This is a genomic window from Chryseobacterium sp. R2ACT005, from assembly GCF_049949215.1.
Lineage (GTDB): Bacteria > Bacteroidota > Bacteroidia > Flavobacteriales > Weeksellaceae > Chryseobacterium.
In genome coordinates, this window is sequence record NZ_CP188192.1 from 4439069 (window position 1) to 4496739 (window position 57671).

50 protein-coding genes (1 of these 50 cut by a window edge) are annotated in these 57671 nt (G+C 36.4%); 27 read left to right on the forward strand and 23 right to left on the reverse strand.

The features are described 5' to 3' along the window. From ACPF63_RS20355 to ACPF63_RS20365, 3 genes are all read right to left on the reverse strand, one after another. Window positions 1-527: the beginning of a SusD/RagB family nutrient-binding outer membrane lipoprotein gene (locus ACPF63_RS20355; RefSeq protein WP_426481096.1), read on the reverse strand. Its footprint begins 1099 nt before the window's first position; 527 of the gene's 1626 nt are visible here — the first part of the coding sequence; the start codon lies at window positions 525-527; the stop codon falls past the left edge of the window. A 17-nt stretch (window positions 528-544) separates the two neighbouring features. After that, window positions 545-3505 carry a SusC/RagA family TonB-linked outer membrane protein gene (locus tag ACPF63_RS20360; RefSeq protein WP_426481097.1) on the reverse strand — a complete coding sequence of 987 codons (2961 nt, stop codon included), beginning with the start codon at window positions 3503-3505 and terminating at the stop codon, window positions 545-547. A 388-nt stretch (window positions 3506-3893) separates the two neighbouring features. Continuing rightward, entirely contained in the window at window positions 3894-4772 is an 879-nt protein-coding gene (locus tag ACPF63_RS20365) for an AraC family transcriptional regulator (RefSeq protein WP_426481098.1), read from the reverse strand. 202 nt (window positions 4773-4974) lie between these two features. Between ACPF63_RS20365 and ACPF63_RS20370 the strand changes: the two genes are divergently transcribed. The 6 genes from ACPF63_RS20370 (at window position 4975) to fabF (ending at window position 10090) form a co-directional block, all read left to right on the forward strand. Continuing rightward, on the forward strand, window positions 4975-5841 hold the full coding sequence (locus ACPF63_RS20370; protein WP_426481099.1) for a helix-turn-helix domain-containing protein: 867 nt from the start codon (window positions 4975-4977) through the stop codon (window positions 5839-5841). Between the two features lie 87 nt (window positions 5842-5928). Next, a complete protein-coding gene (locus ACPF63_RS20375) occupies window positions 5929-6348 on the forward strand; it encodes an OsmC family protein (protein ID WP_002982623.1) in 420 nt (139 codons plus the stop codon). 175 nt (window positions 6349-6523) lie between these two features. Further along, entirely contained in the window at window positions 6524-7129 is a 606-nt protein-coding gene (locus ACPF63_RS20380) for a TetR/AcrR family transcriptional regulator (protein ID WP_426481100.1), read from the forward strand. A gap of 11 nt (window positions 7130-7140) precedes the next feature. Next, window positions 7141-8409: an acetyl-CoA C-acetyltransferase gene (locus tag ACPF63_RS20385; RefSeq protein ID WP_426481101.1), complete on the forward strand. Its 1269-nt coding sequence runs from the start codon at window positions 7141-7143 to the stop codon at window positions 8407-8409. An 11-nt stretch (window positions 8410-8420) separates the two neighbouring features. After that, on the forward strand, window positions 8421-8846 hold the full coding sequence (locus tag ACPF63_RS20390) for a PaaI family thioesterase (RefSeq protein ID WP_047380254.1): 426 nt from the start codon (window positions 8421-8423) through the stop codon (window positions 8844-8846). 2 nt (window positions 8847-8848) lie between these two features. Further along, window positions 8849-10090, forward strand: a complete 1242-nt coding sequence (fabF, locus tag ACPF63_RS20395) for a beta-ketoacyl-ACP synthase II (protein ID WP_426481102.1) — start codon at window positions 8849-8851, stop codon at window positions 10088-10090. 150 nt (window positions 10091-10240) lie between these two features. On the opposite strand, the gene ACPF63_RS20400 is transcribed toward fabF, so the two are convergent. Genes ACPF63_RS20400 through ACPF63_RS20410 form a run of 3 tightly spaced genes read right to left on the reverse strand, consistent with a single transcriptional unit; the run spans window position 10241 to window position 12501 of the window. Continuing rightward, window positions 10241-10720 carry a hypothetical protein gene (locus ACPF63_RS20400; RefSeq protein ID WP_426481103.1) on the reverse strand — a complete coding sequence of 160 codons (480 nt, stop codon included), beginning with the start codon at window positions 10718-10720 and terminating at the stop codon, window positions 10241-10243. A gap of 21 nt (window positions 10721-10741) precedes the next feature. After that, entirely contained in the window at window positions 10742-11161 is a 420-nt protein-coding gene (locus tag ACPF63_RS20405; protein WP_426481104.1) for a Dabb family protein, read from the reverse strand. A gap of 11 nt (window positions 11162-11172) precedes the next feature. Next, entirely contained in the window at window positions 11173-12501 is a 1329-nt protein-coding gene (locus ACPF63_RS20410) for a hypothetical protein (protein ID WP_426481105.1), read from the reverse strand. 238 nt (window positions 12502-12739) lie between these two features. On the opposite strand from ACPF63_RS20410, the gene ACPF63_RS20415 reads away from it, so the two are divergent. Together ACPF63_RS20415 and ACPF63_RS20420 are read left to right on the forward strand one after the other, a co-directional pair. Next, complete coding sequence (locus ACPF63_RS20415; protein ID WP_213277721.1) at window positions 12740-13426, forward strand: response regulator transcription factor; 687 nt, start codon at window positions 12740-12742, stop codon at window positions 13424-13426. Then, the gene (locus tag ACPF63_RS20420; RefSeq protein ID WP_426481106.1) at window positions 13423-14796 is read left to right on the forward strand and encodes a HAMP domain-containing sensor histidine kinase; all 1374 of its coding nucleotides are present in this window, start codon (window positions 13423-13425) and stop codon (window positions 14794-14796) included. Before ACPF63_RS20415 ends, ACPF63_RS20420 begins: the two co-directional genes overlap by 4 nt. Window positions 14797-14828: 32 nt before the next feature. On the opposite strand, the gene ACPF63_RS20425 is transcribed toward ACPF63_RS20420, so the two are convergent. The 3 genes from ACPF63_RS20425 to msrB all read right to left on the reverse strand — a co-directional run bounded on the left by ACPF63_RS20425 (window position 14829) and on the right by msrB (window position 16689). Then, window positions 14829-15584: a murein L,D-transpeptidase catalytic domain family protein gene (locus tag ACPF63_RS20425; protein WP_077413424.1), complete on the reverse strand. Its 756-nt coding sequence runs from the start codon at window positions 15582-15584 to the stop codon at window positions 14829-14831. A 192-nt stretch (window positions 15585-15776) separates the two neighbouring features. Then, window positions 15777-16154, reverse strand: coding sequence for a DUF7079 family protein (locus ACPF63_RS20430; RefSeq protein ID WP_426481107.1), 378 nt, complete (start codon window positions 16152-16154; stop codon window positions 15777-15779). 7 nt (window positions 16155-16161) lie between these two features. Then, complete coding sequence (msrB, locus tag ACPF63_RS20435; protein ID WP_077413676.1) at window positions 16162-16689, reverse strand: peptide-methionine (R)-S-oxide reductase MsrB; 528 nt, start codon at window positions 16687-16689, stop codon at window positions 16162-16164. Window positions 16690-16784: 95 nt separating this feature from the next. On the opposite strand from msrB, the gene ACPF63_RS20440 reads away from it, so the two are divergent. Both ACPF63_RS20440 and ACPF63_RS20445 read left to right on the forward strand, forming a co-directional pair. Beyond that, window positions 16785-18029, forward strand: coding sequence for a DUF445 domain-containing protein (locus tag ACPF63_RS20440; protein WP_426481108.1), 1245 nt, complete (start codon window positions 16785-16787; stop codon window positions 18027-18029). A gap of 20 nt (window positions 18030-18049) precedes the next feature. Then, window positions 18050-18937, forward strand: a complete 888-nt coding sequence (locus ACPF63_RS20445; protein ID WP_426481109.1) for a hypothetical protein — start codon at window positions 18050-18052, stop codon at window positions 18935-18937. Window positions 18938-18969: 32 nt separating this feature from the next. On the opposite strand, the gene ACPF63_RS20450 is transcribed toward ACPF63_RS20445, so the two are convergent. Together ACPF63_RS20450 and ACPF63_RS20455 are read right to left on the reverse strand one after the other, a co-directional pair. Continuing rightward, window positions 18970-20007, reverse strand: a complete 1038-nt coding sequence (locus ACPF63_RS20450) for a quinone-dependent dihydroorotate dehydrogenase (protein ID WP_426481110.1) — start codon at window positions 20005-20007, stop codon at window positions 18970-18972. Window positions 20008-20320: 313 nt separating this feature from the next. Next, entirely contained in the window at window positions 20321-21016 is a 696-nt protein-coding gene (locus ACPF63_RS20455; RefSeq protein ID WP_426481111.1) for a pseudouridine synthase, read from the reverse strand. A 445-nt stretch (window positions 21017-21461) separates the two neighbouring features. Between ACPF63_RS20455 and ACPF63_RS20460 the strand changes: the two genes are divergently transcribed. Both ACPF63_RS20460 and ACPF63_RS20465 read left to right on the forward strand, forming a co-directional pair. Next, window positions 21462-23003 (forward strand): glycine--tRNA ligase, encoded by a 1542-nt coding sequence (locus ACPF63_RS20460; RefSeq protein ID WP_077413418.1) that lies wholly within the window; start codon window positions 21462-21464, stop codon window positions 23001-23003. Window positions 23004-23086: 83 nt separating this feature from the next. Further along, window positions 23087-24616 carry a hypothetical protein gene (locus tag ACPF63_RS20465; protein ID WP_077413417.1) on the forward strand — a complete coding sequence of 510 codons (1530 nt, stop codon included), beginning with the start codon at window positions 23087-23089 and terminating at the stop codon, window positions 24614-24616. Between the two features lie 133 nt (window positions 24617-24749). On the opposite strand, the gene ACPF63_RS20470 is transcribed toward ACPF63_RS20465, so the two are convergent. Further along, window positions 24750-26078 (reverse strand): M48 family metalloprotease, encoded by a 1329-nt coding sequence (locus ACPF63_RS20470; RefSeq protein WP_426481112.1) that lies wholly within the window; start codon window positions 26076-26078, stop codon window positions 24750-24752. Between the two features lie 99 nt (window positions 26079-26177). On the opposite strand from ACPF63_RS20470, the gene ACPF63_RS20475 reads away from it, so the two are divergent. From ACPF63_RS20475 to ACPF63_RS20485, 3 genes are read left to right on the forward strand one after another with little or no spacing between them, the layout of a single operon-like run. Further along, on the forward strand, window positions 26178-27311 hold the full coding sequence (locus tag ACPF63_RS20475) for a serine hydrolase domain-containing protein (protein WP_426481113.1): 1134 nt from the start codon (window positions 26178-26180) through the stop codon (window positions 27309-27311). A 5-nt stretch (window positions 27312-27316) separates the two neighbouring features. Then, entirely contained in the window at window positions 27317-27928 is a 612-nt protein-coding gene (locus tag ACPF63_RS20480; RefSeq protein WP_426481114.1) for a YdeI/OmpD-associated family protein, read from the forward strand. 6 nt (window positions 27929-27934) lie between these two features. Continuing rightward, a complete protein-coding gene (locus ACPF63_RS20485; RefSeq protein WP_426481115.1) occupies window positions 27935-29494 on the forward strand; it encodes a tetratricopeptide repeat protein in 1560 nt (519 codons plus the stop codon). On the opposite strand, the gene ACPF63_RS20490 is transcribed toward ACPF63_RS20485, so the two are convergent. The 6 genes from ACPF63_RS20490 to ACPF63_RS20515 form a co-directional block, all read right to left on the reverse strand. Then, window positions 29495-30406: a hypothetical protein gene (locus ACPF63_RS20490; RefSeq protein WP_426481116.1), complete on the reverse strand. Its 912-nt coding sequence runs from the start codon at window positions 30404-30406 to the stop codon at window positions 29495-29497. A gap of 11 nt (window positions 30407-30417) precedes the next feature. After that, window positions 30418-31230 (reverse strand): hypothetical protein, encoded by an 813-nt coding sequence (locus tag ACPF63_RS20495; protein WP_426481117.1) that lies wholly within the window; start codon window positions 31228-31230, stop codon window positions 30418-30420. A gap of 10 nt (window positions 31231-31240) precedes the next feature. Further along, the gene (locus tag ACPF63_RS20500) at window positions 31241-32101 is read right to left on the reverse strand and encodes a hypothetical protein (protein ID WP_426481118.1); all 861 of its coding nucleotides are present in this window, start codon (window positions 32099-32101) and stop codon (window positions 31241-31243) included. Window positions 32102-32343: 242 nt separating this feature from the next. Further along, window positions 32344-32505 carry a hypothetical protein gene (locus ACPF63_RS20505; protein ID WP_426481119.1) on the reverse strand — a complete coding sequence of 54 codons (162 nt, stop codon included), beginning with the start codon at window positions 32503-32505 and terminating at the stop codon, window positions 32344-32346. Window positions 32506-32557: 52 nt separating this feature from the next. Beyond that, entirely contained in the window at window positions 32558-33829 is a 1272-nt protein-coding gene (locus ACPF63_RS20510; protein WP_426481120.1) for a DUF4113 domain-containing protein, read from the reverse strand. A gap of 193 nt (window positions 33830-34022) precedes the next feature. Continuing rightward, complete coding sequence (locus ACPF63_RS20515) at window positions 34023-35606, reverse strand: Na+/H+ antiporter (RefSeq protein WP_426481121.1); 1584 nt, start codon at window positions 35604-35606, stop codon at window positions 34023-34025. Between the two features lie 204 nt (window positions 35607-35810). On the opposite strand from ACPF63_RS20515, the gene ACPF63_RS20520 reads away from it, so the two are divergent. The 12 genes from ACPF63_RS20520 to ACPF63_RS20575 all read left to right on the forward strand — a co-directional run bounded on the left by ACPF63_RS20520 (window position 35811) and on the right by ACPF63_RS20575 (window position 51168). Further along, window positions 35811-36311 carry a M15 family metallopeptidase gene (locus tag ACPF63_RS20520; protein WP_180564948.1) on the forward strand — a complete coding sequence of 167 codons (501 nt, stop codon included), beginning with the start codon at window positions 35811-35813 and terminating at the stop codon, window positions 36309-36311. 256 nt (window positions 36312-36567) lie between these two features. Continuing rightward, entirely contained in the window at window positions 36568-37605 is a 1038-nt protein-coding gene (locus ACPF63_RS20525; RefSeq protein WP_047380237.1) for a patatin-like phospholipase family protein, read from the forward strand. 233 nt (window positions 37606-37838) lie between these two features. Continuing rightward, entirely contained in the window at window positions 37839-38009 is a 171-nt protein-coding gene (locus tag ACPF63_RS20530) for a hypothetical protein (protein ID WP_175627173.1), read from the forward strand. A 227-nt stretch (window positions 38010-38236) separates the two neighbouring features. Beyond that, a complete protein-coding gene (locus ACPF63_RS20535) occupies window positions 38237-38995 on the forward strand; it encodes a leucine-rich repeat domain-containing protein (protein ID WP_077413403.1) in 759 nt (252 codons plus the stop codon). Between the two features lie 11 nt (window positions 38996-39006). Continuing rightward, window positions 39007-39633, forward strand: a complete 627-nt coding sequence (locus tag ACPF63_RS20540) for a leucine-rich repeat domain-containing protein (RefSeq protein WP_180564946.1) — start codon at window positions 39007-39009, stop codon at window positions 39631-39633. Window positions 39634-39698: 65 nt separating this feature from the next. Continuing rightward, window positions 39699-41873, forward strand: coding sequence for a hypothetical protein (locus ACPF63_RS20545; protein ID WP_426481122.1), 2175 nt, complete (start codon window positions 39699-39701; stop codon window positions 41871-41873). A 5-nt stretch (window positions 41874-41878) separates the two neighbouring features. Then, entirely contained in the window at window positions 41879-45676 is a 3798-nt protein-coding gene (locus ACPF63_RS20550; RefSeq protein ID WP_426481123.1) for a hypothetical protein, read from the forward strand. A 61-nt stretch (window positions 45677-45737) separates the two neighbouring features. Next, window positions 45738-48470 (forward strand): hypothetical protein, encoded by a 2733-nt coding sequence (locus ACPF63_RS20555; protein WP_426481124.1) that lies wholly within the window; start codon window positions 45738-45740, stop codon window positions 48468-48470. Window positions 48471-48479: 9 nt separating this feature from the next. Further along, window positions 48480-49031, forward strand: coding sequence for a hypothetical protein (locus ACPF63_RS20560; RefSeq protein ID WP_426481125.1), 552 nt, complete (start codon window positions 48480-48482; stop codon window positions 49029-49031). 116 nt (window positions 49032-49147) lie between these two features. Then, window positions 49148-50068 (forward strand): helix-turn-helix transcriptional regulator, encoded by a 921-nt coding sequence (locus ACPF63_RS20565; RefSeq protein ID WP_426481126.1) that lies wholly within the window; start codon window positions 49148-49150, stop codon window positions 50066-50068. Window positions 50069-50121: 53 nt separating this feature from the next. Continuing rightward, window positions 50122-50736, forward strand: coding sequence for a hypothetical protein (locus ACPF63_RS20570; RefSeq protein WP_426481127.1), 615 nt, complete (start codon window positions 50122-50124; stop codon window positions 50734-50736). Continuing rightward, window positions 50737-51168, forward strand: coding sequence for a nucleoside deaminase (locus ACPF63_RS20575; RefSeq protein ID WP_426481128.1), 432 nt, complete (start codon window positions 50737-50739; stop codon window positions 51166-51168). It abuts the gene before it with no gap. Window positions 51169-51325: 157 nt separating this feature from the next. Here ACPF63_RS20575 and ACPF63_RS20580 read toward each other — a convergent pair whose 3' ends face one another. From ACPF63_RS20580 to ACPF63_RS20600, 5 genes are all read right to left on the reverse strand, one after another. Next, window positions 51326-51853 (reverse strand): GNAT family N-acetyltransferase, encoded by a 528-nt coding sequence (locus tag ACPF63_RS20580; protein ID WP_426481129.1) that lies wholly within the window; start codon window positions 51851-51853, stop codon window positions 51326-51328. A 64-nt stretch (window positions 51854-51917) separates the two neighbouring features. Further along, window positions 51918-52676 carry a type III pantothenate kinase gene (locus ACPF63_RS20585; protein ID WP_426481130.1) on the reverse strand — a complete coding sequence of 253 codons (759 nt, stop codon included), beginning with the start codon at window positions 52674-52676 and terminating at the stop codon, window positions 51918-51920. A 220-nt stretch (window positions 52677-52896) separates the two neighbouring features. Next, window positions 52897-54735, reverse strand: a complete 1839-nt coding sequence (locus ACPF63_RS20590) for a M1 family metallopeptidase (RefSeq protein ID WP_077413396.1) — start codon at window positions 54733-54735, stop codon at window positions 52897-52899. A 208-nt stretch (window positions 54736-54943) separates the two neighbouring features. Beyond that, entirely contained in the window at window positions 54944-55411 is a 468-nt protein-coding gene (locus ACPF63_RS20595) for a DUF1572 domain-containing protein (RefSeq protein WP_426481131.1), read from the reverse strand. A gap of 130 nt (window positions 55412-55541) precedes the next feature. Next, window positions 55542-57233, reverse strand: a complete 1692-nt coding sequence (locus ACPF63_RS20600; protein ID WP_426481132.1) for a DUF6909 family protein — start codon at window positions 57231-57233, stop codon at window positions 55542-55544. Window positions 57234-57671: the final 438 nt, after the last annotated feature.

A 57671-nucleotide genomic window follows, 5' to 3' on the forward strand; every position in this document is an offset into this window, starting at 1 on the left:
GCATCCTGTTGGGAATCAAAATCAGTAACTCCGTTAGGATTCGGTTTTTCATATTTACTGTAAACTACCGGACCGTGATTATCTGATACTCTAGCTGCTGTAATCACTTTAAGAATTTTCTTAACAGCAAATGTTCCTGTAAAATCAACTCCTTGATAATTGTTTTTGGCGGCATTATCAATAATGATAGAATAGTTAAAGATATCCTGTTGTCTGGCAATAATCCTGTTGTTCCACCCGTCCATCATAGAATAAGTAAGGTTATTTACCCCTCCGTTGAATGGTGTTGCTGTACTGAACATTCCGCTGTACATATCTGCACTTAAGTTAGGATACAGCTGATAATCTGCCTGAAGCCCTCTCTGGATAGATTTCATAGGATTAACAACGGCGATAAAATCTGCGTAAAAATTTTCAGGGCCTCCCAGCTTTTCCTGGTTATATTGATCAAAGTCATTGGTACATCCTGATGCGGAAAACAGCACTGCTGCTCCAAATACCAATGTTTTAATAGTATTAATTTTCATTTTCGTAATTGTAAAAGTTAGAAGTTAGCTTTTAATGATAATCCGATAGATCTGGTAACCGGCAGACCGAATGAGTCTACTCCCACTCCACCAGGCGTATTTCCTGATACCTGTTCCGGATCAAATGGTGCTTTTTTATAGAAGAAAAATAAATTGGTTCCTACTAAGCTTACCGTTGCATTTTTCAAATATTTTGAGTTGACATCAAACATATATGAAACAGATGCCTGACGTAGACGTATTGTTGTAGCACTATACAGATAAGCTTCATCAACTCCTTTTCCAAATCCTTCGGTTGTTCCTACTGCTTTATAATAATCTTTTGCATTCGTCAATCCAGTATAAGCTTGTCCTGCATTAGGTGTCCCAGGTGCATAGACTGCATTTGGAATAGATACACCTCCTGCGTCTCTTGCGTCAGCAGTCGACTGGCTTACCCCATATATATCATTCGCTTTTTCTGTAAGAGAAAGAACTTTACCTCCAAATTTACCATCAATAAGGAATGATATTCCCAATTTACCAATATTAAATGAGTTATTGAATCCCATAATAAATTTAGGGTTAGGATTTCCTAGATAAGAAGGAATACCCTCTGCTAAAGGAACGCCTTTTTCATTCACAAGAATACGTCCCTGATCATCTCTTTTAAACTTGATTCCATAAAGATCTCCAAAAGATCCTCCCAGTTTAAGTTTTGTATAATCACCTCCACCAGTCAATGGGAAAGTAAGCTCCTGAGAAACACTTATACTTGTAGGAAATAATTCAACAATCTTATTCTTATTAGCTGATGCATTCAATGTAGTTGTCCATCCAAATTTCTCTGAACCAAATATTTTATACGATAATGAAGATTCAAAACCTGTATTTCGGATTTTCCCTGCATTGATATAATATGATCCAGGTGCCAGTCCTCCTAAATAGGACGGAATTGTAGTTTCCAACAACTGGTTACTGGTATTGGAGTTATAATAAGTAATATCAAAATTTAATTTGTTATTCAACAATCTTAACTCTGTCCCAGCTTCAAAAGTTTTGTTAAGTTCTGGCTTTGGAAGCAATGCTTCAAAACCAGAACCTGTAGCAAAAGAACTTTTAGGATACACAATTGTTCCTGCGTCTACTCCATATACATACCCTTTGCTATATTCAACCATTGCATTAGTAATATTGGTAGGTAATCCCAAACCAACAGTTGCATAAGACCCTCTTACCTTCCAGAAATTAATCACTTCCGGAAGTTTAAAGATAGAAGATAGGATAGCGTTAGCACCTACAGATTCGTAGTCAAAGCCTGTTCTTCCTGTTAATGCCAAAGTAGAATCCCAGTCGTTTCTGAAGGTCATATCTACATAGAACATATTTTTATACCCAACGGAAGCACTCGCAAAAACGGACTGTACCTGTTTTTTCATGTTCGTATAGATATTATGATACCCATCTCCTGGCGATCTGTTTACATTCCACTGAAGGTTATTCAAAGTGAAAAGGTTAGGATTTGCCAGATAAGCATTATCAATTTGTCCTATTTTATTTCTTGTTGTATTGATACTTCCTCCTACTGTAAAATCTAAAGAGATTGACTCACTTATTTTAGGACTACCTATTAACAAAACATCGCCGTAAGTAGAAGAATTTTCATACGTATTTTTAAGCATTCTACCATTAGTACCATTAGCCAGTAAACTTGGTGCTGAAAAGGCTGCAATATCACGCTGGCTATCTGAAATATTCCAGCTATAGTTTCCTCTTACTCTCGCTGTTAACCAAGGATTGATCTGGTAAGACAATGATAGAGCTCCGTATGTATTTTTATTGCTAACTGTAACAGGGTTTCTGTTTAAGATCCAGTAAGGATTCTGCGTTACCGGATTTCCTTTGAAACTTCCGTCTGGATTTACTTCCCACCAGTTCTGAGCCGGCAAAAATCTTGTTTTATCTAAATAAGAATAATTATCAGCTCCATATTGATCAAAATCTACTCCTCTCGGTAACCAGTACAAACTCGTCAAAGGAGAAAAAGAAGCTCCGGGAGTCTGTCTGTTCTTACTTTCCTGTAATGAACCAATAAAGTTAGCGTCTAATGTCAGTTTATCATCCAAAAACTTACTTGAATTCCTGAAAGAAACATTGTACTGATCAAAATAAGACATCGGAACCACTCCTTTATTCGTTGTATTACCAATGGAGAAATAGCTTGTTGATCTCTCATTTCCTGACTGAAAAGAAAGGCTGTTTACCCATGTCGTTCCTGTCTGCAGAAAATCTTTAAGATAGTCCTTTGAGGATCCCTTTGCTCCCCAGCTGTCTACAGCCTGTCCTGGTTGTGATCCAGATACAGATGGATCATAAGATAAATAACTATGTTGCAGCTTTGGAAGGCTGTAAGCTCTGTCAACTGTAAGGCTGGAGCTGTAAGTAATTGAACTTTTCCCTGCACGTCCTTTTTTAGTCGTAATCAAAATAGCACCATTCCCTCCAGCTGAACCGTATAATGCAGAAGCCGAAGCTCCTTTCAGGAAGTTGATGCTTTCAATATCATCAGGGTTGATAGAACTCAGTACATCTCCCGGATCCGGCATATTGGAATACTGACCGATATCCGCTGATTTTCCTGTTCCATTGATAATAGGAATACCATCAATTACATATAATGGCTGTGCATTGTTGACAGACTTATTTCCTCTCATAATCACCCTTACCGAGCTTCCTACACCATTAGTTCTGTTGATCTGTACGTTGGATACTTTTCCATTGATTGAATTTAATAGATTGGGAGTTTTCACTTCTGTAAGCTCATCTCCACCAATCTGCTGACTGGAATACGTCAAAGAGCGGGCCTGCCTTTTTATCCCCAAAGAGGTGACTACGACCTCCTCAATACTGTTTGTCTTCGTAGTGTCGGCCGATTTTTTCTCCTGTGCATTCGCAGAAAGTGAAAAAACGAACAGAACAGGTATAACTGCTTTTCTCATAAGGTATAGATTCGTTAGATTTAATTGAGAATCAATTACATTGCTTTATTTTTCAATACAAAAAAAATTATTGTTTTCTTAGCAAAAAATTGCCGTTTATGTATTAAATTATTTAAAGTTTTGTTAAGATTTAATTCACATTCACAAATCTAAATTTTGTAACCAGTCTGATATAATACTATTTTATCATAAAACGATATTATTTTTTCAGCAATTTTATTTAAAAGCCATTAAACCTTTATATATCAACAAAATACACCTTATTAATTTCTATCAAAAAAAAGAGGATTTATCTTAGTTTTTTATCAAAATAAAACCGGATATAACTACCCGGTTTTGTGTTTTATTTTGAACTGATGATACAGAAAAAATGAATTTTAAATGAGTATTATTCGATTTTTTTCACCCCTTTGAATTGTTCTTTAAATTCAGTAGGAGTTGTCTTTTTTATGGACTTAAATACCTTATTGAAGTTGGCAATATTATTAAACCCTGCTTCAAAAGCGATTTCAAAAACAGTAAGATTCTTTTCCATCAGCCACCGTGCGGCATAGCTGATTCTTATTTCATTCAGATAATTAATGAAAGTCTTTCCGGTTCTTTTTTTAATAAACCTGTTGAACGTTACATTGCTCATATTCACCAATGAGGCTGCATTGTCCAGAGTTATTTTATTTTCAAAATTCTTATGTACAAAATCATGAACGACCTTCATTTTATCATTATCTGCAAAAGTTTCAAGCTCAATACTATATGATGACAAGAGCGTTTTGTTTTCTGCAACTGCCAGTTCATTCAGAATTTTCATAATTTCTATGAATGATTCAAAGCTGTTCATCTTTGACAGATTGAGAAACGAATCTTTTAGTTTCTCAGCCGTTTCCGTGGAAAAAAGAATTCCTTTGATGGAATCTTTCATCAGATTGTTGATGGGTTTCAGAATATTTTTCTCCATCAGTGACTGTTGAAAGAAATCCTGATTAAATTGTATTGTGATTTCGTGGGTTTTCCTGTTTTTGCATCTGTAATTGGCCCAGCAATGTGGTAAATTGGGTCCTACTAAAACCAGCTCAATGTTTCCTATTTCTCCGGTGTGATCTCCAATCATTCTCCGGTATCCTTTTCCTTTGTAGATAAAGTTGATTTCAATTTCCGGATGATAATGGTATGGAAAATCAAATGATGCTTTAATCCTGTCAAACACAAGAAAACTGTCCTCAGGAGATAGTGGAGTTATTTCTCTCAGAATATTTTCTAATTCGCTCATACAGGCAGTTGTGAAAAAAAGGGTTAATAATAAAGGTCGGGATACAAATCTTTGTAAAAATGATAAAATAATATCTAATGTAAAAACATATTTCCCATTTATTTTATTCCAATTCCATATGGCTTACATCAGAAATTTGGGTATCATTAATTTAATACAGCTCAAATCATGCTTTTTTGTATCTTTAAACTAAAGTTAAAGTATGCCGCAACAGCTTATTTTTGAAGATCACTATAAAAGACTCGGACTGGAAATATTTTCAGAAGAAAATCTGGAAAATTTTAACGGAAACCATTTCAGAACCGATATCAAAGTATTTTTTATTCCCTCAGGATACGAACTTACGGTAGATTTTAATCATTACAAAACAAAGAAACCTTCACTGTTTTTTTTGACGAACCAACATCTAAGCATACAAAAAGGAAAAGATGAATCTATTCTGCTTTTCTACAACCGTGATTTTTATTGCATTCAGATCCATGATAAGGAAGTAGCATGCGATGGACTTCTCTTTCATAATGTATTTGAGATTCCTTTCGTAGAGCTTGATCCTTCCGAAGCGACTCTTATAAAAGATCTGTTTCAGAATATTCAGGATGAACTTGAATGGAAAGATTCGTCTGCTGAGGAAATGATCAGAACCTATGTAAAACAGATTATCATCCGGGCTACCCGAAAATGGGAAAAACAGAATTTAGATAATGAAACACTCAGAATACCAGGCAGTGAACTTGGTATTTTCAGAGACTTCAGCAGACATCTGGAAATACATTTCAGAGAAAAACATAATGTAGCAGATTATGCAGACCTGCTTCACATTGCCCCAAAGACCTTAACCCATAAATTTAAAAATTTAAATCTGGATTCTCCCAATCAGTTCATCATCAACAGAATTTTATTAGAAGCAAAAAGGTTACTATTCTACACCGATAAACCTGTTAAAGAAATCGCCTACGATCTTGGATATGAAGATCCGGCCTATTTCAACCGCCTTTTTACCAATAAAACAGGCAATACTCCTTCCAATTTTAAAAAAAATTACTCGTCGGGAAAAAAGTACAATATTTAAGTCTTTTTATCTATTGAATACTCCCTATCACCGACATACCTTTGTAATATCAAAATCAAACAACATTAAATACAAAAACAAAACATTATGAGACGTAACGCAACAGCCGTTTGGAACGGTACCATCAAAGAAGGAAAAGGACACTTAACTACTCAAAGTACGACTTTAAACCAGACTCAATATTCTTTCAACAGCCGTTTTGCGGATGGTGTAGGAACGAACCCTGAAGAATTGCTGGCAGCAGCTCATGCTGGATGTTTCACCATGAAATTAGATGCAGAGCTTTCACAGGCAGGGTACAATCCTGAAGAGCTAAAAACAACTTCTGTAATTACTCTTGATCCAAATATTGGAAAGATTACAAAATCTGAACTGACTTTAACTGCTAAAGTTCCGGGAATCTCAGAAGAAGAATTCCAGAAATTTGCTAAGATTGCTGAAGAAGGTTGCCCTGTAAGTGCAGCATTCAACTTTGAAATTACATTGAATGCTACTTTGGAAAATTAAGAATCTTAATTTCAACATCAATAGGAACGGGCTTTAGCCCGTTTTTTATTTTAAAACAATTCTATTGGCTTTAGCCAAAACTTAAAGACACACAAGATCTGTATCCGTAAATTTTAAAATAAAATATACCGAGTGGTATATTTTTGTATATTTGTATAGTATTTAACCATTTATAATGTCGAAGGCCGAAAAAACAAAACAGCATATCATCGAGAAAACAGCAACTCTTTTTAATACAAAGGGTTACATTTCCACATCGCTGTCCGACATTACTCAGGCAACCGGATTAACGAAAGGAAGTATTTACGGAAATTTTGAAAATAAAGATGAAGTAGCCATTGAAGTCTATAAATACAATGCCGGATTGCTGGGCAAAACCCTCAGCCGCTCTTTTAGTGATGAATATCCTAAATCCCTGGATAAGCTTCATGCTTTTGTAGATTTTTACCGGAAAAACTGGAAGTTTGTTTTCTCAAACGGAGGCTGTCCCATCATGAATGCGGCAACAGAAGCTGATGACTCTTTCCCTGCTTTAAAAAACCAGGTTAAAAAATCTTTTGAACAGTGGATGGCCAAAATATCAGCCGCTATTCTGGAGGGACAGCAGAAGGGTGAAATTGATAAAAAAGTAAATGCTGAGCAATATGCGTCCTTATTTATCATGCTTATTGAAGGTGGGATTCTGCTCTCAAAAACAATGGGTGATCAAAGTTTTCTAAATCATGCTTTGGATAAAATCACCTACATGATTGATCATGAACTCAATATTCTTCCATCATAAATTATACAAATATGGAAACAAAAAAAGTGGCAATTGTAGGATACAACAGAATTCCTTTCGCCAGAATGAATACAGCTTATTCGGAACAGGGAAACCAGGATCTGCTGCTCGCTTCTCTGAACGGATTGATAGATCGTTATCACCTTAAAGGAAAAAGACTTGGAGAAGTTGCCGGCGGTGCAGTGATTAAGCATATTTCCGAAAGCAACCTCATCAGAGAAACCGTGATGAATACTACTCTTGATCCGGCAACTCCTGCATGTGATCTTCAACAGGCATGTGACACGGGCATTGAAGCAGCTATATATATAGGAAATAAAATTGCGCTAGGCCAGATAGAATGTGGTATTGCATGCGGAGTGGAAGCTATGAGCAACATCCCGTTTGAATCTTCTCCCAGATTAAGAAAAGCACTCTTAAAAGCCAATAAAGAAAAATCAGCATTTGGAAAAATAAAGCAGCTTTTAAGCCCGAAACTGAAAGACTGGATGCCTATTCCTTACAAAGGACAGGAGCCCAAAACAGGTCTGGTAATGGGAGAACATACAGAAATCACTGCTAAATACTACAAAATATCGAGAGAAGAACAGGACGAACTGGCTTTAAAAAGTCATCAGAATATGGCAAAAGCCTATGACGAAGGATTCTTTGATGATATGATTACGCCTGCCTTCGGATTAGATAAAGATAATAATATGCGCCGTGACAGCAGTATTGAAAAATTATCACAGCTAAAACCTGCTTTTGATAAGCAAAACGGAACTTTAACAGCGGGAAATTCAACGCCATTTACCGATGGTGCTTCGGCAGTTTTACTGGCCAGTGAAGAATGGGCAAAAGCCAACAACCTTCCTGTTTTAGCATATATTACTTTTTCAGAACTGGCAGGAATAGAATATGTTGAAAATAAACAGGATTTACTTCTGGCACCCGTTTTTGCTGCAGAAAGAATGCTGAAAAAAGCAGGTATGAACCTCTCAGATTTCGATTACTATGAAATCCATGAAGCATTTGCCGCACAGGTTTTAGCTACCATAAAAATCTGGGAAAATGAAGAGCTTGCCAAAAAATTCGGATTGGAAAAGGCACTTGGTAAGATTGACAGAAGTAAGCTGAATGTAAAGGGAGGAAGCCTTGCTGCAGCCCATCCTTTTGCAGCAACAGGCGGAAGAATTATTGCAACCCTGGCAAAATTACTTGATGAAAAAGGCAGTGGAAAAGGTTTTATATCCATTTGTGCCGCACGTGGACAGGGAGTAACCATGATTTTAGAGAAATAAAAGTTGAAAGTATGGATAGATTAGCACAATTACAGCAATTCATCGGAAAAGAATTTGATCAGTCACCATCTCCTTTTATGAAATGGCTCAACCCTATTGTTCTTTCTGTTGAAGAAGGCCAACTGGAATTTCAATATACAGTAAGACCGGAGTGGCTGAACCCTATAGGAAATCTTCACGGTGGAGTTACCGCAGCAATTGTAGATGATATCATTGGTGCCACCATGTTTTCTTTAAATGAAAATTCTTTCATTACCACTATAAATAATGTCATAGATTATTTTTCAACTGCAAAAGAAAATGATAATATTGTAGCTGAAACTAAAATCATTAAAAGAGGTAAGCAATTCGTAAACGCTCAATGCGAAATATGGAATGCAGACAAAACACGATTAATCGCAAGAGGAACCTCGAATTTATTCAAAATCAATAACTAAGTATGAAAAGAGTTGTCATTACAGGTCTTGGCGCGGTGACGCCTTTGGGAAATAATGTCGAAGAATTTTGGCAAAACAGTATCAACGGAGTGAGTGGAGCAAATACAATCACCCATTTTGACACAGAAAAATTTAAAGTACATTTCGCATGTGAGGTTAAAAATTTTGATCCAAAACTCCATTTAACACACAACGAAATCAAAAGAAGTGATTTATTTTCACAATATGCTATGTACTCCACAGCGGAGGCACTGAAAGATTCCGGACTTGAACTGGAAAACATGGATCCATTTGATGTAGGCGTTATCTGGGGAACCGGACAAGGCGGAATGTGGACTTTCGAAAGCGAGGTCATGAATTTTGCAGCCGGTGACGGAACACCAAGATTCAACCCTTTCTTTGTTCCGAAATTCATCGCCAATATGGCATCAGGAATGATTTCTATGAAATATGGCTTGCAGGGAATTAATTACACAACAGTTTCAGCATGTGCAACAGGAAATACGGCGTTGATGGATGCTTTCAACTATATCCGTCTTGGAAAAGCTAAGGTGATCGTTAGCGGTGGTTCTGAGGCTGCCATTTCTCCGGCGTCTATCGGTGGATTTTCCATTATGAAAGCCATGTCTACAAGAAATGATGATTTTGCGACAGCCAGTCGTCCTTACGATGCAGAGAGAGACGGTTTCGTAATGGGTGAAGGTTCGGGAACATTGATTCTTGAAGAGTATGAACACGCTAAAGCAAGGGGAGCAAAAATATATGCAGAACTGGTAGGTGCAGCCATGACAGCGGATGCTTATCATATGACAGCACCTCATCCGGATGGAGTGGGCGCAATTAAAGCTATGCAACTGGCACTTCATGAAGCTGGAATCAACACAGATGATATTGATTATATTAATCCTCATGCTACATCTACTCCACTTGGGGATCTTGTTGAGCTCAATGGAATTAATAAATTATTTAAAGGAAGTAAAAACCTGGATATCAGTGCCACAAAATCCATGACAGGCCACCTGTTGGGAGCTGCGGGAGCTGTAGAGGCCATTCTTTCCATTAAAGCTATTCAAAACGGAATTATTCCGCCAACGATCAATCTTCACAGCATTGATGAGAATATTCCGCAGGATATCAATATTGTCTTTGGAGAAGCAAAAGAAAAAGATATTACCTATGCTTTAAGTAATGCCTTTGGGTTTGGAGGTCATAATGCCACCGTAGTATTTAAGAAATTCAGTTAATTTGATTAAATAATAATAAAAATCCCTGTGTGAAAATCATGCAGGGATTTTTTTATTTTATAGCTAATTTTAATCTTAAAAAGCAGCCAAAACTGACTGCTTCAAAACATAACGAATTATATATTTTCCCAAAAAGAAAATGACTTGTAATTATTGGGCATCCGGGATAAAAAAATCATCGGCATTTTCAGCAATCGGAATATAAAGTCTTTCCCACTCCTTGCTTTTCACCATATCCCAGCTGTGACCGGTTCCTTTAAGGTCTTCAGCCAGAAGAACCACGCCAGGTTTAATTATAAAAGTGGAACCATCTGTTACTTTAAATCTTATATTTCCTTTGATGGTAATCACGTATTGTCTTCTGGGTGCCGGATGTGCATTTTTTTCCCACTCCTCCGTTTTATTACTCATCCAGAATGTAGTGGTATTCATGTGTTTCAGAGTAGGTATTTTTCCTTTCTCAAAAGCACATGATCCGTCAGGATGGTTGATTAGTCTTATGGCAGGAATAAACTCAGTGGAGGTTTCCGCAGTGACACTTACATTTTTATGGTTTTTGTGTTGTGCATTCATAAATCCTACAGTACTTACTACTAAAATAAGGCTTAAGCCTTTCATGATATTTTTCATTATAAATTTAATTTTTTATTTTTAATTATAAACAGTATCGTAAACCAGCATTCTTTCAAAAAAGGGTTTATATTTCTGAACCAAAGCCAGATGTTCGGGAAGCTTTCCATACGCTTCAAGCTCCTCCAGAGTATCAAATTCCATAGAAGCATTATAAGTAAATGTGCTGTCTAAAACACTTCTCGGGGTGGAAGCGGCAGGCTTTCCATAACGGATATTCTTCTGATAAGGAAGCTTTTTAAGACCTTCAAAAAAATTTTCAAATTCTTTTACTTCAGACTTCGAAAGATCTTTTCTAAGCCAGAACAACAAATAATGGGAGTACATTTTTTTCTTTTTTATAGGGTTAAACATGGGTAAAGCAGAGGCAAACATATTTCCTGAAACCAGCAGCAGGGCAGAAGCCTGGACTGAGCGGAATAAAAATTTTCTTCTTTCCATTGTCATTTATTTTAATTAAAATCTATTCTGTATTTAAGGACAAACTGCCATTTCCGGTCAGAAACTACGGCATTGTTTGAAGGTTCATTGGTATAAACCGGTCTGTTCTGGGCGTCAAAGGTTAACCGGGAAGACATTCCGTTCATCAGCAGGGAGATTCCGGCATCATAAATCACGGCATTATCATGAAGTCCTTTCAGGTCAGACAGCTGCATTCCTACAGCAGGCTGAAGCTGCAGGTTTTTCTTTTCTTTATCAAGATAAGGAAGTGTGCCTCCCAATTGCACATAATACGTATTTCCGGTTCCGATAACAGGCATTGCATTTCCTGCCCCATTCAGACTCGCTTGTGTAACATCTACAGAAGTTGCAGGATTGTTGGTTCCTACGTACCGGATATAATTGGGCCCATAGTCGTTGTGCATCGCCATTCCATATGCGCTTATTGACGTTCCTTTTTCTTTGTTCAGCGGTGCATCATAAAATAAATCTACCGCAAAGCTTTTCATATCATCATTCACTGTATTTTTACCTGCATCCAGATGCCATAATGCATTGTGAATGTAATCAAAACCAGCTCCCAGACTCAATACATTCTTTTTTCCTACATAGGTTCCGGAATTAAAAGGTGTAGAAATATTCTCTTTATCTAAAAAAGCATATCTGAAATACCCGGAGAAGTCTTTTCCCAGAGAATTTTTACTGAATGAAGCTACATTCAGTTTCGGATCTGAAGTTGCCATGGTATAAGGATCGGCTACCACCAAACGGTAGTCAAATCTTCCAAGCTGCCCTTTAATATAGGCACTTAATTCCCTTACTGTATAATCCGTAGTCCCCGCATTGGATGTTGCATAAGCCGGCAAATCGTATAACAGCGTATTCAGAGGTCCTGTGGTAAATCTTGAAAGGCCGCGCCATGTGGAACGTCCTGCACCAAAAGCAATCTTATCATTAAAAGCATATTCAGCATAAGCATCCAGAAGGTCAAAGTAATTACTTCCTTTAGCATTTACATTCACATTGGTGGTTCCTCCCTGCAAAACAAACATCAGCTTTTCGGTGGGCTTATAAGTCATTTTTACACGAACTCTTCGAAGAGAAAGGTCAGACAAATCCGATTTTGCCTCATTATTGACAAGGCTTCCGGGATTAAGCTGTGTATATCTGGCCCACAATTCTGCATATCCGCTAAGAGAAATATATCGTGAGTGTTCTTCATTGAAGTAATGGGTCAATCCGGGGTTATTAAAGTCATTTTTTTTCTGAGCTTCTAATTTTCCCACGAGTCCCACTAAGGAAAACAAAGCAATTGCAGTTTTGAAAGAGGTAGTCTTCATATTTTTCTATTCTTATCTTTTTGTTGATTTCAACGGGACAAAATTAGATCGGGAATGTCTGGACAGGTATTAGAAATCTATTAGAAACCTTATAGAAAACTATTAAAAGGGTTAATGTTTTCTGATAAAAGAAAAATATGAAATACCTTTGTACAGTGCTTTGGGGACAGATTAAAATCAAGCTTTTAAAATCAAAAAACATTTGAAAACCAAGGTATATATCCCATAGTATTTCTTTATGAAAATTTTAATTGTAGAAGATAATTCGCGTGTTTCAAGTCTTTTGAAAAGAGGACTGGAGAGCCAGGAATATCAGGTGTATATTTCGGAAGATGCAGAAGATGCTATTGTCCTGCTGAATAAAATATCTTTCGATCTGGCGATTACAGATATTATGCTGCCAAAAATGAGCGGTATTGATCTATGCAAACTGATCAAAGAGAAATACCCTGATCTTCCCATCATTATGCTCACCGCTCTGGGCACGATTGATGAAAAAATTGAAGGATTTGACGCCGGAGCGGATGATTATATGGTAAAACCTTTTGAAATCAGGGAACTTTACGTAAGAATCAAAGCTATTCTGCAAAGAAGATCAGCCAGAAATAAAGAAGCATATCTGACCGATCTTGAATATCATGACCTGAAGATTGATAAAAAGTTCAACAGAGTTTTCAGAAACAGAACAGAAATAGAACTCACTCCCAAAGAATTTAAACTCCTGGTATTTCTGGTAAACAATGCCGAAAGAATTCTTACCCGTGAAGAAATTGCAGAAAATGTATGGGGAAATCATTTTGACACCGGAACCAATTATATTGATGTCTACATTGCTTATTTACGGAAAAAGATTGATAAAAATTTTGATCATAAACTGATTCACACCAAACCCGGAGTAGGATTTATTTTCGCTTCACAATTATGAAAATAGCAACCAGAACAGCACTTATTTATTCTATCCTTACCGCAGGCATTTTATTTTTGTTTGCTTATGTTCTCTATTTTGTATCTGAAAAGAACAGGGAGGATGAGTTTAACGACCGTTTAGGATATAAGGTGATCTGGAGGTCAGAATTTATCTTCGATGTCAGAATCAATGATGAAAAAATCCGTGAGCTTCACCAGCGTAACCAAAAGTTGCTGAATGAGGCAGACATCAGTGTTTATAACAGTAAAAAAGAGCTTACTTTCACAGATGTTCCTCCTCTCAAAAGCAATGAAAAATATCTGGATAAAATTATCAGATCCAATAAAAACAGAATATTCTGGCAGCAGGGCGACCGTCAGTATATTGCCATTCAGTTTCAATCAAACGGAGAAAAATATTATATCATTGGAAGTGCAGTAGATGTCACAGGAAAAGCCCATATTTCTGAGTTTAAAAAAGATATCATCATCATTTATATCAGCTCCATTGTCATCATTTTTATTATAGGATTTCTTTTTTCATACTATACCCTTAAGCCTTTAAAGGATATTATCTTCCAGATCCGCGATATTTCAGAGCATAATCTGAATAAACGGCTGGATATTCCCAAAGCAAAAGATGAGATTTATGAACTGACTGAAACGTTTAATTCCACCTTCAACAGGCTGGAAAAATCTTTTAATAATCATAAACAATTCGTTACCACTATTTCCCATGAATTCCGGACTCCTCTTTCCACCTTAATTGCAGAGCTGGAGCTTGCCAAGGAACTGAATGTAACGTTGGATGACTATAAGCTTTCTATTGACAATGCCCTGCAAGATGCAAATGATGCTTCGGAGCTGTCTTCTGCTTTGTTAGATTTTGCCAGGGCCAGCTATGATGTATCACAGATCAGTTTTACCAATCTGCGTCTGGATGAGATTTTGGCAGAAGCCAAGCTTGCATTGCTGCAGAAAAATGCCGGTTACAAAATCGGGATCAATTATATGGGTAATACGTCAGATGATGATGAAAACAATTATGATTTTCATGGTAATCCTTACCTGCTGCAGGTTGCTTTTTCGAACTTAATAGAGAATGCCTGTAAATATTCAGGAGACAAAAGCTGCCATATTGAAATAGAGACCAACTCGGACCATATAAAAATCCGTTTTGTTGATCATGGGATTGGTATTTCAGAAAAGGATCTTTTGAAAATTTTTGATTTGTTTTACCGGGGTTCCAATAAGAATTTCGAAAAAGGAAACGGTATCGGTCTTTCCATTGTAAAAAGGATTGTAGAAATACACGAAGGCAAATTGACGATCGATTCTGAAGTTTCAAAAGGGAGTGTATTTACTGTAACAGTTTCCTCCAAAAAATAAAAAAGCAGTCAAAAACTGACTGCTTTTTATCTTTACGCTTTCAACCATTCTGAGGAAGAAAGATAATTCTGATCAGGATAATAGATGAACAGACAGTTTTTTCCTTTAATCGTATTGATTATAGATTGTGTCAGCTCTCTTGGGACGGCAGGGCATCCCCAGCTTCTTCCGATTCTTTTGTGCATTGCCGCAAATGCATCACTTACATAATCCGCACCATGCATTACAATTGCTCTTCTGTATGCAGCATCATTAAAACCCTTATCCATTCCCAATAACTTCAGAGAATATCCGTTGTCCCCCTGATAGGTTGCATCCGTGATATAAAATCCCATGCTGCTCTGCAGCGAACTTTCCCTGTTAGAAAAATTCGTCGCAAATTCTTCGCCTGTATTTTTTCCGTGTGCCACTAAAGAGTTGAACAGAACTTTCTTGTCTTCCAGGTCAATGATCCAAAGTCTTTTTGTGTTAGAAGACATAGAAAAATCGCAGATAGTCAATAAATGCGAGTCTTGGGTAAGCAATCCTGCTTTTTTTAAATTTTCATAACCCGTCAATGCTTTTGAGAACACTTCATAATTCAATTCGTGTTCAGGGTCAAATGCAATAGATTGGTATAATGCTTCTGATGAAGATACGGCTGTTGTGCTCTTCTCAGATTTCGTTTCAGCTACTTTTTCAGTTTTCGTTGTTTTTACATTCTCACTTTTCGCCGCTAGTCTTGGGGAAATGTAGAATGAAGTCGTCACCATGTAAACAAGGCCTAATACGCTATAAAATCCTTTCATTCAATACTATATAAATCCAAATTAGTGGGGCAAAATTATAAAAACATAATTACCAAGGGGTTATAACTCTAAAAAGTTTAACGCTATTTAAGAAACTTTAACGTCCTGATTCTTTGAATTAAAGCACTCATTTTTGAGAATTCGAAATACATCAAGGCTCATAAACACTCAAGGTTTCCTTCCATTGGAAAGTCAGAAACCTATCTGATTATAGATTTCTTCAAGTCTTTTCCAATAATCTCTATTTACCTGTTCATATATTGGATAAATACATTTGATAGCAAGAATATCCAGCTCACTTCGGGATTCCATCCAGTTCATAATATTTTTAACTAATCTTTTTTCTTCAAAGCCAGCCCATTCGCCAGCCGGATTCAGCAGATTAGAAAAAAGAATGGGAAAAATTTCATATTGATCTATCTTTTTAATCTTTTCAAAACTAAAAGGACTTTTAAGAAAAATTCCGGTCATATACTGAAATTGCCATTCCTGAAGTTCTGTATCCAGATATAAATCAGAAAGCGCCAGCCATACAAGTTTACGTTCCTCAAACAACTCCGGTTCTTTCATTTCATGTTTACTTCTTAGAATCAGCTACAAACTCAAGGCTTACGGAATTCATACAGTATCTTAATCCTGTAGGTTTTGGACCGTCATCGAAAACGTGTCCCAGATGGGAATCGCATCTTTTACAAAGCACTTCTACCCGATCCATTCCATAAGACTGATCTCTTATATAATAGACTCCTTCTTTATCCGCTTCAAAAAAACTTGGCCAGCCGCAGCTGCTGGAAAATTTTGATGTAGAACGGAACAGGTGATTTCCACAAACGGCACAATAATATTCTCCTATCTCATCAAATTCGTTATATTTTCCTGTAAAAGCTCTTTCTGTTGCTGCTTCCCTGGCAATTGCATATAAATCCGGTGCAAGGATTTTTTTCCATTCTTCGTTGGAAATATTAAGTTTTGCAGTATCAGTTCTGGAATAGTATGGATTGTTTTTTGCTTCTGTATTTTCCATAGAAGAGGTTTTAATAGGTTCATATTTCTGCGTACAAGACTGCAGAAAAAATAATAAGGTGATTGAAACTAAAAATTTCATCGTAAATTTCATTCTTTAACCCCAAAAGCTTTGAGGTTTAAAAGCTTTTATCAAGATTAAACGGTTTCATAACCAAATTTAGTAAATTTGAGAATATGAATGACGAAGCAAAAAGAAAACAACTGAGAAAATATAAAGCATTTGCTACAGGATTATTCGTTCTGATGGCTGTTATTTTCATTGTTACCACTATTTTACAGAAGTCTAATAACTCTCATTGGATCGGTTATGTGCGGGCCTTTGCTGAGGCTGCTATGGTAGGAGCTCTTGCTGACTGGTTTGCTGTAACCGCATTATTCCGCCATCCGCTCGGGCTTCCGATCCCTCATACCAATCTGATTGAAAACAGTAAACAAAGACTTGGAGACAACCTTGGGAGTTTTGTAGTGGGGAACTTTCTTTCTCCTCAGAATATACGTCCTTACATCCAAAAGCTTAAAGTTTCCAATTTTGTCGGAGAATGGCTGGCAAAGGAAAAAAGTCAGGAAATTTTGATTAGAAATCTTTCAGATATTGTTCTTGATATTCTCAATAAACTGGATAACTCCACAGTAAGCCAGTTTATCAGCAAAAAGGTGTCTGAAATGACAGACGATATCAAACTTAATAAAGTAGTTGGAAACGGGATAGGGTATATTCTGGAAAAAAATGATCATCAGAGAATCATCACCAATCTTTCAAAACAAATCAAAGAATATATCATTGAAAATGATGAAATGATCCAGGAACGTGTAAAAAAAGGCAGTTATTCATTCATTCCATCTTTTGTAGATAATAAAATTGCGGATAAAATTACCGACGGACTTTCTGATTTTTTTAAAGAAATAGAAGAAGATCCTCAGCATGAAGTAAGAGGATTGATTACACAGAAAATTCATGAATTCTCCATTGATCTGAAAGAAGATCCGAAATGGGATGAGGAATTTAAAACCATCAAAAACGGACTCCTGAAAAATGATAAACTGGATGAGTATTCCAATGACATCTGGGTTTCTATCAAAAAAACACTGATGAAAGAGCTTCAGGAAGAGTATTCTGCATTGAAAAACTATCTTTCTAAAAACCTGAATGAGTTTGCACAGAATTTAAAGACAGATGAAAACCTTCAGAACAAAATTGACCATTGGGTTCGGGTAACGGCCTATAAATATATTCTGAAAAACACCCACCAATTCGGGAACCTCATCAGTACAACTGTTGGAAACTGGCAGGGAAAAGAGCTTAGTGAAAAATTGGAACTGGAAGTGGGAAAAGACCTACAGTTTATCCGGGTCAACGGAACACTGGTTGGCGGCCTGGTCGGGCTTATTATCTACACCATCACCCATTTCTTCCTCTAAAAAACTAGTGACTACCCGCCATGAAAAAAATATTTATTTTATTATTTTCTTTAACCCTCTCATTTTTTCTCTGCCAAAAAGTTGAATTAAAGAAAGTAACCGATTCTTCACAGATTTTCAAAGGAGAAATTGCAGGAGTTTCCATTACTATGCAGCTTCATTTCGCAGGAATTGCAGATTGCAGTCTCTACCAGTATTTTGTAGACGGATGGTATTATTACGATAAGTATCAGAAGAAAATTCCGCTAACGGGGGTTTATGATTATGGTAAACTCTCATTATATAACTTTGGTGCTCAGCAAAAAATAAATTCCAAAATATTTAAAGAAAAGATCACGTCACCACAAACGGTAGAAAAAACAAATGAAATAGCACAGTTACTGACTCCCAAAGAATATATTAGCTTTAATCAGAACGAAACTAAAGAAAATATAATTCAGGGAAATATTTATCTGGATAAAAAAACTTATCCTGCCAGACTTTTTACCAGTAATGATATGATTTACCGCTACAACAACTATCTGATCTTACCTAATAATAAAAAAATCAATACATTCGACTTTATCAATCAATATGGAGGAAATGAACTGATTTCCTATACATCGGGAGAAAACAGGAACCGGGTATTGCTGTATTTCGAACATTCTTCGAATCTTAATGCATGTGGAAGATGTGGTGCCAGCGAAGGCGAAAAAGGATACCGGGTTCTTTACTTCACAAAAGACTGGAATTATAAAAATTATGAGGAATTTCTGATAGAAAGTTGTCTGGATAATATTTATGACGTTACCAAAACTAAGTCCAAGGACAGAAAAACGATACAATATAAAATAGGTAAATCTGATACAGCGCCTGCTTATACTCTTACCATAGATTTAGAAAATGCATCAGTCATAAAGTCAAAATAAAAAAGAGAGTTATCTAAACTCTCTTTCTATTTTTATCTTGGTAATCGGCTTGCTCTTTTCAGAAGTTCCTGATTGATTTCGTTGATCAGTTCCGGGCCTTCATAAATAAATCCGGTGTACAGCTGAACCAGTGTAGCTCCTGCATCCAGCTTCTCCATAGCATCTTTTGCAGAATGTATTCCACCTACTCCAATGATTGGGAATGTTCTGTTACTTTTATCAGAAAGATATTTAATCATTTTTGTACTTCTTTCACGGATAGGTTTTCCGCTTAATCCTCCGTTTCCTATCTGTTCTAAAACTTCCGGAGAGGTTTTCAAACCTTCTCTGTTCACTGAAGTATTGGAAACTACAATACCATCAATCTTTGTTTCCGCAATCAGTTCAATGATTTCGTCTAATTGATTGTTGTTAAGATCCGGAGCAATTTTAAGTAAGATGGGTTTCTGCACAGATTTTGACTGGTTTATTTTCTTCACTTCTGTGATCAGCTCTCTCAGATATTCTACATCTTCAAGTTTGGCGTGGCTTCCTACATTCGGACAGCTTACGTTGAGTACAAAGTAGTCTACATGAGGATGAAGACCTTCAAAACAGTCCAGATAATCCTGAGTATAGTTTTCCGGGCTTGTATCTGTATTTTTTCCGATGTTTCCCCCGATAATTACTTTTCCTTTATTGGATTTCAGTTTTTCAATCGCTGCTTCAAGACCATCATTGTTGAATCCCATTCTGTTGATGATTCCTCCATCTTCTATCAAACGGAATAATCTTTTTCTTGGATTTCCGGCCTGTGCCCTTGGTGTTACCGTTCCAATTTCTACAAATCCGAAACCTAAGTCTCCCAATTCGTTGAACAACACTGCATTTTTATCAAAACCAGCAGCCAATCCAACAGGATTTTTAAATTTTAATCCGAAAACTTCTCTTTCCAGACGTTTGTCTTCAATAGGTTTTGGAAAAAATAGTTTGGTAAAAAATCCAAAATTCTTAAGCATTGAAAATGTAAAGTGATGAACATCTTCAGGATCAAATTTAAAAAGAATGGGACGAATGAGCGATTTGTACATTGAAAAAAAGTTTTACAAAAATACTCATTTTAAAATTAATGTTCGGTTAACCTATGATATTTTATCAAAATGTTTGATATATAAGATCTATAAGCCGGAAAACAATCTGTGTACTCTCAAAATGAGTAAGATATTTTAACGCTATGATCGCAAAATACTTCGACTATCCTGAAAACATTTCGGTTCGCAAAGATGTTCACTAAGCGAAGTATGCGCTATTAGCTTTTGCTGAACGAAGTCCCTCAGCGGTCGAAAAGTATCCATTTAAATACACTCTTAGTAAACATTCCGTTAAAAAATATTCACAAATAACTTAAGAATAGGAACTCAGATCAAATTTCAGAATATCCCCTACTCTTTTGAACTCTTCATCTATAGTAGCATTTACTGTAATTCTTTCGTTAGAAACAGGATGATTAAAAATCAGTTGATGGGCGTGAAGCGTCATTTTGTTGATCTCAAATGTTTGAAGCCACAACTTATTTTGTTTATTGCAGCCATGTTTTCTGCAACCTAAAATAGGATGCAGAATATGTTTAAAATGTTTTCTCAACTGATGAAATCTTCCTGTTTCAGGAATTGCTTCTACCAAACAATATCTCGAAGTCTGATGTTTTAAAAAAGGCAAATCTATTTCTGAAGTCTGCAGACGGCGATAGTATGTAACGGCATTTTGTGTGACTTCATTTTCATTAACTAAATCATAATCAATTGTTTCTTCTTCTTTTGCCCAACCCCGAAGAATTGCCAGATATTTCTTCTCCACTTCGCGTGATGCAAACTGTTCGCTCATGATTCTAAGAGTATCTTTATCTAAAGTAAACAACAGAACACCTGACGTTTTTCGGTCTAACCGGTGTACAGGATACACTTTTTGTCCAATCTGTTTCTTCAACTCCTGAATAGCATAAGTATCTGCTTCTCCCGCATAGAAAGATTTATGAACCAATAATCCGCTGGGTTTGTTGATGGCAATAATATGCTCGTCTCGATAAAGAATTTCTAACATGGTGCAAAAGTAGAAATTTTCGACCGATTTAGCCCTGATTGAGCGGTATGTTTGAGCTCTTTTCTGGTTTTAGGCGGCGGCTTCGCCGCCGCCTAAAACCAGAAAAAGCGAGTAGCAAAAGCAGGTGCCCGGCTCCTTTATCAAACTTCAAATAAAAGGCTTATATTAGTAAAAGGTTTTACCTTAATTTAAAAAAATGACAGATTATTTTGGTTTTTTTGTAAAATTGATCGTGATCGCTGTTATAATAACGATTGCTACAATTCTTTTCGTGCCCTTAAAAAAATACAGAATAGCAAAGATATTACTGTTTATTTTGGCTGGTGTTTTATTTATCATTGGCGTGGGAGGATGCTTCTTAATGACAATCTCTAATGTAGGATCTTACAGGTATTAATATTTTCCCAATAAAAAACATTATTTTTGCACATCAGATGTAAAAATTATGGCAAAGCAAGAAGATGTTTTCAAGAAAGTGATTTCTCACGCTAAAGAATATGGTTTTATTTTCCCATCGAGTGAGATCTATGATGGTTTATCCGCTGTGTATGATTATGGACAGAACGGGGCCGAACTAAAAAATAATATCAAACAATACTGGTGGAAAGCTATGGTACAGCTTAACGAGAATATTGTGGGTATTGACTCGGCGATTTTGATGCACCCAACCACATGGAAAGCATCAGGCCACGTAGACGCTTTCAACGATCCATTGATTGATAATAAAGATTCTAAGAAACGTTTCAGAGCAGACGTTTTGGTGGAAGACTACTGCGCTAAAATTGAAGACAAAGAGAACAAAGAAATTGAAAAAGCGGCGAAAAGATTCGGGGATGCTTTTGATAAAGATCAGTTTGTTGCCACGAATCCAAAAATTCTGGAATACAGAGCAAAGAGAGAAGCTATTCTTTCAAGACTGGCGAAATCTCTGGAAAATGAAGATCTTGCTGATGTAAAATCTTTAATTGAAGAGCTTGAAATTGCAGATCCTGATACCGGTTCTAAAAACTGGACAGAAGTAAGACAGTTCAACCTGATGTTCGGAACAAAGCTGGGAGCTTCTGCAGACAGTGCAATGGATCTTTACCTTAGACCGGAAACGGCTCAGGGTATTTTCGTTAACTTCTTAAACGTACAAAAAACGTCACGTCATAAACTTCCTTTCGGTATTGCGCAGATTGGTAAGGCATTCAGAAACGAGATTGTTGCAAGACAGTTTATCTTCAGAATGCGTGAATTCGAACAGATGGAAATGCAGTTCTTCGTTGCTCCGGGAACAGAACTTGAGTTCTATGAGAAGTGGAAGCAGAAACGTCTGAACTGGCACTTGGCTCTAGGTCTAGGAAATGATAATTACAGATTCCATGATCATGAGAAATTGGCTCACTATGCAAATGCTGCTGCTGATATTGAATTTAACTTCCCATTCGGGTTTAAAGAACTGGAAGGGATTCACTCAAGAACAGATTTCGACTTAAAGGCACATGAAACATTCTCAGGAAGAAAGCTTCAGTTCTTTGATCCTGAAAGAAACGAAAACTATGTTCCTTATGTAGTGGAAACTTCAGTAGGTTTAGACAGATTATTCCTTTCTATATTCTCTCACTGCTTAAAAGATGAAGTATTGGAAGATGGTTCAGAAAGAACAGTTTTATCTTTACCTCCGGCATTGGCACCAATTAAAGCAGCCATCCTTCCTTTGATGAAGAAAGACGGTTTAGCAGAGTATGCAGAAAATATCTTCAACGATCTGAAATATGATTTCAATCTGTTCTACGAAGAAAAAGATGCCATCGGAAAGCGTTACAGAAGACAGGATGCTATCGGTACTCCATACTGTATCACTATTGACCACGACTCTCTTACTGATCATACAGTAACCATAAGAGACAGAGATACGATGCAGCAGGAAAGAGTTCCTGTTTCAGATTTGAGACGAATCATTGATGAAAAAACGAACTTCAGAAATTTACTTTCTCAATTATAATAAAAAAAGCCCTGTTCTCAGGGCTTTTTTATTTTTATCAACATATGGGTTAATTTATTATTTTTATCCCTCAAATTTTAACCATGAAAAAAATAACACTCATAGTGTTTGGACTGATCCAGACATTTGCATTTTCCCAAACCCAGGATCTGACAACACTTGCCGCTGGGGATCACGTGGGAATGAATGCTTTATTCGATGATAAAGACAATCTTTACGGTTATGTTTCTCTATATTCTTACGGAAAATCCGGTGATAAGACCAAAAAATTTGAATATGTAATTCTGGACAAAAACCTCAACCCTGTTGCCAATAAAGAGTTTGAAGGTGATATCACTGCTGCCTCTTATTTAGGATATGTTGATTTTAAAGGGCAGATTATCTTAAAGCCCTCAATGATGGATTATTCTCTGGTAAAAAGCCGAGAAGTATTTACTCCGGTTTCTATGGTGATTGACCCTAAAACAAATTCTATTACCAGAAAAATCTATTATGACTATCTGGAAAACGGTACTTTCAAAGAAATCAACGAACCGAAGAGCTGGAAAGAACAGCGTAAGGAAAATCGTGATGAGAAAAAAGATAAAGGATACAATTACGTTTCTGCCGTAGGTGAGCTGAAAGAAGGCGGTTACTTTGCCGTGGAGTATAAAGATTACGGAAAGTATGAAAATAACAACAGCCTCATGAGATTTGATGAAAACAAAAAGGAGGTTTGGAGATATAAATACAATACTGACGGAAGCAAGAAAATTTATTCTACTTTATCTGTTCTGGAAAGAGATGAAAATTATATGTACTGCATCATGAAGAAAGTGAATGAAAAGCAAAAATCATTCAGTCTCCTGGTTCTTGATATGAAAACCGGAAAAGAAACATCCAACAAGCCGGTAACCGGATTGTCTGATGATACTATAGACAATATTGAATCCTTCTACTCCAATTACAGAAAGATTGATAATGATAAAAATTTCGATGATAAAGTAGTTCTGCTGGGAAGAAACTATGATGATTCTGAGTCAGTAGGATTTGCAAGAATGCTGGTAGACAAAAAAAACTTTACTGCAGATACCAAAACAATCAATTATGAGCCGAATATCTCAGCTTTCCTTCCAAAACTCAATAGAAATGGTATGGTAGAAAGTGGTTACATGCTTCAGACCAAAGACATGTACTTCATGAACGATGGAAGTGTAGGTATTTTATCCGAAAAATATAAACCTGCCGGACAATATAATGCTCCCAAAACAACAGACCTTGTTTACATATACACAGATAAAGATTTCAAAGTAAAAAATGTACAGGTCTTTGAAAAAGAAAAATCTAAATGGGTAAACAGTGATTATCTCTTTTCACAATACCTCAACGGTGGAAAAGACGTGGTATTTTTCTACCGCGACTATCAGAAAGATGAAGTAACAAAGCAGAAAAGATGGAATTTATTCATCAATACCATTATTGACGGAAAATTCAAACAGGAGATCATTCCTATTTCCGAAAAAGACAATTATGCAGTAACACCCTATGTAGGAAAAGAGGGGTATATCCTTCTTCGGGAGTATAACGAAAAAGAAAAATTCAATAAGATCCGTTTGGAGAAATTAAATTACTAGTATAAAATAAGAACCCTTATGAGTCATCAGGGTTCTTATTTTTAAGTTTTGGCTAAAGCCAGTGAAATTTTCTATTATTTTAAAAACAGGCTAAAGTTCATTCCTATTGATATCTCCAATACTTATATCAAGATCAGTTTGCTTTCACTATCTTTTCATTGGTCTGGTAAAAGTCTGCAATATTTTTAATTTCCTCCAAACTTAAGTTCCACATAAAGTTCAGGAACTGCTGATAGCTTTCACTTTGATTTTTAGGTTCTATCCTATCCAGATACCGGTTCAGATTATAGCTTTTTCTCGCTTCATATATCTTGGAAAAACATCTTCCCAGCCAGCTTTTATAATATTTTTCTTCCTCTTCATCCTGCAGAAACTGCATGGCAGCATAAATTCCCTGCCCATAATCTTCTGAGTGGAAATAGTTGGGCAAAATTTCCATTCTTGCTGTTTTCTTTAATGTTACAAACAGATCTGAAGGTTTTTCCGGAGCAATTGAACTTTTAAGTTCAGCAAATGTTTTTTTAAGCATCTCAATTCTTCTGGACACTTCAGGGTGCGATGCGAGGGAATCCTTGTTCAGCTTTTCTTTGTAGAAATTATAATTGTACAGGGAAAAATCTTCCTTCTTCATCCACTTTTCATTAAAGGCCTGCTTTGGAAGATTAAAAAGCTTTTTATACGTTTCCATTTTCAGCTCTCTTGGCGAAATAGTATCAAAATCCTGCAGTCTTTGAAGTGCATTTACAAATTCAGACTTCTTAAAATCACTGTTTTTAAAAATAACATAACCCAAAGAATCCGCCTGCATTTCGCTTTGTCTTTTTTCCACCCCTTTTTTATACACTGTATTTTTAAAGATATCGAAAGCTTTCTGATTCTGGCTCTGAGTTCGGCTGGTGGTAGTTGATTTTATATTCTCAACCAATACTTTATCCAATTTATCCTGTTCGATAATTTTTAAAAAGGTTTTCAGGGAATGTTCTTCTATTTTATGACCCAGTTCATGGGAGATCACAGCTGCAATTTGCTCTTCATTATTAAGCCAGCTGTAAAGCCCCATATTGATAACAAAAGTTCCGTCAGCAAGACAGTAAGCATTGGGAGTATTATCTTTTGCGATTAGAATTTTCAGGTCCTGAGGAATTTTAGGATTATTCTTTTTAAAACGTTGAATCATAGACTGTATGCTGGTTTCAAATTCCGATTTAAAGATAAAATTCTTATTCTTCACCTGCTTTTGAAAGTCTGTTCCGAATTCTTTATAGATTTTGGATAATTCAGAGCCTGTTTTCCCAGAATACTGAGATTTTAATTTCTTCACAGTCGCTTCATTATTTCCTTCAAAACTCATTAAAAATGCTTTCCTCTGTACATAATCTGCGGTATCTATCGGTTTATACATCTGGGCCATTCCCATGATTGAAAATAGGAAGTACCCCAATACAATAAGTTTTCTGGTCATAGTTTTCATCAATAAGAACAAAAATAACTTATTTGATGATTCATTTTAATTTTTATAGCCAAATTATTCTAAATTTGTTAGAGACCCATTCATGAAAAAATGAGAATACTAAAGTATATGATAGGTGGAGCGGTAGCTGGTGCTGCAGCGGCTTATTTTCTGGGATATGATTATTTATTTAGTGGTATTTCAAAAACTTATCTTAAAGGAAAATCAAGTGCATATATTGATGACGGAAATCTTTTCCCGAGCAACCCTATTGCCACAGAGGAACCTGAGCTATGGGAAGAAGATCCGGATTACAACAAAAAAGATTTACCTAAATATTTAGTTGAAAATTTAAAACGCTCCAGAACAGCAGCTTTTGTTGTGATACGAAATGGAAAAATTCTTCATGAGCAATATTGGGATGGTTATAACCAGCTTTCACAAACCAATTCTTTTTCGATGGCAAAAGCAGTGACTGTCATGTTGTTGGGAAAAGCGTTGGAAGAAGGTATTATTCATACTATTGATGAAAAGTTCTCTGATTTCTATCCGGAATTTAAAAATAAACCATTCGGAAATGAGGTTACCCTTAAAAACCTCGCTCAAATGGAATCCGGGCTGGACTGGGATGAAAATTACAATAATCCGTTTCTTCCCAATGCCAAAGCTTATTATGGAAAAAGCCTTGTAAAAGCTGTATTCTCAAGAAAATTTAAAGAAGAACCGGGAACAAGATTCGAATATCAAAGCGGTTCTACCCAACTTCTTGGTTTTGCCCTCCGGAAAGCTCTGACCCAACCATTAGCGAGCTATTTATCAGAAAAATTCTGGATTCCTTTGGGAATGGAACAGAATGCGAAATGGAGTACAGACGATTATGGTATGGAAAAAACGTATTGCTGCATTCACTCCAATGCAAGAGATTTTGCTAAGCTGGGACAGCTGTTTCTGAATGATGGAAAAGCCGGGGATCAGCAGATTCTTAACGCTGACTTCATTGAACAGATGAGAACTCCGACTGAAAAGTCTGAAGGCATTTATGGAATGGGACTGTGGATCAATCATGACAGCCCCATCAAACATTATTATTTCCTGGGATTACAGGGACAGTATATTATTATGGTTCCAGAGCACAATATCGTTATTGTAAAAACAGGGAGCTACTCCAACAACCCTAAAAATGACAGAGGAAGACCCGATCAGGTAAAATTCTTTGTGAACGAAATTGTACAATTATTCCAATAAACACTATGGATAAACACAGCGTAAAAGTTGATGAATACATTGAAAAATCTCCGGATTTTGCAAAACCTATCTTACGTTATCTCCGTGAAACGATTCACGAAGTCTGCCCCGATGCAGAAGAAGCAATCAAATGGAAGTTTCCTACGTTCATGTATAAAGGTAAAATTCTTTGTTCCATTACCGCTTTCAAGCAATACTGCAGTCTCGGATTCTGGCTGCATCAGGAGATGAAAACATTAAAGGAGATAGAAACAACAGCTGAAAGAAGCTCAATGTTCAGCTTAGGAAAAGTAACAGGAATTGAAGATCTTCCTTCCAAACCTCAGCTGAAAAAAGCAATTAAAGAAGCCATGGAACTTACGGATATGGGTGTTACTATGAAGAAAGCCCCGCCCTCCAAAACAGAAATGGAAGTTCCTGATTATTTTCAGTCCGCATTACATGCTCATTCAAAAGCCTCTTATATTTTTGAAAAGGCTTCACCATCCTTCAGAAAAGAATATATTGCGTGGGTAACAGAAGCAAAAACCGAAGCAACCCGGAATAAAAGATTGGAACAGTCTTTGGAGTGGATAGCGGAGGGTAAAAGCCGTAACTGGAAATACCAAAAAAAATAAAACACAATGAAGAAAAAAATTATTTTCTTTTTCTTCCTTATTATTTCGATTTCTGCATTCCCTCAGGCATTTGATTTTGAGGGACAGTACAAATATGCCCGTACTCTGTCATCCAAGAATCCGGACAGTTCGGAAATCGTTTTGAATAGGATTATAGATTCAGCACAGAAAAAAAATCTCCCTGAATTTCTTGCAAAAGCCTATTATTTGAAATCCTTCAACAGCTATTTACAATCTGATGCTGAGAAAAGTCTTGATTTTGCAGATAAGGCCCTTAAAATATCTACCAAAAGCAATTATAATATTGGGAAAGCACTTGCATACAGAATGCAGGGAACTCAATATGCAAAGCTTGGGCTACTCAAAGAGTCTTCCACAAGTCTTCGAAATGCCCTCTCTGAAGTAAAACACAATAATACGGAAGAAGGACATGAGATGAAAGGGATGATCTTTAATTCTTTTTTGATCCTTCTTAATAGGAATCAGTATAAAGAGAAAGAGTATTACTCTAAAAGTGCCATTCAGGAATTTCAGAAGCTTAAAAATGTAACCAGGCGAAATGAACTTTTGATCTCCGCTTATACCAATATGGGGTATAATTTATCTGAAGTAAAGAAATTTAAGGACGCAAAATATTATTTCAGACAGGCGCTTTCTTTGGTGGGAGAAAACAATTATTATCTCCGGGCAAACATCCTTAATGATATCGGATTTTTGTTTTCAGGACAAAATAAGCCGGACAGTGCGGTGCTTTATTATAAGAAATCTCTGGCAATTGCAGATCAGTATGGTTTCAATGAAAAAAAGATTGAGATTACTAAAAATCTTGAAGAAGCTTATGCTTTGCTTCACGACGATTCCAACACGGAGAAATATAAAATTGAAAATCTTAAATTAAAAGACAGCATTGCTTACAACAAAGCAATGGCCGTCAATAACACATTATCCAAAAAAGAAGAAAATTTTCATCAGCAGCTCAATGAAAGTCACTCTACTTCAAAAGGGCTTATCATAGCCTGCCTTGCTTTAATAATTATTTTAGGAGCTGTTATTTTCAATACTATCCGTCTTCGTAAAAAGCATAAAGAAGCTGTTGCCAAAATTTACAAAGAAGGTATTTCTCCAGTTGTTTATGAAGAAGATCCCCAGGAAGTATCTGAGGATATTCAGACAAAAAACTCCCCTACTCCGACAGAAATAAAAATTTCGCCTGAAGTAGAGGAAAACATATTACACGGACTAAAAATATTTGAGGAAAGTCTTGAGTTTAACAACAAGAACATTTCTCGTTATAATCTTGCAAACACACTGAATATCAATACAAAATATCTTTCTGCAGTTATTAAAAAACATAAGAAATTTAATTTCAACCAATACATTAATCACCTGAGAATCAATTACATTGTCAACCAACTAAAAAACGAACCGCAGTACAGAAAGTACAAGATTAATCACCTTTCTGAAATCACGGGTTATTCTTCTCACAGCGCTTTTTCTCTTGAATTTAAGAAGATCACAGGGCTGCATCCGTCTGCGTTTATCAAAACACTGGATGAAATCTCCTGATTACTGTTCCGCTATTGTAAGATTATTATAGCCGCCGGTATTATTTAATGAAAAATTGGCAACGATTGAGTTATTTAAATTAAACCAGATGTAAGGCATCAGTCTCTGCCCTGCTGTCATGTAAAATGAGGCGGTACAGTTACTTCCTGCATCAATATTTCCTACACTGTTTGAGGACATGGTATTGACACATTTTACCGTATTTACAATATTGGTGACGGCTAATCCCGTTGTATTATCATAAAGCTGCCAGATCGCTTCTATCTGAATAGGATTTAAAGGATCCGTAGTATAATTAATTGCTAATGGGGCAAGATCTGTTGTGAAAGAAGCTACATAAATTCCGTTGCGGGGTGCGGTAAAGATACCAGTAGCAGCATTGAAATTGGTACCGGAATTACTTTCAAAAGTTTTACTCCAGTCTACAAGATAATTACTTGCCCTGTTTTGTAAACCTGCAGTTATTGTTGGAATAGACGGAGTTGCCAGCTTTACATTATTGTTGGTTTTGGCTGCAATAACGATTACTTTATTATTTGTGGGCTGTGCTGTGAGCAAAGGAAGCCATTCATTTCCATTAGAATATTCCACTCCGCTGTTATAACGTACGGCTCCTTCATCGGCTGCAAGTGCAGTGAGTGAAGAAGTTCCAAAGCCAATGGCTCCATTTCCGGAATTCCTGGCGTCAACTTTCGCGACCGGGATGAGCGTTCCCGCTCCTATTTTTCCGGCGCTGCTCACAAGAATATCATTACTCTGCTGAGCCGGAGTAAATGTCGATCCTGAAACAGGATTATCTTTTTGTCCGTCAATATGCAGAATACCCTGTGGATTTGTAGTATTGATTCCAACCTGTGAAAATACACAGTGGAAGCTTAAAGTCATTACAATCAGTAAACAATTTTTTTTCATCATCTGTCTTTTTATAATCCGAAAATACTTAAAGAAGTAAGTGTAGCATCAGTATCCAAAGTTTTTGAACTTCCCAGTTTCTGATTCAGGCTTACCGTAATATTGTCCCCCTGGTTCAGGTTAAAAATTCCTGAACAGTTTCCCGCAACACGGTTTCCAATGCTATTGGTTCCGGGGTAACTTCCTACACATTTGAACACTTTATTGGTGGTGGAAGATGTTGAATTGGTCTGAATCAAAGTCTCATACCTTGAATCATTTGCAATACTTCCGGAGGCCAGCGAAAAGGTAAAGGATACAATGTACACTCCTGTTTTTGAGGCTATAAAGGTTCCTGTCCCAGCATTAAAGCTGCTATTCACATCCGTCTTTTTAGTCCAGTTGGTAACAGGAGCCTGTATTCCGTCAGCAAAGCTTTGTACCGAAGGGTTTTCTGCATCTACAAAATCATTGGACGTTTTATGGGCCAGTGTGATCCATGAGGTTCCGTTAGAATAGCTCAGATCCTGTGTTCCTGAGTTATACCTCAGCGCTCCGGCCTTAGCGGCAGAAGCAGACTGTGAAGTTCCTCCAATTCCTATTGCATTTAAACGTTCATTTGATCTAAGGTCCAGTCTTGTTTTTGGGGATTTTGTTCCTGCTCCTACATTTCCGGCGGGAGTAATAACTACATCATCATAATAACTGGAAGGTATTGAAGCGTTTGTGTTTTTCTGTCCATCTATGTGTACCGCTCCTTCCGGGGCAGACATATTGATTCCTACCTGAGCCTGCATCCACATGCCGTAACCAATAAATAAAGCCAGTATTAATTTTTTTCTCATATCAAGTGTGTTATTGTTCTAAAATAGAAAGATTTACAAAGCCATAATCATTGCTTGCAGAAGTTAGATCTGTTCTAAGGCTTAGATTACCATTATAAACAGACTGGTAGATATAGGGCTGAAGTGTATCGCCTTTATTCAGTTGAACTCCGGCCACACAAGAACCTGCAACCTGTGCCTGTTTTGAAATATTGGAGAAAGATTTCACGCATTTTTTAACAGTACTGTTTCCGTTCACTACATATCTCGCTTCCGAAAAATAGCCTGAGACTATAGGGATTCTCACAAAATCATAGGTAAAAGAAACAAGATATACTCCGGTTCTTGGCGCTGTAAAAACACCTGTTCCGGGAGTAAAGTTTGCTGTAGGATCAGAAATTTCTGTCCATCCGGCAATGCCTGTAGAAACCTGATAAGGAATTTTAACGGCAAAATTCGCTGCCTGAAGATTGGCTACCACGAAAGCTTTGGTGGGAGAAGAAATAAGATCCTGCCATACAATGCCATCTGAGTACTGCATTTTTCCGCCATTCAGCGGATTATATCTTACAGCGCCTCCACCTGCTGATGAAGCTGGCTGACTGGTCTCTCCTATTCCGATTGAATTATCTGTGTTAGCTGCAGACCGTGTATCTATCTTAACAGCAGGAGATAATGTTCCAATTCCTATTTCTCCTGTAGAAGTTATGACAACATCATTAGCTGCCTGTGTGTTGGAAGGAACTCCGGATAGGGGATTATCTTTTGCCCCATCCACATGAAAAGCGGTTTGAGGGTTTGAGGTATTAATACCAACTTGTGCTTTTGAATGACTTATGGTAAAGCACAAGGAAATCAGTATTCCCTTCATCCAAATACTTAGATTCTTCATTTAATTTGTGGTTTTAAAACGTGTACAATTCTCGGTCAAAGATAAATGTAAAAGCACATCACCTACAATAGCCGCTTTTAAACCACAAACACATAAAACACTGAAAACAAGACAAGTAAACGTTTATTTCACATTATCAAAATACGGAATTTTACTATTTAAAATAAAACCATCACTCTGTTTTATGAGAAATTTTTAAATAATTTCTACTTTTTAAAGAAAAATATTATTGTGAGGCGTCATTAGAAAAAAGACTGAAGGTCATGAATAAGTTCGTTATAGGATATTTTTTCTCCGGATTTCAATATTTTACCTGTCCCGAGTTCTTCAATAATGATGTCATAATGATTGCTTTTAGAATAGTGATATGTTGAAATATAGATAACGATATTTCCTTTTTGCAATCCTAAAGCTGTAGTATCTAAAATAAACAGAATTTTTGAACCAGGAATAGTTTTAATGAAACCTGAAGTTGGCTTCCGGCAGTGTATTATTTTTCAGGAAAGCTTCATATTCCGGAGACAGCTTTGCACGTCCAAAGGTGTTTTCACCACTCATGCTTCCAAGACGGACTTTATCCTTCCCATATTTTCTATTCATAGCATCCATAGCTTTCATCACGGGAAGATGCTGGTTTTGTATGTCTTCTTCAAAAAGACTTATTTGTCTCTGATCTTCGGGGACAAAATCGTTCACCATCACTCCTGCTCTTTTATAATGAAACCCGTCTCTGTAAATGGCTTCAAAAAGTTCATTCACCACTCTTCCTAATAAGATTGATGAATTCGTAGGATTGGAAAGAATCCGGGTCATTGCATTTCTGTATTCAGGAAGATCTTTCCTAAAGCGGTTGGTCTGTACAAAAACAGTAATCATTTTACAACAGGTATTCTGCTTTCTTAGTCTTTCTGAACAGTACATTCCAAAAGTTTCTACCCTTTCTCTTACTTCTTCTTTTTTCGTAAGCATCTGCATAAAGCTTCGGGTAACAGCAATAGATTTTTTAGGAGAAGGAGCGTCCAGTTCCAGCTGACGAATTCCCTTCAGTTCATTGATCATCCTTACTCCATGAATTCCCATAATCTTCCGGACCCATATTTCAGGTTTCTGAAGAAGATCCCAGGCTTTATGGACACCACAGTCATTCATTTTGACGGCCAGCCTTCTTCCGATTCCCCACACGTCTCCGATATTAAGCCACTTCAGTGCCTTTTCAATTTTTTCAGGAGTATCCATAATATAAACTCCATTAAAATTATCCGGAAATTCTTTTACGATTCTGTTCGCAACTTTGCATAAAGTCTTAGTGGGAGCAATTCCGATACTTACAGGAATATTTTCTTTCTCATCAATTTCTTTTTTGATTTTAGAACAATATTCATACATATCGATATATTTAAATCCTGTTAAATCAAGAAAAAGCTCATCAATACTGTAGACTTCATAATCAAGAACATAGGACTTGGCAATATTGATCACCTGCTGGCTTTTATAATTATACAATTCAAATTTTGCAGAAAAACTTTTCACATCATGTTTTTGAAAAAGCTCCTTGTATTTGAATGCCGGAGCTGCCATAGGAATTCCCAGATCTTTTGCTTCTTTACTTCTGGATACAACACACCCGTCGTTGTTGGAAAGAACCACAACGGGTTTGCCCTCAAGATCAGGATCTAAAGTCCTTTCACAGGAAACAAAAAAATTGTTACAGTCTACCAGAGCGTACATGACAATTGTATAGTAAATATCTATACAAAATTAGAGCTTTTAAAGAATAAAATAATTTTTTACACTATAATTAACATCATATTTAACAACCTGAAAAACAAATGGATAAAATTTTTAAATACGACATGTTTTGTCGTATTAGTGCTTTAATTTTGTTTTCAAAAACATTATTATTCAATAACCATCGTACAGATTAAATCATTTTTAACCGCTCTTCTTCAAGATCAATCTGATAAAGCTGATGACGAATAATACTTTCATCAATAGAAACATCTTTATTGAGTTCTGCAAGAAACTGTCTCTGGCTTTCCAGCATCTCAAAAAAGATATCTTTTGTTTTTTCATTCATCCATTCGGTATCATTGACCTCTATTTTTTCTTCCCAGTGTTTCAGCATCCGTTCTAATCCGGCATGACTGTTCAGTTCGTTTTCATGTTTACTTTTAAGAAAATGATAGATGTGCTGCTTCAGCTTATGTTTTATTTCTTCCCTGACCTGTTTATCTTTTTCTTCATCAGTAAAGTCATCAAACACATGCCCATATTTGATAATATACGGCAGTGTAAGGCCCTGTACCAGTAATGTAAGCAAGATTACAACAAAAGTAATAAACAGGATAAGGTTTCTGTTGGGGAATGGAAGTCCGTTTTCAAGAGTGATAGGAATTGCCAATGCAGCAGCTAATGAAACAACTCCTCTCATACCTGTCCATCCAAGCATAAGAGGCATCAAAAACCGCCTTTTTGCAGAAGATGCCCGCGGTGCCACACTTGGCCGAAAAATCAAAGTGGTCAGCATTGCAGCGTATGCACTTATTATTCTGGCAGCAATCAGAATGGCTGTTATTAAAACGCCATATTGGATAGCAATTTTCAAAGGAATTCCTTCTGACCGTAATCCACCCACGATTTCGGGAAGCTCCAGTCCTATAATTAAGAATACAATACCATTCAGGATAAATACAAAACTTTCCCACACACTATATCCTCTTATACGACTGCTGCTGTTTAAAAATATCATCCTTTTAGCTGACATATAGAGACCTCCACAGACAACTGCTAAAACTCCGGAACAGTGAAACTGCTCGGCCACCCAATACATGAGATAAGGTTCAATAAGTGTGAGTGCAATATCAGATGAAGGTTCTGTAGGAAGACGTTTATGAGCCTGAACAAAAATCCAGGCCAGCAGCAAACCAATTCCCGCCCCTCCTATAATCATCCATAAAAAGTCTAAGGAAGCTTCCTGCCATACAAATTGTCCGGTTCCTACAGCAATCAAAGCAAAACGGAATATAATCAATGAGGACGCATCATTCAGCAAACTTTCTCCTTCCAGAATAGCGGATGTAGTAGTTGGTATTTTTACAAATTTCATAATGGCACCTGTACTTACCGCATCAGGAGGAGACACTATTCCACCCAGCAGAAATCCTAAAGCAATAGTAAATCCCGGAATAAAATAATTAGCTGTTACAGCTACCGCCAATGCTGTAAAAAAAACAACCAGAAAAGCAAAACTCCCGATAATACGCCACCATCTTTTCATCTCTTTAAAAGAAATAGACCATGCTGCTTCAAATAATAAAGGAGGTAAAAAAATAAAAAATATAAGATCCGGATTGATCTTTACAACCGGCAAACCGGGTATAAAAGAAACAAAAAGCCCAAATACAACAAGTAAAATAGGATAAGCAATTTTTAATCTGGCAGCCCACATATTGAGTAATACAATAGCCGCTACCATAGCAAGTAAAAAGGGTAAGATGGTATGCATTTGAAATTGTGTTTTTTATGCACCATATTTACTAATTCTATTTGATTTTTAAAAATTTAAAAACAATTTTTTCTTATTTTTTTATACTTAAAAGATGACCGTAATCTTTTTTACTCCAGGTAAAATGTTATAGAAATTTAAATAAAACACGTCAAGTTCCGTCGCTTCCGCGCTATACCTTTGTCCTATAACAAAATAAGAAATATGGACAAAGTAACCTTAGAACGAATTCAGAAGCTTCACCCAATGGTAAGAGATGAAGTAAAGCAGATTATACAAGAATGTGATGAAGCACTTACCGGAAAAGCCAAGATACGAATCACTCAGGGATTAAGATCTTTTGAAGAGCAGGAAAAGCTTTATGCGATCGGAAGAATTACCTCAGGAAAAAAAGTGACCAATGCTAAGGCAGGACAAAGCATCCACAATTATGGTCTGGCCGTAGATATCTGCCTGATAATTGGCGGAAAAACGGCAAGCTGGGATACGGCAAAAGACTGGGATAATGATAAAGTTGCTGATTGGTATGAGTGTGTGAAAATCTTTGCCCGCCATGGCTGGGACTGGGGTGGAAACTGGAAAACCTTCAAGGATCTTCCCCATTTCGAAAAAAAGAATATTCCCTCTAAAAAAGGTCCTGTAAAAACCAGCTGGAGAACGCTCTTGAAGATGCCTAGAGATAAGCAGAATTATGTTGTTTTTTAATTCTTATTGATTTAAAATTTAAAAAACACAGGCATCATAACTCTCTGGTTTAAAGTCCTCTTTTTTGATAAAATTAATTAAAATTATTTATAATACGACAAGTTCTGTCGCTTCCTCCGTCTATATTTGCTTTATAAGAAAACACAAAAAAAGCAATCCTTATAATAAGCTGAAACCAATAGATATTTTTCGGAAATCTATTGGTTTTACTTGTCTAAAGCTGCTAAATGTTTCTTAAAAAAATGAAAAAAATAACATGAAAAAGACAACCATTCTTTCTTTGGACGGGGGCGGAATACGAGGAATCATCACCTGTATTATTCTGCGCTACATAGAAGAACAGCTCCAGTATTATGATAAACCCACAGCAAAGCTTGGAGATTATTTTGATCTGGTGGCAGGCAGCAGTACCGGAGGTCTGATTGCTTCTATTATTCTATGTCCCGACGAAACCCGAAAAGCAAAATATTCTATTCAGAAAGGACTAGAATTATATGCGGAAAAGGGCGGCGATATCTTCCAGGTTTCCTTTTGGGAAAAACTGGTTAATCCATTCGGATTATTGAATGAAAAAATTCCACAGGAATCACTTGAAAGGAATTTAAATGACTTTTTTGGAAATTTAGAACTAAAAGAATTAATAAAACCATGTTTAATAACAAGTTATGATATTGAGAACAGAAGGGCAAAGCTTTTCAACTCATGGAAAGCCAACCTCAGCACAGATAACTTCTATGTAAAAGATATCTGTAGGGCGACTTCGGCTGCTCCTACCTATTTTAGTCCGGTGCAGATCAAATCTATGTATGGACAGATCTTCAGCCTGATTGATGGAGGGATGTTTGCCAATAATCCTGCCCTTTGTGCTTATGCAGAAGCAAGAAAAATTCCTTTTGCAGAGGTTTTAAAAAACCATCAGAAAGCCAACCAACCGGGTGTAAATGATATGATTATTGTTTCTATCGGAACAGGAATTGAAGCCAGACCTTATTCTTTTAAAAGGCTTCAAAAATCGGGAAAAATTGGCTGGGTAAGCCCAATTATTGATATTTTAATGTCTGCCAATGCAGAAACAGTAGATTATCAGCTGGAACAGATGTTTCAGACCCTTGGTTTGAGAAATCAGAAAAACTATTACCGTCTGAATCCTTCACTGAAAAACGCTTCTCCTGCAATGGATAACGTAAGAAGGTCTAATATTGAAAATCTGATACAGGCCGGGCTGAGTTATATTGATGACAACAGAGAAACTTTGAATCAGATTGTTCAAAAACTCATCAAAAACAAAATATAAGCTTTGAACCTTATAACGGCCCAATATAAGCTTTGAAGATTATATTTAAAAATTAGAAAATATTTTTTAAACACGTCAAGTTTTGTCGTTTCGCCCCACTACCTTTGGAGTATCAGAAAGACACAAAATAACAATCCATAAAAACTTTTAAAAAGCCTTTGAATTCAACATCCACTTATGCTGAACAGCCTGAAATATGTTCAAAATATAACCAACACATTAGAACACAAAACATGGAAACACCAGATCATAAAACAGATATACTCTTCGATGAAGATCTCTATACCATAGAATGGAGCGATATCGAAAATGCTGAGATAGATTATGAAAACTATCTCAACACTATTGAAAACTTCTTCAGAGAAGATTTTGAAGAAGGTATACTTGAAGAAGATACTTTTTAAATAAAATAAAACACGACAAGTTCTGACGCTGTCCAGCACTACTTTTAATTCTCATTAATACGCGCACAGCAATCTCATTAAACATTCTCAACATCTTTGAATTCACCATTCACAAAATGCTGGACAGCCAGAACTATGTCTGAAAATATAGTATAAAAGCGGAGTCTGTTTCACCAAAAACAGAATATAACAATCAATTTATTAACCAACAAATCACACATCGTTTTATGAAAACAAAAGAAGAATTAAAAAAATATTTCGAAAACGGAGACATTCCAGTGCAAGAAGAATTCTGGGAATGGCAAAACTCTTATTGGCATAAAGACGAGAAAATCGACATGAGAAAAGTCTCGGGACTTGAAAATGGTACATACAATATCATTTATGCTGACATGGATAAAGATAAAAATGCTTCAATGGGCTTTTTTTTAAAAAGAAAAGTAATCATACCATCCGGAGCTTTAAGAATCCCTAATTATTTTACAATGGGCGCCATAATAACAGAGATACAAATACCAGAAGGAATTATAAGTATTGGTGAGAATGCTTTTTCAGGTTCACAAATTACTTCCATTACCATCCCTGACAGTGTCACTGAAATTCAGAACCTGGCATTTGCGGGCAACAAAATAACCTCCCTCCGGCTTCCTGAAAATCTATCCGTGATTGGCTATGGTGCATTTGCGGGCAATGAACTTACAGACCTTATCATTTCCCAGAATCTTAAAATTATTGAAAAATCCTTATTCAGCTCTAATAAACTTACTTCCGTAACCCTACCTGATGGTGTTACAGAAATCAGAGAGTATGCATTCGGAAACAACCTTCTTATGGCGGTACAAATCCCCAACAGTGTTCTCAATATTGAGTCGGGAGCATTTTCAGGCAACAAACTGACAGAAGTAATATTAGGAGAAAACACAAAGTATCACATGTATTCTTTTGATCCTGAAGTTACAGTAACCGGAGGACAACTTATCAATTAAACCTTAAACAAATGAAAACAAAAGAAGAATTGAAACTCTATTTCGAGAATGGAGATATCCCAAAGCAAGAAGATTTTTGGGAATGGCAGGATGCCTATTGGCATAAGAGTGAAAGGCTAAACAACTCCTCATTGGATTTAATAATTTACGACGATTTCTCTTACTCTCCCACAGATAATACAGAGATTACCGGTACAGAATCTACAATAGTTTTTCCCGAAGGAGTCAAAATCATTGGAGGTTTTTCCTTTTCAATGCCCATCAAACGTATATCAAAAATTGTATTTCCAAAATCTCTGGAAAGAATAAGAACAAGGGCATTCAATGCACAATATCTGAAAGGGACTTTGACCATTCCCGGATCTTGTAAGATCGTAGAATCATATGCTTTCGCAAGTGGGGTTGCCAGTGTATCAAAACTTGTATTGGAGAATGGCATTGAAACTATTGAAGACGGAGCATTTCAATTATCAGGAAGTCCTATAACATTTTTAGACATTCCCAATTCGGTAAAGTTTGTAGGAAAAAATGCATTTGCTATTTCCTCTCTTCAGACCGTTGCAAAACCCGTGGGATTGGATATTACCGAAGCAGGTATTCCGGCAACAGCAACTATTCTGGACAGGTTCACAGAATAATGATGTAATTCCAGCAATACTTTCTCAAAAAAGCAATTGTTTAAACTTATCAATCAAAACAAAAAATGAAAACAAAAGAAGAATTAAAAAAGTATTTCGAAAACGGAGACATTCCGGTGCAAGAAGAATTCTGGGAATGGCAAAACTCTTATTGGCACAAAGATGAAAAAATTCCAGCAGATAAGTTAGACTATGATCTGTCTCAAAAAGCAGATTCAGATGCTTCCAATCTAAGCCCACAAAATGTTGAGCTTTGGAAAAATAAAATCGAAACTCAAACTGCTATTCAGGCTCCACAGCTGAATGGAAATATCTTAACGGTATTTTATACGGGAGAGAATGGAGTGCAGCAAAGTAAATCAGTAGACTTAAGCAGTTTGGCAACCCGTGATATCAGTATTGAGAATGCAGCATATGATGCCTCTCAAAACATCATTACCATTACCCAGAATGATGGATCAGCCTTTCATATCAATCTTTCGGAATTCAGTATCACCCCGACTACCAATTCAGATGGAAGTGTGACCTTATCTCAGGAAGGACAGGAAAAAGTCACTCTGAAAAAAGTAGCTGTAACAGGCAGTTATAATGATCTTTCTGATAAACCAACTTTTAGCGGGAATGATAATTTACAAAATGTAATTGACAGAGGCAACGGAACAACCAAACCTATTATTTTCCAACCGGGCGAAGGCAGAGCAGGTGAAATAAATTTCAGTCCTACAACTTACTCTTTATGGTTCGGAAATATGAATACAGATCATACCGGAACATATGGAATCGGAATCGGATACAATACTCTGCCAAAGCTAACAACCGGGCTAAGTGATATTGCTATCGGAGGTTTTGCAGGTGCAAATTTAACAACCGGAGACTGGAATACTCTTGTTGGCGTCAATAGCGGTTCGCTTTTAACGACCGGAAGCTATAATGTAATGGTGGGAACCGAAGCCGGTAAAAACTCCACATCGGCTCTCGGATGTACCTATGTTGGAGATGAAGCAGGGGTTAAAAATATTGATGGCAAGTACAATACCACTCTGGGTGTTGGAGCAGGATACTGGCTTACTCATGGGGTTCAAAATACATTTATCGGAGCTTATGCCGGTCAGAATTACGGAAAAGTTACTACTTCAGGGGCGTGGGGTTCCAATACATTTATTGGGTATAATGCTGCTTCTACCACTCATGCCATGGGTGTTTGGGGTGACAACAATGTTGTTATTGGCTGTAATGCCCCATTGGGAGGCTCAACATTCAATAAATTGGTTATTGAATCAAATCCGGTAGCAAGACGTCATGATTTTGTTACGCCTTTAATTGGTGGAGACTTTGCCGCCAGAACGTTAGATTTTGATGCCGTGGTTTCTGCAAAGAGAACTCCTTTGGCCGACAATACTTATACAAAAGTAGCTGTTATGAATGCCGGTAATGTATTTGGATATAAAAACTTATCAGATTTTACCGATTTCATTCCATTAACAGGAACGGAGACCGGAGCTCCTATGACAGGCAATATACAGTTTACAGACGAAGATCCGGAAGAAAGAATTATTTATAGAACGAACGAAATTGATGGCGTAAAAAATATCCTCGCCTTATTTCCTGAAGCTGCTATGATGTCTTCCGGTAACTTAGATGGAACCAATGCCTCTAGTGTTTCTGTAAGTAAAGAAAGTGGTGTTTTCGCATATGGTCATGGCTCTCGTTTGATGTTGAGTGACGTAGGTGCAGCTTTAAGACAAACAAACGGAGGAGGAGTAAAAGGAATTTTTGCAAGTCCGAACTTGGATGAACCTGTACTTATAGAACATGAAGCAGCAAATCCTAGGGGATTAAGCTCTAAAACTTATTTTGGGGACAATGCTGAGAAAAATGATTATATCCAGAAACAGTATGCAGATAAGCAACATTCTTACAGTACCAAAGAGGAACTAACAGGCGGAAACTGGATCAATGGTAAACCTGTTTACAAGAAAACCCTGTATCTGGATCAGATTCCAAGAACAGGTGAAATTGATTTGAAAACTGAATTCCCAGATCTTGAAACCATTATTTCCAATGAAATGTTTACAGAATGGGATGATGTAAAGGCAGCATTTGCCGGAAATCAGTGGCGTACAAAAGCTTACATCACCATCGAAAGAGAACGAGCTATAATTGAACTATTAAATGTTCCAGATTATAATTATTCTCTTATTAATTCATTTACTCTAACTCTTGAATACACAAAAAAATAAACAAAATGTCAACAGATAAGAAATCAGCATTTACCGTCGCAAAATCCTTAGTAGGAGAAGGAATTATCAATTATAAAGACACAGATACTATGAATACAACTAATAATGCATCACAATCACTTTTCAGATTTGTAAGTCTGAGAAACCCACAATTAACAGAAACCAAAGACAAAAACCTGGGATTTATCCACAGACCCAAGGGAGTAACGGGTGTTTTTGATACAGCAGTCGTAGGAAGACCAGCCAAAACACTGAAGTTTTCAGCAATGAAAAGAGCTGCTGGTGAATTTAACAATGCTGGATTTGAAAGCGAAAAGAAAATTGAGGAAGGAGCATTTAAAGACCTTCTAGTAGTCGGAAGAAAGCTTTCTAAAAAGGCGACACTAGACAGCAATGACTGGGCTTTTGTTACAGAATATTACAAAAGTCTTGTTAACACCAATAGACAGCTTAACACAGAAGGAATTGCAACGTTTTCCCTACTTTGGAATAACTATATCTATCAAATCGTTACCCAAGGAGATTTCTACATTAAAGAATCAATCAGCCACATTTTAATGGCTATCCAGCTTGGATTTGCCAGCAATCAGGATCTTACCGATCAGGAAATTATCAAGATTAATGGAGAAAATCCATTAGAAAAAGCAATGGATGGAAAAATAATACTACCAGCCATCTTATTTTCAGAAGATACTGAGACCCTTTCATTTTCTACAACAGCTAATAAGGCATCTGAACCGGTTCTGGGTGCAAAAACTATTCAAAGACTGGAATCTGAAGCCAGAGCTTCATTGGTTGCCAGCAAAGCTATCCATAGAAAAGAATCTTTAAGCACTCTGAATTCCGAACTGGAAAAACTTCAGAAAAAATTCCATAAATCCAGACATCAGACATACCAGGATGAGTATTCCAGATATATGGAAGAAAACAAAGAGCGTTTAGAACTTTATGACAAGAAGCTGGCTGAAGTAGACAGCAAAATCACTCCGGATATGTCTGAAGAAGAAAAAGAACGTCTTTATAGCAGCTTAAAGGAATATGAAGTGGCTCCTTTCGTATTTACGTACAAAAATGAAATCAATCTAGAAGATTTGCAGGCAAAGCTTTCTCCGGAATCTTTTGACCTTTTTGTTGAGCTTTTCGGTGAATCCACAATGGGATTAGTTTCTCTGGCAGAAGATACAGAAGGCCTTCAGATCCTTTCACATGACACTTTGAAAATTGGCGCTCAGACCATTGTTCTTGATGATGAAATCCAAAGCTATGCTGATGCCTTACTGGTTGTAAAAAGCAATATTACGTCTTCCATGGAAACCGCTCTGCAAAACAGCCCTCTTCCGGAACAGCAGTATGCAAATATCGGTGGAGCTTCAGTTCCTCTTATTCAAAATACTTCCAGAACTCCAATGGCATATAGTTTATATGCACACAGTTCTTTCAATGTATCCGGAAGCAGAGGATTTGTTAATTTTTCTTTTGAGGTTGAAGATGTTTCGTGGAGTGTTGCCAACGCTAAGATCACTGCCACAACAGATGCTGCCGGAACTTTTGAAGAAAATTACAGCAATATTCCTGTGGTAGACAATAAAATTACTTTACCGGCATGTTTGGTAAACAAGTTCAGAAGCAGCTTTAGTTTCAAAATAGAAATCATTTTTGATAACGGAAGCCAGGCCTATGGAGATATTGCCATTCAATACCCAAAAGAAGATCTAAACCTTACCGGAATGCTAACCTTGAAGCGTGCGGCCGTCGAAAACCCGGGAACATCTGAACCGGTAACGATCCAGAAACGTAAAAACTTTGGGATAAAAAGACTTGGGGTTGCAGATTATATGAAAGTAGTACAAAGTGTTCATGCTTATGTTCCTGGAGAAGTTTCCAATATTGAGAATGTTATGGCAAGCGAATTGAGACATAAGTCTTCCGTTTCCAGAGAATATTCAGAAATTACGGATACTACATCTAAATCCCAGGAAACAGAGAAGATGTCAGACACCTCAAAGACTTCGAGAACTGATATGCAGACCGAAGTTGCCAAAGAAATTGAGAAGCAGCAAAGTATTTCTGCCTACACAAGATTCAGCTATGGAAATGACAGTGCCATGAAGTTTGAAATCGGAGCAGACTATGCCAATAACACAGCTCAGCATGACAGCACAAGACAGGCCATGATGAAATCTCAGGAAATTACGGAAAGAGCAATGGAAAGAGTTCTGACTAAAATTTCGGAAGAAAGGGTACAGAAAATCATCAAAGAGTATACAGAAACCAATGTTCATGAATATGATAACAGAGGAAAAGTAACTAATACCGACAACGCTGAAGCTGCTCAACCTAAACACATTACAGGAGTTTACAGATGGATTGACAAGAAAATGAAGAACCAGATCTACAACTATGGTAAGCGTACTATGTTTGAGTTTATGGTTCCTGAGCCTTCAAGATTACACCGTTTGGCTCTTACTGTTGCTAAAGCTCAGGTTCTTAAAGCTCCTGTAGATCCGAGAAAAGCACCAGAACCGTGGTTAATGCAAGATCCAAAATCTGCAACTATTGTACAGATCCAACATTGGGCTCAAGAGTATGGAGTGAATTTAGAAGCTTTCCCGGAAGCAACCAAACAAGTTATTCATACTGCTTCCAGCGTTCCTCAGACAGATGACGATTTTGGAGTTGATCATACACAATTTACCATTCCGGACAACTATGCCGGAAAAAATGCAAGCTTCGCCTGCAGATCAACAAGAAACAGAGGGGGCGGATGGTCAGGATCACGTTATTCTGAAGTAATGTTCTCCAACTTAAAAGGAGATATGATAGGCCGTTCTGAACGTGGTGGAGATCTTAATTTTGATGATGGATCATCTGGTTTCAATATAACAGGTAATATATCTTTCCAGGTAAAGGGACACAATGTTAGAAGTTATACCATCAAAGTAGTAGTAAATTGTGAATTGAGTGATGCTTTTATCAATAACTGGAAAACAGAAAGCTTCAATGAAATTATTAAAGCCTATGAAGCTGCTTATACAAAATTCCAGGAAGATCAGGCAAGATTGGATGCTGAGCAGAAAGAAAAAGAAGCACAGCTTAAAGAAAGACAGGATACTTTCTACCGTTATATGGAACATGATGTATTAAAGCACAATTGTATTGCCTATTTATTACAGGATTATCTGTCTACATTAGGTCAGGAATTAACAAATGGTGCTGATGAGAAAACAACAATGGATAATTTCCAGGTATACCTGAGTGATAATCTGGATAGATATACCGCACTTGCCAAGTTTATGGAACAGGCATTTGAATGGGAAATTATGGATTATACCTTCTATCCTTACTATTGGGCTAACCGTAAGAGCTGGCAGGAGTTCTACCTGAGCGAAAGTATGGATCCTCTATTCAGAAGCTTCCTACAGGCAGGTATGGCAAGAATTATCGTTACTGTAAAACCAGGTTTCGAAGCAGCCATTCAGTTCTTCCTTGAAACAGGATTGATCTGGAACGGAGGATCTGTACCTGTAATCGGAGATCCAATGTACATGAGTATCGTAGATGAAATGAGACAGCCAACCGGTGAGCCTCAAGGTAAATACTGGATTACCAGAATCCCTACTACACTGACGATTCTTCAGGATAAATCTACAGGACTTCCCGTGAAGCAGCCTTTACCGATTTTCCCGGAAAATGATCCTAAGAATTGCGAAAACCCAGCAGAACTGGAGTTTGAAACAAGTTTCAGTTTAGATGAAGAAGCACAATTACAGCATGGAGATAAGGAAACAAGCACCTTAGATTAAATTATTCAACTGAAATGGCGGCAAAAGCCGTCATTTCTCTTTAACAATTAACACTTATAAAATGAAATCAATAAAAGCATTAGGAACTCATGACATCCCTTCATTAAAGATGCCCAAAATAACCAAAATAAGTGGTCTAGGACTTTCTCCTGAAAATAAACACAGCCTTCTGGATGAAAACGGATCTACCTATTATCACAAATTTTTAGCTTATGGGGACATTAATAAATTAGTTGATGAATATAATGATCCAAAGTTTCTAAAAAATCATACTGATGCTGATCTATTAATATTTTATTTACTGGGAAGTAAAAATGAGCTATACATTACAATAACCGGAAGATCAAAAGATTACAACAAATTACTAAGCTCTCAACAAGTTTTTAACTATAAAGGATTCAAGGATAATGTAACGTTTAAAGAATATGTAATCAATAATATCATTAACGACAGACAACAAGGATTTTCTTTTTCTCATGATGAAATTTCAACTGCTATTGATGATGCAATATCTGATTATAAATTTATTATAAGTGAGCAAAATACTAAGCAAAAGTCAAAATTTGCCATCCCCAGCCAGGTTTTGAAAAACAAGGTAAACTTAAAAGAGCAGGGCACTATAAAAGCTTTACAGGAAGTAAACAGAACCATAGCCAAAATGAGAGCGGAAGAAAAGCATGCCTACAATGAGTGGATCATTTCTAAAGCCGACCCCTATAATTATTTTTGGGTTCACCTAAATGATAATAAAGATATCTCTTTAAAAGACCTAAAACAACTCATTGCCCAGCTGAAAGATTATAAAAAGAATATGGGTGAGCTGAAAGATGGACGAATTACAAATATTGAAGATATAAATTCCTTCGTAGAACAAAATCTTACCGCAGGAGGAAGTATGTTCAAATGGTTCATTGATACTCCTTTTTTCAGTTTGGATATGGAAACCCGGAAAAAATACATCGAAATGTATTGTGAAGAAGAGTCTGCTTTCCCGAGATTTAGTATTTCAGGAGGAATTTCCAATGGAGACATTGTTGCTGCATTATTTAAAACCTGTTCCAACAAGCAGGAGCTTTTTGATATTATAATCTGTTTAGAACAAGACGGAAAGCTTTTTCATTTGCTTAATAACTTAAAATTTCAAGCATTTTCTCAAGTATGCACTATTATCACAGGGGTTTATATGACTTACATTAAGAAGGGAGAAATGAACAAAAAATATGCTGATTCCCTTGAGTTTGGCAGACAAATTTTATTTGATAACAGAACTTTTGGGGCTCATAATATTGAAGAATTTGATACAAGGCATAACAAATTAAAATTCACTACAGATCTCAATCTTTTTGTAAAAATCGGAAAAATGAGCCTTGCTGCTCCTTTTCTATCGCAAATGACAACAGAGGACTTACAGAAACCTATTTCCTGCAATCCTCTTGATATCATAAGCATTACCCCTGTAGAAGATATTGAAAAATATAAACTGAAAAAAGGTGAAATCTATCTGCTACCGGCTTGTTTTGTCTATCTCTTATATAATGAAGAAACATGGGAAACCAATATACTTGCCGCAGAAGTTACTCTACAACTAGCCTTCTGTCTTCTTGGTGTAGGAGAAATTATGGCAGCAGTAGAAGCAGGAAGTACAATTGGTGTGGCTTATTCTGCAACCGGCGTAATAATAGATGCAGGCTTTGGAGCTACTTTGTTTAAAGAATTTAGAAAAGACCATCCTGTAATTACAAAATACATCCATTATGCAATGTGGGTACGTTTAGCAACCGATTTCATTAATGTAAAAGGATTGTCACAAGAGCTCAGGGCTTCTATGAATGCAAAGAAAATTAATTTGGAGCCCTATGAAGCAACAATAGATGGAGTAAGGGTTATAAAAGGAACAAAAAAAACCTATCAACCACTTTCTATTGGACTACTTAGTGTGATTCCTCCTGCTATTCCAGCGCTTTATGCAGTACAAGGAGGACGGAAATTATTATTTTATTTACAAGGAATAAAGGAATCAATAACAGATGTTACAATTTTCTTTAAAGGAGTCGAAATTTTTTCAGGCAGTAAATCTGCTGCAAAGGAATTTATGGATAAAGCTGTAGTAGTTTATAAAAATGAGGGGCAGGCGGCCATGGAAAATTTCTTTTTTGCAAAACAAGCTTCCGAAAGAACAAGAATTTTACATTCCCAGATAACACCAGGAGATATATATGTAGGGAAGTTAATTAAAAAGAAAAACGGAGAAGGATATTTCTATGAACTTCACGAACTAAATCCGACACTACATTACAAGAAAAACTGGACCGTACATGATCAAATAAAAGAAGATCAGTTTTTATGTGATGTATATGTAGTAAAGGATAATGGTAAGGACCTGTATTCAGGTGATTTTTTTGTCCCTCCCGCTCTAAATGCTACTTTACAGGCCAATAAAGCTGACCTTTCAGACATAAGTCTGGGAAAAACAATGTATGATGATGGTTTTGTCTCATTACAGATTGACATGGGAAAGGAATTTGACGGAATCTATGGTCTTTACCAAAAAAACTCAGCATATGCTGCATATGGAGGAGAATCTGTAAATTTAACCCGTTTTAAAAAAGCAATGCAGGGAAAACCCATTACAAAGGATAACATCATAGAAGCTGTAAAACAAATTACACCTTACAAATGGGCAAAAGAAAAAGGCTTTGACAAGATTGAGTTGAAAACTAGTATGAATGAATTCAATGATCTTTTAGGAGACATTAATAAATTAGAAGAACTAAAAGTAATATATCACAAATAACTAATTATTATGAAAGAAGAAAAAGTAGACAAAATAATAGTTTCCCTGAAAGATGTAAAAAAGACCGGATTATATAACCCAGATGGAACCTATATAGGTTTTGATGTACGTACTCAGGACTATAAAGAAAACCTTGAATGGAATGATTTTGATTTTAAAAAAGAAGTTTTTGAAGAACTGTTAGGAGAAGATTTCGGAAAGAAAGACCTTTATTATGAACCAAAAACATGGGGGTTTGTTGTTGATGCATTAGAGAATAAAATTAGAAATGTTCTGAAAACCATGAAAAAAGTACCGCAAGAACATACCAAAAATCCTATGGAATATCTGAAAGCTTACAAAAATGAGCACTTTGATTCTATTACGAATCGTTCTATTTTTTATGAAGATATCAAAGAATTCTTAGGAGAATTGTATCACTATAATATTCGGGAAAATGTAAGAGATAAAAACTTATATTATTTCCAGCTTTTTTATAATCATCTAAAAAATAGTTTCGAAGAAGGGTTCCCTTTGTATATTACCGTAGCTGCTATTGAAGACCAAAACAAATATTCTTAAAAAAGATACATTAAAAGAAAATTAAAACACGACACGTTTTGTCGTATTAACCGCATATATTTGTCTTATAAAACGTTACCATGAAACGCAGTTCTGCTGCAACATAAAAAAAAGAAATGAAGAAAGATTTTTATCTGACAAGATATGCCTTAATTATTAAAAGATTAGAAAGTTCTCCAGCTACCTATTCTCAGCTGGAGGACTATCTTCTAAACTCTTTTGAATTCCAGGATGCTGAGATCAAGAGCTACTCTATCCGTACTCTTCAGAGGGATATCCGGGAGATTTCCAATCTTTTTAATCTTTCCATTCACAACAAGAAAAAAGGGGACAACCGATACTATATTGAAAGCCGCCCGATCATGGAAGTGGATGAATACAACCAAAAATTACTGGAATCTTTCCAGGTAAGCAACGCCCTGAATCTTCATCCTGATTTTTCAGATTTCATCTTTTTTGAAAGCCGCAAACCCACTGGTGTGGAGCATTTCTATGACCTGTTCTTCGCCATCCGAAATAAAAGGGTTGTAAGTTTTGAACATTACAATTACAAAAACAAACTGATGACCTCAAGAAAAGTTCATCCTTTAGCCTTAAAAGAATCCAAAGACCGGTGGTATCTTATTGCCATCGATACAAAAGATAAAGCGTTGAAATCTTTCGGGCTTGATAGAATCAACTATCTTGACGTAGCAAAAAATCAGTTTAGAGAGAAGTACAAATATAATTTCAGAGAGCATTTCAAAAATGCATTCGGAGTAATGAATCTGACGGAGCAGAAACCACAGAATATTGTATTGAAATGCAGCCGCCATCAGGGAGAATATATCAGAAGCTTCCCTCTTCATCAATCTCAGAAAGAGACTAAAGAAAATCCGGAAGAGATTTATTTTGAGTTCTTCCTCCATCCTACTTATGACTTTATGCAAGAGATTCTTTCTTATGGAAAAGAAGTAACGGTTTTGGAACCTAAAGGTTTAGTTGATGACATCCGTAATCATTTGCAGGAATCTTTGAACCGTTATCTTGAAAGCTGATTATAAAAAATATATTTCATATTTTTTGTTATATTTACATAAATATACCCTTATTGAAAACTTTATTTGTTGGCATCAGCTGCTTTATCTCCACCTTTTTTCTGGCGCAGCAGAAAGAAGAATTCAGGCTTGTAAAGAGCTATTACAACCAGCACAGAAATATGCTGAATAAAGAGTTCAAAAAAAAGTTTGATGCTGAATCCAATACGGATAAAAAAGTGGCCATAAAAGGAGATTTTCTCTTTTTCATGAAAAAAATGGACAGCATTGAAAACAATGCCTTAATCGGAGCTTTATTAAAAGTAAGAAATCTGGAAGACCTCCAAACCATCAAAAATCCTACATTCACCTCTGAAAAATTTTCTGATGCAGAAAAGATTGCAGATTATCCCGGAGGACTTAATTCTTTGAGACAGGAAGTAGCCAATCTGCTATATGTTGACGGAGTGTATTCTGTAGAAAAAATGATAAAAACAGATGTTGATTTTATTGTAGAAAAAGATGGTACTGTCAGCAATGTTCATGCACAGGGTGATAATTTCACCTTCAACAGACAGGCAGAGATTGCATTATATTCTCTTGCAGAAAAGTTTTCTCCGGCAATGCTGAAAGGTGATCCTACCACTTATCGTTTTAAACTCCCTTTAACTTTAACGATAACCGATTAAATGTTTACTGACGAATATTATATGAAAATGGCCCTGCAGGAAGCAGAAGCCGCTTTGGAAAAAGATGAGGTTCCTATCGGGTGTGTTGTGGTTTCCAATAACCGGATTATCGCAAGAGCCCACAATCTTACCGAAACCCTGAATGATGTTACCGCTCATGCAGAAATGCAGGCTATCACCTCAGCAGCAAATTTCCTTGGAGGAAAGTATTTAAAAGACTGTACGCTGTATGTAACCATGGAACCATGTGTGATGTGCTCAGGAGCACTTTCCTGGTCTCAGATTTCAAAAGTAGTGATTGGTGCAAGGGATGAACAAAGAGGGTTTATCAACAAACATCTTTCTCTGCATCCGAAAACAGGAATTATTACAGGAATTATGGAAGCAGAATGTTCTTCTATTGTTAAAGATTTTTTTAAAAGTAAAAGATAAACCTTTCTATTGAAGGAATTTGACCCGGGTTTTGGCGGACTTTAGCCCTCGCCCAATAGTTCAAAAAATAATAATAGTATAAAAAAGGCAGAGAAAATTAAAATTTCCTCTGCCTTTTATTTTTATATACTCAGGAATGTATTCATATTCCTCATAATCAGTCTTTAAAAATAGAATATCTCACTATATCAAAGTACGCTCCGTCTTTCTTTATTTCCTGTTTTAAAACAGCCTCCTGTTCCATCCCTATTTTTTCCATTATTCTTCCGGATGCCGGGTTGTGAAGAAAATGGGTCGCAAATATTTTATGAAAACCCAGGTCATTAAACCCAAAATCTACAATTGCTCCTGCTGCTTCTGTTACAAACCCTTTATTCCAGTAAGACATGCCTATCCAGTATCCCAGCTCTGCTTTATCATCATCCCTGTCATGCAGCCCAATAGCGCCTATGATGTGTCCTTCTTTATTCCGGATAGCAAAAGTATATCCTGTTTGATTATCAAAAGCTTCTTTTGACATTTTCAGCCACGATCTGGCATCATTTTCAATATAAGGATAAGGAATATTCGAGGTAAGATCAGAAAAAATCCTATGCTGAAGATATTCAACAATAAAAGGGACATCCTTTTCTTCCAGCTGTGAGAGAATCAGTCTTTCGGTTTCTATGATAGGAAATTTTTCCATTGTATTAAGGTTAAAGTTAGGTGTAAGATAAGACTTGAGTTCAACCCGGCCATAATCTTTTAATTTATAAATCTTTCCCAAGGAAATAAAGACCTTTCAATGTATGAAGCCTGTCCATCACATGAATCTTATCTGTCAGCGGTTTATAGATATGGGAAACACCTCCTGTTGCTACTACGAAACAATCGTCATTTACCTCCTCGTTGATACGGTTCACAAAACCTTCTACCATTCCAAGGAAACCATATACCATTCCGCTTTGCATACAGGTTACCGTATCTAATCCCAAAACAGATTTTGGCTTTTTCAGTTCTATATCCGGAAGCTGTGCAGTCTGATTGATCAATGAATTTAGGGAGGTTACAATTCCCGGAGCAATAATAACTCCCAGTGTCTCCCCTGTTTCTGTTACACAACTGGCTGTAAGAGCCGTTCCGAAATCTATGACAATTTTTTTCCTGTTCGGGTACAGATTATGTGCTGCCACAAGATTTGCATAGATATCTGTTCCCATCTGCTTAGATTTCGCCTGAACTCCTGAAGGAGTTGACCTATCAACAATTACAGGAGTAGTTCCGTGAATCTTTTTGATCCCGGAGCTCATTACCTTGGTAAGCTGAGGTACTACTGACCCGATAATTACTTTATCGATTTCTGTTGGCTCAATTTTATAGGTTTGATAAAGCATCAGTATCTGTACGTAAAGCTCATCTGCTGTTCTGTAAGGTTTTGTATTGATGACCCACGAAATATCACAATTATCACCATTGAAAAGACCAAATCTGATATTGCTGTTTCCTACGTTTATTACGATTGAATTCATTGATATATTTTTCAGAAGAAATTCATGATTTATAATTGAAATTCCTGCTTGATTTTGAGGGATTAAATTTAATCATTTTTATAAAAACTAGCCCCGGATCTCTTATAAATTAAGTCTATCTTAAAAATATATTCATATCATCATTTACCAGCTCATCTTTACTTTAAAATAAACGGCGCGGAAATAAAATTTCCGCGCCGTTTATAGTATTATTTTGTAATTATTTTACTTCTACAAAATTATTCTCCATATTCACATCAGCAATTCTCTGGCTTAAATCAATTCCAAGAACAGATAATTGAGATTTTGTATAAGGAATGGTAAGGGTGTATTCTTTCTGAGTCCAAGGCCAGTAAGGCATTGTTTTAAGATCCCCATAAATGTCCTTCTGTTTCCATGTATGAGTCATATTCAACGGAATCTGGTAAGTAACAACTTTTTTGTCCGTTGTCATTACGCCAAAATCAATTGGCATTGGAACCTGACCATTGTTGATTAAGGTAATGGTTGTAGATTTTGCATCATATTTTACATCCTTTATTCCATAATCAATGGTCTTTGTAGTATTGATCCAGTAATTATGAAACCATTTCAGATCCATCCCGGAAACTTTCTGTGCAATGTGAAGGAAATCTCTGTCTGAAGGATGCTTCATGCTCCACTGATCATAGTATTGCTTTAAGGTTTCTGCAAGATTCTGCTCTCCCATAATGTATCCGAGCTGTACCAGGTATAACTCACCTTTTACATAAGATGCATATGTATAAGCTGTACCATTATCATGATGATCTCCCAGCCAAACCGCAGGTTCTTCGATTCCTTTTTTAATAAAGTTTCTGTAAGCATCAAGTGTTTTAGCAAAAGGATTCGGAAGGTCTTCAGGGAACAACTGATACATCGTGTAACCTTCTGCATAGCTCGTGAAACCTTCATCCATCCACGGACGTACAGATTCGTTAGTGGCAAGCATTTGCTGATACCACGAATGGGATCCTTCGTGAGCCATTAAACCCATTAGATCTTTAACGCTTTTGGCTTCCCCTAAAATCATGGTACACATTCCGTATTCCATTCCGCCATCTCCTCCCTGGATAAATGCATATGTTGGGTATACATATTTTCCAAAGTGAGTATTCATGATCTGGAAATATTTGGTAATATAAGGCTGTGATTCGCCCCATGCTTTTGTTTTATCATTTTTCTGATATACCAGATATACTTTTGGTCCTTCCGGAACATTGAAGCTTTCTACAGAATAATCTCTGTCTGCACTCCAGGCAAAATCAAGAATGTTTTTCGCTGTCCATTTCCAGGTTGCTTTCTTGTCTTTTTCAGTTTTTATTTTAGCATTGGCATCATAGCCTTTTACTTCTGTCGGATTTTCAAGGATTCCTCCTGCTCCTACAACATAATCTTTGTTGATTTTAATAGTAACATCAAAATCTGAGAATGGGGCATGGAACTCTCTTCCCAGATAATCAAAAGTTGCCCAGCCGTCATAATCGTACTCTGCAATTTTCGGATACCATTGTGTCATGGTCATATCTACTCCTTCCCTGTTGTTTCTTCCGCTTCTTCTGATCTGCTGAGGAATCACAGAATCCCAGTCCATCGTAAAAGTAGTTGTAGAATTCGGTTTGATAGGTTCTGCCAGATATACTTTCATAATGGTTTCCTGAACTTCAAATTTCAGATCTTTCCCATTTTGTTTAATCCAGTGGATATTCTGAGCACCTTCCTGATCTTTTGGAATGGAAGCCAGCCTGGAAATACCATCTTTCTGCAACCTTCCGTCACCATTTTTGCCTTGGGAAGCCACTCTCTGATCCATCATGGAATTAGGTTTGAAGGCATTCCAATATAGATGGAAATACACTACATTCAGCTCATCCGGTGAATTGTTGGTGTATTCTAAAGTCTGTTTTCCCTGATAGGTAAATTTTTCAGCATTAACATCAATATCCATCTTGTACTTCGCAGCCTGCTGATAATAAGCTCCTTGCTGAGCCTGAAATTGTGAAATGATAAACGCAAAAATGATTGCAGCCGATTTTCTCATTTAAAATTTTATTTTTTTTAAAGGTATGTAATTTAATAAGAATCTCAAATAGGAGTTATTTTGAGATTTTATTCTGTTTGTTATGGTTTTAGATGGATTTCACTCTGAATTGTTAAATTTTTTTTGAGCTTTATTTGCAGTGCACCTTGTCAAGGTTTAAAATCTTGACAAGGTGCACTGCTTTGGAAGTATCTCCGCGAATCTCTTATTAGTTTTTCAAAAGTTTTTTAATTAAAGTAATCTGTCCCAGATGATAATAGCTATGTTCAATCATTCCGTCAATATTTCTTCGGTAAGTCCCGTACTTTTCATCAACAAATACCTCATCAAGCTTAGATTCAGGCATCTGTTCGAGTAATGCTGCAAACTTTTCAGAATCTATCCAAAGTTTATTTAACAATCCTTCCCATTGCTCCTGAGATTCTATGGGAGGAAGATCAAAACTGAATTTATCTTTGATCTCGAGATCACCTCCTTCAAAAACATTGACGATGCCTGCAATATAATAATCAATGTGAAAAGTGAGCATAGCAATGGTATTTAAAAAATCAATCTTCTTCACCGCCTGTTCCCAGGTAACATCTGAAAGCTGGTCTTTAAAATTGGTATTGGCAATCCAGAGACCATCCAGCAGTACTTCTCTGAATCTTTTTGACAATTGTGATACTGAACTCATAAGCTGCTATCTTTTGTTTTTTGAAAGTACACAATGTAAGAATTTTTTCCAATAGAGCCTTGTCAAGGCTCTACAAAAAACCTCAAATGCAAAATACATCTGAGGTTAATATTATAATTTTAAATTACAATTATTTCTTAGCAGAAACTTCTTTCTTTCCACTTCTTAGAATCTTTTCAAGAATTCTTAAAGTGATCAGATAGGTTGGTTTTACTCCTGTAAGTCCTAGTCCTCCTGAAGATAATGTACTTCCTGTTTCCAATGGATTATCAGAAGCGTAATAAGCATACATTACAAACAGATCCGGTGAAATATGATGTCTGATCTTTGAAGCTACCTGAATTGCTTTCTGATAATGTGCTCCTTCCATTTCAAGCCCAATCGCTTTCCATGAAGTATTCATAAAGTAGGATAAGATATCTCTGTTTTGCAGTGAAGTTCCTAAAACAGTAATCATCGGACCTTCAAAAGCTTTTAATTCATCATCTTTGAAATCTTCCAGCTTCAATGCATTCTCAAATGGATAGTTGTCTGCAGTTCCTTCAAAGATATGAGAAGTAGGAATCATAATATCTCCTTTTTCTCCTGTAAGAATTCCTGCTTTACCCATAATAGAAACAGATTTCACTTTCATCATATAGATTTCCCCTTTATGCTCAAAAGGTCTTAAAAGTTCATCCATTACCTCAAAAGCCTGCTCTCCGAAAGCATAATCGAAGACCATGATCACATCATCTCCTGTAAACTTACTGTCTGCAAATGGCGTATTCTTCAGATCCGTCTTGCTCAGATCTATAATCTGAACATCTATATTACTTCCGCTTTTATCAGCAATATGGATCATCCCTTCCTCCAAAGCATACTTTGATACTTTATCACGAAGTTCTTTTTTGTTGGAGATGTCTTCGTATAGTTTATAGTCGATCTCATGATGCTGCTTCTTTTTAAGGATATTATTGGCATACAGCATATTTTTCACGGAATGCATATTGGCAGAAATAATATGCAAAGGTCTCATATGAAGATCATTCTCAAACAAAACCTCTTTCACTTTATTCGCCCATTTCTCACCAAAATAGTGGTGCCCTACTCTTTCCTTTAATATAGCACTAAAATGAATTTCTCTTTCTCGGCTACTTTTGGCATCTTCAAGACTTACTTTTCCTAAGTTGTAGATGATTTTGAATAAACGGTCAGGATTATGATCATCACCGAAAGTATTGTAAGCATTTAACGTTTCATCAAAAGATCGTCCTATTAAAGAAGAAAGATGAATAAGTGCCACCTCTTTTTCTTTTCTACTGAATTTCTTTTCTCCTTTCACCACCTCTTCGATAATCTTAAAGGCACGGGTCGGCTTCCAGTTTTCATCCTGAATGAATGCCAGGTTACGGATTTTATCAGCTTCTATAAACAGGAATGTCAGGTGGGTAAGTATGTCATAAATTTCGGAACGTCCCAAAAGAACTTCGATATTCATCTGGTGTTCGTCTATTCTATAACAGTTTCTTCTTCTTTTCTTTGGAACAATAGGTTCGAAACTTCCTTTATCAAACCCTTCATCTGATGTAAGATGAATAAAAGCACATTCTTCAATCCCTTCCGGAAGTCTGTCTAAAACATACATCAACCCGTCAAGTTCCAATTTGCTTGGAATATTCATGGTACCATAAATCTCTGGGTTGATTGTCTTCAGCAAGCTTCTGATGCTTTCTCCTGAAACTCCTCCTGGCTTGAAAAACCCTCTATAAAATAAGTGTCTCATAGAAATGTATAGTCTTTCAATAGCCTCCGTTGTTTCTCTTGCTCTAGAATTTGTCATAAAATAAATTTCACACAAATATACAAAATCTCCACTCAACTTATTTTAACTATCTTTTAATAAGTTGTTTAAAACCTATAGATAGGCGGTTTTTTTAACTCGTCCTATTATTTTGTCTGATACTTATTGTGGTGTCATTTTAGTCCTTTTCTGTACTCATTTTATATTGATCATCCGATTTTTTATTTATTTTCAGAAAAAAATCAAGAGTTAGTTTAAAATAATTGTAATTTTAATGCTATACAATTCCATGATTCTCTTTGGATTGTATCTTCTTTTTTGTGCAGTTAAAGTTAATATCTTTAATTTTTCAAGCCTGCGAATGTTAACTTTTACCAACAAACCAGGAAACCACCCTGCCAAAAACACCCAAACAAGCGTTTGAATTATATAAAATTTCAAAACACCCCTAAAAATTTTAGGGTTAAAATGATTTCG

Excerpts from the sequence above, each read along its gene's own strand:
- ACPF63_RS20360 (WP_426481097.1), bottom strand. The coding sequence starts at position 3,505 with ATGAGAAAAGCAGTTATACCTGTTCTGTTCGTTTTTTCACTTTCTGCG.
- fabF (WP_426481102.1), top strand. The coding sequence starts at position 8,849 with ATGAAAAGAGTTGTCATTACAGGTCTTGGCGCGGTGACGCCTTTGGGA.
- ACPF63_RS20460 (WP_077413418.1), top strand. The coding sequence starts at position 21,462 with ATGGCAAAGCAAGAAGATGTTTTCAAGAAAGTGATTTCTCACGCTAAA.
- ACPF63_RS20495 (WP_426481117.1), bottom strand. The coding sequence starts at position 31,230 with ATGAGAAAAAAATTAATACTGGCTTTATTTATTGGTTACGGCATGTGG.
- ACPF63_RS20450 (WP_426481110.1), bottom strand. The coding sequence starts at position 20,007 with ATGTACAAATCGCTCATTCGTCCCATTCTTTTTAAATTTGATCCTGAA.
- ACPF63_RS20405 (WP_426481104.1), bottom strand. The coding sequence starts at position 11,161 with ATGGAAAGAAGAAAATTTTTATTCCGCTCAGTCCAGGCTTCTGCCCTG.
- ACPF63_RS20375 (WP_002982623.1), top strand. The coding sequence starts at position 5,929 with ATGAGACGTAACGCAACAGCCGTTTGGAACGGTACCATCAAAGAAGGA.
- ACPF63_RS20600 (WP_426481132.1), bottom strand. The coding sequence starts at position 57,233 with ATGACAAATTCTAGAGCAAGAGAAACAACGGAGGCTATTGAAAGACTA.
- ACPF63_RS20575 (WP_426481128.1), top strand. The coding sequence starts at position 50,737 with ATGTTTACTGACGAATATTATATGAAAATGGCCCTGCAGGAAGCAGAA.
- ACPF63_RS20510 (WP_426481120.1), bottom strand. The coding sequence starts at position 33,829 with ATGTACGCTCTGGTAGACTGTAACAATTTTTTTGTTTCCTGTGAAAGG.
- ACPF63_RS20440 (WP_426481108.1), top strand. The coding sequence starts at position 16,785 with ATGAATGACGAAGCAAAAAGAAAACAACTGAGAAAATATAAAGCATTT.
- ACPF63_RS20420 (WP_426481106.1), top strand. The coding sequence starts at position 13,423 with ATGAAAATAGCAACCAGAACAGCACTTATTTATTCTATCCTTACCGCA.
- ACPF63_RS20565 (WP_426481126.1), top strand. The coding sequence starts at position 49,148 with ATGAAGAAAGATTTTTATCTGACAAGATATGCCTTAATTATTAAAAGA.
- ACPF63_RS20385 (WP_426481101.1), top strand. The coding sequence starts at position 7,141 with ATGGAAACAAAAAAAGTGGCAATTGTAGGATACAACAGAATTCCTTTC.
- ACPF63_RS20595 (WP_426481131.1), bottom strand. The coding sequence starts at position 55,411 with ATGAGTTCAGTATCACAATTGTCAAAAAGATTCAGAGAAGTACTGCTG.
- ACPF63_RS20535 (WP_077413403.1), top strand. The coding sequence starts at position 38,237 with ATGAAAACAAAAGAAGAATTAAAAAAATATTTCGAAAACGGAGACATT.
- ACPF63_RS20500 (WP_426481118.1), bottom strand. The coding sequence starts at position 32,101 with ATGAAGAATCTAAGTATTTGGATGAAGGGAATACTGATTTCCTTGTGC.
- ACPF63_RS20380 (WP_426481100.1), top strand. The coding sequence starts at position 6,524 with ATGTCGAAGGCCGAAAAAACAAAACAGCATATCATCGAGAAAACAGCA.
- ACPF63_RS20525 (WP_047380237.1), top strand. The coding sequence starts at position 36,568 with ATGAAAAAGACAACCATTCTTTCTTTGGACGGGGGCGGAATACGAGGA.
- ACPF63_RS20555 (WP_426481124.1), top strand. The coding sequence starts at position 45,738 with ATGAAATCAATAAAAGCATTAGGAACTCATGACATCCCTTCATTAAAG.
- ACPF63_RS20370 (WP_426481099.1), top strand. The coding sequence starts at position 4,975 with ATGCCGCAACAGCTTATTTTTGAAGATCACTATAAAAGACTCGGACTG.
- ACPF63_RS20430 (WP_426481107.1), bottom strand. The coding sequence starts at position 16,154 with ATGAAAGAACCGGAGTTGTTTGAGGAACGTAAACTTGTATGGCTGGCG.
- ACPF63_RS20550 (WP_426481123.1), top strand. The coding sequence starts at position 41,879 with ATGTCAACAGATAAGAAATCAGCATTTACCGTCGCAAAATCCTTAGTA.
- ACPF63_RS20415 (WP_213277721.1), top strand. The coding sequence starts at position 12,740 with ATGAAAATTTTAATTGTAGAAGATAATTCGCGTGTTTCAAGTCTTTTG.
- ACPF63_RS20590 (WP_077413396.1), bottom strand. The coding sequence starts at position 54,735 with ATGAGAAAATCGGCTGCAATCATTTTTGCGTTTATCATTTCACAATTT.
- ACPF63_RS20455 (WP_426481111.1), bottom strand. The coding sequence starts at position 21,016 with ATGTTAGAAATTCTTTATCGAGACGAGCATATTATTGCCATCAACAAA.
- ACPF63_RS20545 (WP_426481122.1), top strand. The coding sequence starts at position 39,699 with ATGAAAACAAAAGAAGAATTAAAAAAGTATTTCGAAAACGGAGACATT.
- ACPF63_RS20470 (WP_426481112.1), bottom strand. The coding sequence starts at position 26,078 with ATGACCAGAAAACTTATTGTATTGGGGTACTTCCTATTTTCAATCATG.
- ACPF63_RS20580 (WP_426481129.1), bottom strand. The coding sequence starts at position 51,853 with ATGGAAAAATTTCCTATCATAGAAACCGAAAGACTGATTCTCTCACAG.
- ACPF63_RS20515 (WP_426481121.1), bottom strand. The coding sequence starts at position 35,606 with ATGCATACCATCTTACCCTTTTTACTTGCTATGGTAGCGGCTATTGTA.
- ACPF63_RS20425 (WP_077413424.1), bottom strand. The coding sequence starts at position 15,584 with ATGAAAGGATTTTATAGCGTATTAGGCCTTGTTTACATGGTGACGACT.
- ACPF63_RS20390 (WP_047380254.1), top strand. The coding sequence starts at position 8,421 with ATGGATAGATTAGCACAATTACAGCAATTCATCGGAAAAGAATTTGAT.
- ACPF63_RS20445 (WP_426481109.1), top strand. The coding sequence starts at position 18,050 with ATGAAAAAAATATTTATTTTATTATTTTCTTTAACCCTCTCATTTTTT.
- ACPF63_RS20530 (WP_175627173.1), top strand. The coding sequence starts at position 37,839 with ATGGAAACACCAGATCATAAAACAGATATACTCTTCGATGAAGATCTC.
- ACPF63_RS20585 (WP_426481130.1), bottom strand. The coding sequence starts at position 52,676 with ATGAATTCAATCGTAATAAACGTAGGAAACAGCAATATCAGATTTGGT.
- ACPF63_RS20480 (WP_426481114.1), top strand. The coding sequence starts at position 27,317 with ATGGATAAACACAGCGTAAAAGTTGATGAATACATTGAAAAATCTCCG.
- ACPF63_RS20365 (WP_426481098.1), bottom strand. The coding sequence starts at position 4,772 with ATGAGCGAATTAGAAAATATTCTGAGAGAAATAACTCCACTATCTCCT.
- ACPF63_RS20540 (WP_180564946.1), top strand. The coding sequence starts at position 39,007 with ATGAAAACAAAAGAAGAATTGAAACTCTATTTCGAGAATGGAGATATC.
- ACPF63_RS20475 (WP_426481113.1), top strand. The coding sequence starts at position 26,178 with ATGAGAATACTAAAGTATATGATAGGTGGAGCGGTAGCTGGTGCTGCA.
- msrB (WP_077413676.1), bottom strand. The coding sequence starts at position 16,689 with ATGAAATTTTTAGTTTCAATCACCTTATTATTTTTTCTGCAGTCTTGT.
- ACPF63_RS20520 (WP_180564948.1), top strand. The coding sequence starts at position 35,811 with ATGGACAAAGTAACCTTAGAACGAATTCAGAAGCTTCACCCAATGGTA.
- ACPF63_RS20485 (WP_426481115.1), top strand. The coding sequence starts at position 27,935 with ATGAAGAAAAAAATTATTTTCTTTTTCTTCCTTATTATTTCGATTTCT.
- ACPF63_RS20560 (WP_426481125.1), top strand. The coding sequence starts at position 48,480 with ATGAAAGAAGAAAAAGTAGACAAAATAATAGTTTCCCTGAAAGATGTA.
- ACPF63_RS20490 (WP_426481116.1), bottom strand. The coding sequence starts at position 30,406 with ATGAAAAAAAATTGTTTACTGATTGTAATGACTTTAAGCTTCCACTGT.
- ACPF63_RS20410 (WP_426481105.1), bottom strand. The coding sequence starts at position 12,501 with ATGAAGACTACCTCTTTCAAAACTGCAATTGCTTTGTTTTCCTTAGTG.
- ACPF63_RS20465 (WP_077413417.1), top strand. The coding sequence starts at position 23,087 with ATGAAAAAAATAACACTCATAGTGTTTGGACTGATCCAGACATTTGCA.
- ACPF63_RS20400 (WP_426481103.1), bottom strand. The coding sequence starts at position 10,720 with ATGAAAAATATCATGAAAGGCTTAAGCCTTATTTTAGTAGTAAGTACT.